Below are 57,671 nucleotides of genomic sequence, written 5' to 3'. Positions count from 1 at the left end.
GCTGGCGCAGAACGTCGCCCTGCGCGAGCACGAGCACATGCCGCTGGTGAACATCCAGCAGCACAGCGAGATCGGCAAGGGCCAGCCGCTGTTCGACAGCCTGTTCGTGTTCGAGAACGCGCCGGTGGAAGACAGCGTGTACGAGCAGGCCGACGATATGAAGATCCAGGGCGACTCGTCGCGCACCCACACCAACTACCCGATCACGGTGGTGATCTACCCAGGCTCGGTGCTCGGCCTGCACCTGTCCTACGACAAGCGCTGCTTCGACAAGACCACCGTCGACACCCTGCTGGAGGACTTCCGCGACATCCTGCTGAGCTTCAGCGATGCCATGGACCAGGACTTCCACCATCTGCGCTGCATCAACGGCGAAGCCGAGGTGGTGAGCGAGCAGGCGGCCCTGCCGGTGGAACTGAGCCAGGGTTACGCCCGGTTGTTCGAGCGCAGCGCCGAACGCTTTGCCCAGCGCACGGCCGCCCGCCATCTGGACACCAGTTGGCGCTACGAAGAACTCGACCAGCAGGCCCATCGCCTGGCGCAGACCCTGCAAAGCCAGGGCGTGGTTGCCGACGATCTGGTGGCGGTGCTGGCCGAGCGCAGCCTGCCGCTGCTGGGCATGGTGGTCGGCGCCTTCAAGGCCGGTGGCGGCTACCTTGGTCTCGACCCGAGCCTGCCGCTGGAGCGGCTGGCGGGCATCCTGCAGTCCAGCGGGTCCGCTGTCCTGGTGACCAGCGAAGACTGCCTGGGCCTGGCGAGCCAGGTGCTCGAACGTATACCGCAGGCCGCACGGCCGCGCCTGCTGGTCTGGGAGGCGCTGCAACAACAGGGCGCAGCGCTGACCGCACTGGCGCCGCTGCCGGTGGATGCCGGCAAGCAACTGGCCTACGTGATCTTCACGTCCGGTTCTACGGGAACACCCAAAGGCGTGATGGTGCAGCAGGCCGGCATGCTCAATAACCAGTTGAGCAAGCTGCCGTACCTGAACCTGAGCGAGCACGACGTGATCGCCCAGACCGCTTCGCAGAGCTTCGACATTTCCGTGTGGCAACTGCTTACCGCCGCGCTGTGCGGTGCGGTGGTGGAGATCGTTCCGAGCGCCGTGGTGCAAGACCCGCGTGCACTGCTCAGGCACGTGCAGGAGCGCGGCATCACCGTGCTGGAGATCGTCCCGGCGCTGGTCCAGGGCATTCTCGACCTGCCCAGGGCCGAGCTGCCGAGCCTGCGCTACCTGATGACCACCGGCGAAGCCATGGCCCCGGCGCTGGCCGAGCGCTGGCTGCGCCAGTACCCGCAGATCCCGCTGATCAACGCCTACGGCCCGGCGGAGTGTTCCGACGACGTGGCGCTGCATGCGGTGGTGCCGGGTGACGGCGACAGCATCTGCCTGCCGATCGGCACGGCCACCGCCCACAACCGCCTGCATGTACTCAACGACCTGCTGGAGCCGATGCCGCTGCGTGCCACCGGCGAGTTGCATATCGCCGGCGTCGGGGTCGGGCGTGGCTACCTGGCCGATCCGAAGCGCACGGCCCTGGCTTTCGTGCCCAACCCGTTCGGTGCGCCGGGCGAGCGCCTGTATCGCACCGGCGACCTGGTGCGCCAGCGCGCCGCCGATGGCGTGCTGGAGTACGTCGGCCGCACCGACTACCAGGTGAAGATCCGCGGCTACCGCATCGAACTGGGTGAGATCGAAGTGCGCCTGCTGGAGCACCCGGACCTGCGCGAAGCCGTGGTGGTGGACATCGAGGGGCCGGGCGGCAAGCAACTGGTGGCGTACCTGGTCGCCCATGGCGGCACGCCGGCCACGCCGGAGCAGCGCGAGGCCCTGCGCGGCCAGGTCAAGGCGCACCTCAAGGCGCAGTTGCCGGACTACATGGTGCCCGCGCACCTGGTGCTGCTCGACGCCATGCCATTGACCCCCAACGGCAAGCTCGACCGGCGTGCCCTGCCAGCGCCGCTGGCCAGCGAACTGCAGCACAACCATGTTGCGCCGGTCAGTGAGCTGGAGCAGCAACTGGCGGCGATCTGGGCCGACGTGCTGAAGGTGGAGCAGGTCGGCCTGACCGATCATTTCTTCGAGCTGGGCGGGCATTCGCTGCTGGTGGTGCAGGTGATGGTGCGCATCCGCGACCAGTTGCGCATCGAGATGTCCCTCAACGAACTGTTCGAGCATCCGGAGCTGGGTGACTTCGCCCGCAGTGTGGAAAAGAAAAACGGTCAGGGAGAGCAGGTTCAGGACGAATTGGCTAAATCCCTGGAGGCCCTCAAACGTCTTAGTGCAGAGGAAATCGATAACTTGATCGCATAGCAGGAGAAACCCAAGTGCAAGAGCTGCTCGACTCCGTTAAATCGCTGTCCGCCCGGGAACGCAAGGCGTTGGCGGCCTTGCTCAAGCGCCAGGGCGTGAACCTGTACGGAGTCACTCCGATCTTCAGGCGGGAGGCCGAAGAATGCTCGGCACTCTCCTACGCCCAGCGCCGCCAGTGGTTTCTCTGGCAACTGGAGCCCGATTGCGCCGCCTACAACATGCCGGTGGCGCTGCGTCTGTCGGGCGAGCTGAATGTCGAGGCCTTGCGCCGCAGTTTCGAATCGCTGGTGGCCCGCCACGAAACCCTGCGCACCACCTTCCGCCAGGACGGCGACGAGGCGGTGCAGGTGGTGCACCCGGCGGCGCCGTTCGCGCTCGCGGTCGAGGCGGTTGCCGCCGAGGCACTGGAACGCACGGTGGAAGAGGAAATCCAGCGTCCGTTCGACCTGGAGCAGGGCCCGCTGCTGCGGGTGCGCCTGCTGCAGTCGGCGGCGGGCGAGCATGTGCTGGTGCTGACCCAGCACCATATCGTTTCCGATGGCTGGTCGATGCCGATCATGGTCGACGAGCTGGTGCGTTTCTACGAAGGCTACAGCCAGGGCCGCGAGGTGCACCTGCCGGGGCTGCCGATCCAGTACGCCGACTACGCGATCTGGCAGCGCAACTGGATGGAAGCCGGCGAGCAGGAGCGCCAACTGGCGTACTGGAAAGGGCAACTGGGGGGCGAGCAACCGGTGCTGGAACTGCCCACTGACCGCAGTCGGCCGGCGGCGCCGTCCTATCGGGGCGGGCGGGTCGACATCGAGCTGGGGCAGGGGCTGGGCAACCAGCTCAAGCAGGCAGCTCGGCAGCAGGGCGTGACCCTGTTCATGTTGTTGCTGGCGTCGCTGCACACCCTGCTGCACCGCTACTCCGGGCAGACGGATATCCGCATCGGTGTGCCGGTCGCCAACCGCAACCGTGCCGAAACCGAAGGGCTGATCGGCTTCTTCGTCAACACCCAGGTGCTCAAGGCCGAATTCGAGGCCGGCAGCACCGTCGCCGGACTGTTGCAGCAGGTCAGGCAGACCGCGTTGCAGGCCCAGGCCCATCAGGACCTGCCGTTCGAGCAACTGGTGGAAGCCCTGCAGCCAGAGCGCAGCCTGAGTCGCAGTCCGTTGTTCCAGGTGATCTTCAACCATCAGACCGAGGTCCGTGGCGAAGCCCGGCAACTGGCCGGCCTCAAGGTCGAGGGGCTGGAGTCGGACAAGCACACCGCGCAGTTCGACCTGGCCCTGAATACCTTCGAGAGCGAGGCGGGGATCGGTGCCTCGCTGGTGTTCGCCAGCGACCTGTTCGATGCCGCAACGATCGAGCGCATGGCCGGACATTGGCGCAACCTGCTGCGCGGCATGTGCGTCGACAGCGCGGGACGTATCGCCGAGCTGCCGATGCAGCATGCCGAGGAAGCCCGACGCACCCTGGACGACTGGAACCGCCAACTGCGGCAGTTCCCCGGCGAGCTGTGCGCCCATCAACTGTTCGAAATGCAGGCGGCCCGGTTGCCGGATGCCGTGGCGCTGAGCTTTGGCGACGCGCAACTGACCTACGCCCAGCTTAATATCCGGGCCAACCAGCTGGCGCACAAGCTGCGCGAGCAGGGCGTGGGCCCGGATGTGCGCGTCGGCCTGTCGGTGGCACGCAGCCTGGAGATGCTGGTGGGTGTGCTGGGTATCCTCAAGGCCGGCGGCGCCTATGTGCCGCTGGACCCGGATTATCCACAGGACCGTCTGGACTTCATGACGGCTGATAGCGGGATCACGCTGCTGCTGACCCAGACTGATCTGCTTTCGCTGGAGGGCTACAGCACGCAGAACCCGGTCAACCTGACCTCGCCGGACAACCTGGCCTACGTCATCTACACCTCCGGCTCCACCGGCAAGCCGAAGGGCGCGCTGCTGCCACACCGCAACCTGCAGCGGCTGTTCTCGGCGACGAACCACTGGTTCGGCTTCGGCGAGAACGACGTATGGACCTTGTTCCACTCCTACGCCTTCGACTTCTCGGTGTGGGAGATCTTCGGTGCGCTGCTCTATGGCGGTCGCCTGGTGATCGTGCCGCGGGAGACCACCCGCTCGCCGGAAGATTTTCACCGGCTGCTGGCAGACGAGCAGGTCACGGTGCTGAACCAGACCCCATCAGCGTTCAAGCAGTTGGCGCGTGTGGCCTGTGGCTCGTCCGCCGACCTGGCCCTGCGCTATGTGGTGTTTGGCGGCGAAGCGCTGGACGTGGGCAGCCTCAAGCCCTGGTTCGAGCGTTTCGGCGACGACCAGCCGCGGCTGATCAACATGTACGGCATCACTGAAACCACGGTGCACGTGACCTATCGCCCGATTGGCAAGGCGGACCTGGCCCAGGCCGAGGTGAGCCCGATAGGCGAGGCGATCCCGGACCTGTCCTGGTACGTGCTGGACGCCGAATTCAACCCGGTCGCTCTGGGCTGCACAGGTGAACTGCATGTCGGTCATGCGGGCCTTGCCCGTGGTTATCACAACCGTGCGGCGCTGACCGCCGAACGCTTTGTGCCCAACCCGTTCGCCACCGATGGCAGCCGCCTGTACCGCACCGGCGACCTGGCGCGCTATCGCGCCGAGGGCGTGATCGAGTACGCCGGGCGTATCGACCACCAGGTGAAGATCCGTGGTTTCCGCATCGAACTGGGCGAGATCGAGGCGCGCCTGCAGGAACACGCCGGTGTGCGCGAAGCCATCGTCCTGGCCGTGGAAGGGCCTGCCGGGCAGCAACTGGCGGCGTGGTTCGTGCCACACGATCCGGCGGCGCAACTGCGCGACGGCCTCAAGGCGCACCTGAAGGCCGGCCTGCCAGACTACATGGTGCCGACCCACCTGATCGCCCTCGACGCGATGCCGCTGACCGCCAACGGCAAGCTGGACCGCAAGGCCCTGCCGAAGCCCGATGCGTCGCTTCTCCAGGGCGCCTACCAGGCGCCGCGTACCGAGCAGGAGCGCCGGCTGGCCGCCATCTGGAGCGAACTGCTGGGCGTCGAGCGGGTTGGCCTGGGTGACAACTTCTTCGCGCTAGGCGGTCACTCGCTGTTGGTGATCGCCGCCGTCGGCAAGATCCGCGAGGCGTTCGACGTTAGCCTGAGCCTCCACGATTTCATGCTGCTGGAAACCTTCGAAGACCTCGCCGACCTGCTGCGTCCCGATGATCGCAGGATGAAGCGTCCGGTGGTGACGATGAACGCCGTTGCTGGCGCGGGGGAGCCGCTGTTCTGCCTGCCGCCTGGCGGTGGTGCGGTGTATTCCTATTACCCGCTGGCGGGCCACCTGAGCGCGACGCGCCGGGTGGTTGGCGTGGTCAACCGCAATTACGTGGTGCCAGGCTGGTTCGATGAGTCCTGGCACGAGATGGTCGCCTATTACGTCGGGCACATCCGTGCCACCCAGGCACAGGGCCCCTATTACCTGCTGGGCTGGTCGTTGGGTGGAGCGCTGGCCATGGAAGTCGCTCATGTCCTGGAGCAGGCCGGGGAGAAAGTGGCCTTCCTCGGTCTGGTGGACACGACACTGCCGCTGACTGACGACGTCTTGCTCGTTGATGCACCTGCAAACGAAGACGAGCAAGCACTGGGGCTGATGGCCGATCTGGTACGCAGCCTGGTGGCGTTCGTGCCGGACATAGGCGAGCAAATGGTCCATGACCTGGTGGCCGAAGGACGTACGCGTTTCGTCGAACAGGACGAGATTGCCGACTGGGTGATCGTCCAGGTTGCGGCCCACGGCGGTGTGGATGTCGATGGCTTGCGATCCGTGTATCGCGATATCGCCGTGCAGGACGAGATCGAGAGCGGCTACAAGCTGCTCAGCGCCAATATCCGCCTGGCACGGGACTTCACGCTCAAGCCGCTGCGCGTCGTGCCGCATTGCTGGTGGGCGGGGGCGAGCAAGACTGCCGAGGAGATCGTGGCGGCGGACGCTGTGCTCAGGGCCGGGTCTGCTGTCAATGGCCTGGTGTCCTCGACCCTGGCCGGGGAGAACCATGACGGCATCATCCTCGGCGATGCCCTGCTGGCGCAGGTGCTGGAGTGCCTGAAACAGCCTTGATGTCATGCAGTCCCTGCTGGCCTCATCGCTGGCAACGCCGGCTCCCACACGTTCAGGCTAGCCGCAGATTCTCTGGTCGCTGCGGACCTTGTGGGAGCTGGCGTTGCCAGCGATGAGGCCAGTGCAGACAACAAAAAAGCCCCCGACCTCGCGGCCGGGGGCTTGTCGTGTGCATCAACCGAGGGTCAGAAATCCCCGCGCAGGGTCAGCATGTAGTTGCGCGGTTCGCCGTACAGGTTCACCCGGTCGGTGCCGTCCGCCGAGGAGTAGTACTTGCGGTCGGCGAGGTTTTCCCCGACCACGCTGACGGTCCAGTGCTCGTCCAGCTTGTAGGCCACGCGCGCATCCCAGATCGCCCGGCCGGCAGCGCCGAACTTGTAGCCGTCCCAGCTCTCGTTCTGGTAGCCGGACTGGGCCTGCACGCCAGCGCCCACGGTCACCCGGTTCCAGGCGCCCGGCAGGGTGTAGCTGGCGGTCATCTTCGCCAGGTGCTTCGGCGTTTCGCTGGACAGGCGGTCGGTGCCGCTGCTGTAGGTCATGTTGTAGGTATAGCCGGCCATGACCTGCAGGCCTGGCAGTACTTCGCCACTCGCTTCCAGGTCGACACCCTTGCTGCGCTGGACTACGCCGTTCAGGTAGCAATAGCCGGCAATGTTCTGCACGCAGCTGTGGGCTGGATCCGGGTCAATGTAGGCAGCGTCTTCCTGCTTGATGTAGAACAGTGCCATGGACACGTTCATCCGCTTGTCGAAGAGCTCGCCCTTGATGCCGGTTTCGTAGTTGGTGCCGATCGCCGGTTTCAGTGGCGTACCGCCATAGCTGATGTTGCTGCTCTGCGGCAGGAAGATGTCGGCGTAGCTGGCGTACCACGACCAGTTCTCGCTGAAATCGTAGATCAGGCCGGCGAACGGGGTCACCTCACCCGTTTCCTTGGCCGAGAGATCGAAGTCGCCATAGCCCGGGATACTCAGCATCGAGTCGTAGTCGTACCAGCTGACGCGTGTGCCCAGCACCAGGGTCAGTGGCTCGGCCAGTTTCAGGCGGGCGTTGGCATAGATCCCGTAGCGCTCGTCATCCAGGTCGTTGAGCAGGGTCCAGTCCGGACGTATCGGTTTGGGGATGGCGTGGTGGTCGGGGTTGTAGATGTCGATCGGCACGGCCGGGTTCAGGTCGAACTCTGCCTGCTTGTCTGTGACTTTCTGTCTCGACCAGTTTGCACCCACGGTCACCTGGTGAGTCAGGCCCATGGCCTCGAAAGAGCCGGTGAGGTGGCTGTCGACCCCGTTGCTGTCGATGTCGACCTTGTGAAACTCGACGCCGGTAAATCTCGAGCCGGTGTTGGTGACCGGGTCGACGGCACCGCGCGCGTAGGCCATGCCCTGGTCGATCTTGCCTTCGGAGTGGGTGAAGGAGGTGGTGCTGGTCCAGTTGTCGTTGAAGCGGTGGGACAGCTCGACAAACACCTCGTCCATTTGAGTGTTGTGGTAGTTCCAGTCCTGCACCAGTGCGGTGGAGCGTGGCACATCGAGTGCCTTGCCGTTGCTGTAGCGCGGCAGGCCGAAGATCGAATAGCCGTTTACGTCGCCGGTCTGGTGACGAAAGCTGGTGGTGAGGGTGGTGTCTTCGTTCAGGTCGGCCTCGACGATGCCGTACAGCAGCGGTGTGCGCGACTCGTACAGGTCCAGGTAGGAATTCTTGTCTTCATAGGCGGCGACGAAGCGCCCGCGGACGGTGCCGGCGTCGTTCAGTTTGCCGCTGCCGTCCAGGTCCAGGCGGTAGTTGTCCCAACTGCCGGCGCGGGCGGTGACGGAAAACCGCGGCTCGGCGGTCGGGCGCTTGCGGACCAGATTGACGGCCCCGCCCGGGTTGCCGGCTCCGACCAGCAGTCCGGAAGCGCCCCGCAGGACTTCGACGCGGTCGAACACGGCCATGTCCGGCGGCAGCCAGCCGGTGACGGTGTAGGCTTGGCCCGGCACGCCGTCCATCAGGTAGCTTTCCTCGCCGAGGACGAAGCCGCGGGACTGGAAGACATGAGCGCCGTAGTTGCGTTGACTGAAAGTGATCCCTGGCGTCTTGGCCATGACCTTGTCGAGGCTGTTGAGGTTCTTGTCGTCCATCAACTGGCGGGTCATCACCGTGACCGACTGCGGGGTCTCGCGCAGGGTCTGGGTGGATTTGCCAATGGTCACGCCGCCGGTGGTGTAGGAGTGAGTGCCGTCAGTGGTGCTGGTCAGGCCCTGGGCGCCGATGTTGGTCGGGGCCAGGTTCACCGACGAAACGGGGCCGGCAATGCTCAGGGTCAGGGTGTCACCGTCCAGGGTGTAGCCGATGCCGGTGCCGCTCAGCAGTTTGCGCGCCGCCTGCTCGGGGGTGAATTTGCCACGTACGGCGGTGTTGGTCTTGCCTTGTACGTCTTCCGGGCTGAACAGCAACTGCATGTTGCTCTGCCGTCCCCATTCGTTCAGCGCGTTGGTCAGCGATTGCGCCGGGATGTTGAATTCGACTTCCTGGGCCTGGACCTGTGCCGCCAGCGGCAGGGTGAACGCCAGGCCCATGGCGGCAAACACCGGTTTGCGCAGCGCATGGCGCATCAGCAGGGCCTTGCTGAGCGGATTGAGACGGGGAGTGTGCATTGGCGGAAAACTCTTTCTGGTTGGTATCGACAGTGAATGGCGTGTTCCGGAGGGGCTGCGCCCAATGCAGCCGGCGCCCGGTTTTTCCTGGTGCGCCGATATCCCGAAGGAACCCTTGGGCGAATCGCCGGACAAGGCGGCGTTTCGTCCCTAGGTGTACGAATGGGAATTGAGGTTATTTAACTAAATTTTCACATTTGCCGAATTTGTTTTGAAACCGGCGTAACCCCCGGATTCATTGAGGTTTCGCCGGTTTTATGGCGCCTGCCAACTGACGCTCAGGCGCGCTGTGTTCAGAGGCAGGCCGCCGTCTGTTGAACCTGCTCGACGCTGATCCTGCCGCCCTCCATCCGCACCAGTTGGTCCGCCACCGGGAAATAACGGTCGTCGTGGGAGATGACGATGATGGTCTTGCCCTGTTGCTTCAGTTCCGGCAGCAGCTCGGTGTAGAACACCCGGCGGAAGGCCGGGTCCTGGTCGGCGGCCCATTCGTCGAACACCAGCAACTGGCGCTCGTCGAGCCAGGCATTGATCAGCGCCAGGCGCTTGCGCTGGCCGGTGGACAGGTCGGTGGTGGTGAAGGCGCCGTCGCGGATGCTGACCTTGTGGGCGATGTCCAGGCGTTCCAGGTATTTGGCGGCGTCGGCGGTCAGCGGCGCTTCGCCGGGCAGCGGGTCGTCGAACAGGTAGTAGTCGGCGAAGATGGTGGTGAACAACTGGCGGTAGTCGTCCAGTTCCTCGGGTTGCAGGGGCTTGCCGTTGAGCAGGATCTCGCCGCGCTGTGGCGTGTACAGGCCCAGCAGCAGCTTGATCAGGGTGGTCTTGCCGCCGCCGTTCTCGCCGACGATGAAGACGATGTCGCCTTGGGTGATGCTCAGGTTCACCGGGCCCAGGTGGAAGGTCTCGACACCTTCCACCGCCGGGTAGTCGTAGTGCACCTGGCGCAGTTCCAGGGTCTGCATCGAGGCCAGGGTCGAGGGCCGGTCGCTGACCAGCAGGTGCGGCTCGGGCGAGGAAAAGCGCCAGGACAGTTCGGCGATCCGGCCCAGGGCGATCTTCGCCCGGGAAAGGTTTGGCAGCGCCGTGACCAGCCGTTCCAGCGGCCCCTTCATGTACAGCATCACCAGCACGAAGCCGCCCAGCACGGTTTTCTCGGTGCTCGGCCACAGCGCCTGGAAGGCGATGGCGATGCCGATCACGGCGAAGAACAGCATCGAGCCGAAGGTCTCGGCGCTGACGAAGATGTTGGCGGCGCGGATGTTGGCGCTGCAGATGCGCTCGGTGGTGCCGAAGATCTGCTCGTCGAGCATGTGCTGGCGGCGCGGGCGCTGGATGCGCAGTTCCTTGGCGCCGTCGGAGATCGCCTGGTAGTGCTTCTGCAATTCGTCTTCGCCGTCCCGCGCGGTGAGGATGCTGCGCATGCCGGACAGGTGTGCCAGGTACTGCGCACCGGTGCCGATCACCACGGTGAGCACGGTCAGGGCGAGGATCTGCCACGACAGGAATGCCAGGTAGCTCAGGCAGCCCAGGGTCACGGTGAAGGCGATGACCATCGGCGCCACCGACAGGGCGAAGTTGCTCAGGGTGGTGACGTCGTTGAGCAGCACCGGGATCAACCGGTGCGAACGGTAGCGCTCCAGTTGCTCGATGGGCGCCACCAGCACCTTGGCCGCCAGCTCGCGGCGCAGGTTGGCCACCACCCGCTGGCCGACGCTGTTGCTCAGCAGGCTGGAGCCGGTGGAGCAGGCGAGGGTGAGGATGCACAGGCCGGCGAACTGCAGCGCGGTATCGACGTTCGGCCCGCCTTCCAGGCCCATCGCGTTGTTGATGGTGGCCAGCAGGCCGGTGACACTCAGGCCGCTGACGATGCCCAGTACCGTGGAGAGGATCACCAGCCACCAGTAGGGCCGGAGAATCCGCAGGGCTTCCCGGGCGAGGCTTTGGGTCTTGAGCGTCATGCAGTTGTCTCTCGGATCAGGGGCGGTCCCGTGTGGAGCGGCCGTTCATGGGCGGGCAGAGAGCGGGGGATTCTGCCGTCAGGGAGAGGACGATCCGGGAAATGTGAAATTTAGCGGCGGTCGGGGGGCCGCCAGGGGCTGGCGAGATGAATTCTGTCGCCGATTCGGAGCCTGGCGGTTTCAGTGATCGGCCAGGTGTTGCACAATAGGCGCCGTTCTGTTTTCCCCTCCAGGATTTGCAATGTCTAAGTCAACCGTCTGCGGTGCGCTCGGGCTGGCCCTTGTGCTGGCGGGTGTCACCGGCTGCTCCTCGAAGAAGGCCGCGATCTACGAACACGAGAACTTCGATGATTCGGGCACCTTCTCCCGCAGCTTCCCGGTCAGCGAAGCCGGCTCCTGTGAAGCCGCCCGTCGGGCGCTGCTGAGCCAGGGCTATATCATCACCTCCGCCGACAAGGGCCAGGTGATGGGTAACAAGAGCTTCCAGCAGACCGGCGAAACCCACCTGCAGATCAGCTTCAACGTGACCTGTGCCGACGACATGGGCGGCGCCCAGCGCTCCACCATGTTCGCCAACGCCCTGCAGGACCGTTACGCGCTGAAAAAATCCAACACCTCGGCGAGCCTGGGTGTCGGCGTCTTGGGTTCGGTATCGATGCCGATCGGCTCCACCGACGACTCGATGGTCAAGGTGGCCAGCGAGACGGTGACCTCGACCCAGTTCTACGACCGCTATTTCGCCCTGGTGGAGAGCTTCCTGCCCAAGGAAAGCAAGAAGAAGGCGGCTCCCGAGGCGCCTGCCGTCGAGCCGGCCAAGCCTGCTGCCGAACTGGGAGTGCCGGAAATGGCCCCGGTGCCTGCGCCGGCCGCGCTCGCCGCCCCGGTGAACGAAGCACCGGCCGCCGTCGCCGAAGCCGCCGCGCCCGCCCCGGCAGCCGCGCCGGTGGTGGAAACCCAGGCCGCTCCGGTGGTGGACGACAGCAAGGGCTCGCAGCCCATCGCACCACCGGCTGAAGCCGCGCCGATCACCGCCGAGCAGATCGCCCCGGTACAAGCCGAACCTGCAGCCACCACGCCGGCCTCGGACACCCAGGCAACCCCGACCAACGGTGAGACGCCCGCGGCGCTCTAGGCCGCGGGATAAATCCTGTAACACCTGCTACGTTTATTTTCCTACACGGTGTTGTCATTTTTCCTTCACCGGGGCACTTTAGGGTGACTCAGGAATCAGACATGAACAGAACGAAACGGAGCAGGTGAAAATGGACGACTATCAGGAAGAACTACTCGAATTCCACGCCTCGGAAATGGATCTGCCGGAACCGGCGGACGATGCTACCGAGCTGTGAGCGGCCGCTGTGTCGCAGTAAACGAAACGGGCCAGTGCGAAAGCACTGGCCCGTTTGCATTCAGGCCGAACGCCGCTGACTCCGGCGAAACTCCCCGGGTGTCACGCCGCTCCAGCGCTTGAACGCCCGCTGGAACGCCTCTGCAGAGGCAAACCCCAGCAGATAGGCGATTTCGCCGAACGCCAGTTCCGTATCGCGGATATAGCTCATCGCCAGGTCCCGGCGCGTATCGTTGAGAATGGCGCGGAACTGGGTGCCTTCTTCGGCGAGCTTGCGGCGCAGGGTCCAGGTCGGCAACTGCAGGCGCCGGGCCACTTCTTCCAGGTCCGGCTCACGCCCGCCATTGAGCAGTGGCCCCAGCAGGTGGGCGATGCGCTCGCCAAGGCTGCGGATGCGGGTGCGCTCCAGCAGTTCCTGCTCGCACAGTTGCAACAGGTGCTGCCAGGTGCTCGGGCAGTGCGCCGGGTTGCGCAGGTCGAGCACGGCGCGGCCCAGGCGCAGCTGGTTGGTCTGGGCGGTGAACTGCACCGGGGTGAGGCTAAGCGCCTGGTAGCGCTCGGCGTAGGCGGGGGCGTCGAATTCGATGTCGATGCGTTCGGCCTGCAGCGGCTGGCCGGCGAGGGCGGACAGTTGCGCCAGCCAGCCGGACAGCACCGAATCCACCACAAAGCGGTTGTAGGCGTTGTAGGGGCTGATGGAGTAGAAGCGCAGCCAGGCACCGCTGGCGTCTTCCTCGAAGCTCGACTGGCCGCGGTAGTTGGCGGCGTACAGCGGCTCGAACCGCAGCAGGGTGCGGGCCGCTTCACCGAGGGTCGGCGCCTGGGCGGCGGTGACACCGGCCAGGCCTGCCTGGCCGAGCCGGCTCAGGCGCCCCATGTGCAAGCCCAGCGCCGGTTCCGCGCAGTGCTCGATGGCGGCGTGGCCCAGGTGCATGTAGCGCGGGATCGACAGCCGTGCGCCGGGTTCGCTCAGGCGCTGCGGGGTCAGGCCATAGCGTGCGAGCAGCGGCGCCGGGTCGTGGCCGAGTTCGGCCAGGGCCTGTTCCAGGCTCTGGATAAAACCGACCGAAAGATCGCCGAGCCTCACCCGTGGCCGGTTCATCGGCTTACAGCCACAGATTCAACAGCCGGGCGCCATGGCTGGCGCTGGCGTGATGAAGGCCGTTGAGATTGGCGAAGCCCTGGCCTTCGCCGCGGACCTCCCAGAACTGACCGCGCAGGAACACGCTCATGCTGGCGACGCCCGACGGCACACCTCTGTCGCTCAGGCGGTACCAGGCCTGGTCTTCGCTGATTTCCCCGGGCTTGAAGCCCAGTTCCGCCGCCAGTGGCTGATGGCGGTTGCCGCGCCAGGGGCTGGTCCAGCTGCCCTTGCCGTCGACGAACGCCGGATTGGCGATCAGTTGCGCGTCCTGTTCCGCCAGGCGCTTGTAGTTGGAGGGGTACCAGCCATCGCTGCCGATCAGCACGCCCAGACGGCCGGCGGGGGTCTCCAGCACTTGCGGCGGGGTCGCGCTGCCGGGCTGGATGAAGCGGCGCACGCCGCTGTCCGGGTACTGCTGGCGCTGCGGCTGGCCGATCACCGAACCGTCGCCAGCGAACACCAGGCTGCTGTTGTACAGGGCACCGGAGCCGGCGCGCAAAACGCCGTGGTCGAGGTACGGCTCGGGCAGCACGATGGAGCCGGCCACCAGGGTCACGCCGAATTCCCTGGCCAGGCCGCCGAACAGCTTCTGGTAGTCCTCGGCCATCTGCCCGGCCTTCATGCGCAGATGGGCGTCGGCGCGGCGGTCGTCGCCTTCGGCGCCCACCATGGCCAGGCCATAGCGCAGCGGGTTGCTCAGCTCCAGCCACTGGTAGGCCTCGCGCAGCCGCGGCACCTGGTACATCTCGGGCTTCTCGCCGCGGGCCCACAGCCAGGTGCCGATGTGTTCGGGGAAAATCACCACGGTGCGATCGTTGATCAGGCCCTGCACCCGCGCCTGTTCCAGGTAGGCGGCCAGCTTGCGGTGCAGGCGGGTGATGTTCTGGTAGTCGCCGGGATAGAGCAGCGGCTCGACGCCCAGCAGATTGCCCTGGCCGCTGGGAATGCCCTCGCTCAGCGCCAGGTCGACGCGCAGGTCGGACAGGTAGTGACCCTCGGGGCGCTGCTCGGCCCAGAGCATGTAGCCACCGAAGGCGGCGAGGAGAACGAGCGCCAGGGCGCCGGAAAGCAGTTTGCGCATGGAGCGTACAAGGCCGGGGAAGAATTCGGACACTAGGTTAGACGCCAGCGTGCAGTTGGATCAATAACTTGTCACTTTCGGTCATTGAGCGGCGACGGAGCGGCCTTTAATGTCGGCTCCAGACCAATCGACGGGGCCCGCTGCCCGGCAGCCCGAGGCACCCGCATTCCGTGATTCGCACCGTGGAGATCATCATGACCGCCGCTCATTACCCGCACCTGCTCGCTCCCCTCGACCTCGGCTTCACCACCCTGCGTAACCGCACCCTGATGGGTTCGATGCACACCGGTCTTGAAGAAAAGCCCGACGGCTTCGAGCGCATGGCGGCCTACTTCGCCGAACGGGCCCGTGGTGGCGTGGGCCTGATGGTCACTGGCGGCATCGGCCCCAACGTCGAAGGTGGCGTGTACTCCGGTGCGGCCAAGCTGAGCACCCCGGAAGAGGCCGAGAAACACCGCATCGTCACCGAGGCGGTGCACGAAGCGGGCGGCAAGATCTGCCTGCAGATCCTCCACGCCGGTCGCTATGCCTACAGCCCCAAGCAAGTGGCGCCGAGCGCCATCCAGGCACCGATCAACCCGTTCAAGCCCAAGGAACTGGACGAGGAAGGCATCGAGAAGCAGATCGCCGACTTCGTCAATTGCTCGCAACTGGCCCAGAGCGCCGGTTATGACGGCGTCGAGATCATGGGATCGGAAGGCTACTTCATCAACCAGTTCCTCGCCGCCCACACCAACCAGCGCACCGACCGCTGGGGCGGCAGCTACGAAAACCGCATGCGCCTGGCGGTGGAGATCGTGCGCCGGGTACGCGAGGCGGTGGGGCCGAACTTCATCATCATCTTCCGCCTGTCGATGCTCGACCTGGTGGAGGGCGGCAGCAACTGGGAGGAGATCGTGCAACTGGCCCAGGCCATCGAAAAGGCCGGCGCGACCATCATCAACACCGGCATCGGCTGGCACGAGGCGCGGATCCCGACCATCGCCACCAAAGTGCCCCGTGCGGCGTTCAGCAAGGTCACGGCCAAGCTGCGCGGCGCGGTGAAGATCCCGCTGATCACCACCAACCGCATCAACACGCCGGAAGTGGCCGAACAGGTGCTGGCCGAGGGCGATGCCGACATGGTGTCCATGGCCCGGCCGTTCCTCGCCGACCCCGAGTTCGTCAACAAGGCGGCCGCTGGCCGTGGCGACGAGATCAACACCTGCATCGGCTGCAACCAGGCCTGCCTGGACCACACCTTCGGCGGCAAGCTGACCACCTGCCTGGTCAACCCGCGGGCGTGCCACGAGACCGAGCTGAACTACATCCCGGTGACCCAGGCCAAGCGCGTGGCCGTGGTCGGTGCCGGCCCGGCGGGCCTGGCGGCGGCGACCGTTGCCGCCGAACGCGGTCATCAGGTGGTGCTGTTCGATGCGGCCAGCGAGATTGGCGGCCAGTTCAACGTCGCCAAGCGCGTACCGGGCAAGGAGGAGTTCTACGAAACCCTGCGCTACTTCGGCCGCAAACTGCAGACCACCGGGGTCGAGCTGTGTCTGAACACCCGCGTCGATGCTGCGCAGCTGGCCGCTGGCGGTTATGACGAAATCATCCTTGCCACTGGCATCGTGCCGCGCCTGCCGGCGATTCCGGGTATCGAGCATCCGAAGGTGATGACCTACCTGGATGTTCTGCTGGGGCGCAAAGAGGTCGGGCAGACTGTCGCGGTGGTTGGCGCTGGCGGTATCGGCTTCGACGTCTCCGAATTCCTCGTGCACCAGGGCGTTGCCACCAGCCAGGACCGTGAAGCCTTCTGGAAAGAGTGGGGCATCGATGGCGCGCTGGAGGCCCGTGGTGGTGTCGCTGGCGTGCGTGCACAACCCCATGCCCCGGCCCGCCAGGTCTACCTGCTGCAGCGCAAGAAAACCAAGGTCGGCGACGGCCTGGGCAAGACCACCGGCTGGATCCACCGGACCGGGCTGAAGAACAAGCAGGTGCAGATGCTCAACAGCGTCGAATACCTGGGGATCGACGATGCCGGCCTGCACATCCGCATCGGCGAGGGCGAGCCACAGGTGCTGGCGGTGGACAACGTGATCATCTGCGCCGGCCAGGACCCGCTGCGGGAACTGCAGGACGCCCTGGTGGCCGCGGGGCAGTCGGTGCACCTGATCGGCGGTGCCGATGTGGCGGCGGAGCTGGATGCCAAGCGGGCGATCAACCAGGGTTCGCGGTTGGCGGCGGGGCTCTGACCACTCAGGTAATGGCAACCAGGCGCTGGCCGTGAGTCTTTCGGCGCTCTCAGGATCGAGCGCCGCCCGCGCGGCGCATCGCGAGCGCATGGCTGGAGAGCTTCAGCGCCCTTGAGATCGAGCGCCGCCCGCGCGGCGCATCGCTGGCAAGGCCAGCTCCCACATTTGTTGCAACGCGCCATGGCCTGTGGGATTTGAGTTGTCAGCCTTTGGTGCCTGGCGATCCACTGCGGGGAGGCTGTTGGGCTTGACTCGATATCGCGTCGTACAAACAAGGCGATCAACCATGGCCTGACAGGCATAGGTACGTTGCAACAAATGTGGGAGCCGGCCTTGCCGGCGATGCGCCGCGCGGGCGGCGCTCGATCTCAAGGGCGCTGAAAAGCTTTCGGCATGCACATTGCCGCCATCATGAGGGTCACCCTCTGTAGACTTGGCGCATGCTCAATCTCCCCCAAGCCCCTCTACAGCGCCTCTCCCTGCCCTGGCTCAACGAAGCCTGCATCGACGTCGCCATCCTGCGCCTCGACCTCATCGACCCCGAGATCAGCGGCAACAAGTGGTTCAAGCTGCTCGAACACCTGCGCCTCGCCCGGGCCAATGGCGCGCCCGGAGTCATCAGCCTGGGCGGCAACCACTCCAATCACCTCCATGCCCTGGCCGCCGCCGGGCAGCGCCTGGGTTTGGCTACCGTTGGCCTGATGCGCGGCGATCCGCAAGACACCCCGACCACCCGCGATCTGCAAGCCTCCGGCATGCAACTGCACTGGCTCGGCTACGGCGGCTACCGCGCCCGCAACCAGCCGGGTTTCTGGGAACCCTGGCAAGCGCGCTACCCTGGCTGGCACTGCGTGCCGGAAGGCGGTGGCGGCGAATTGGGCGCCAAAGGCTGCGGTTTGATCGTGGAGCAGGCGCGGGCGCAGCTGGCCGGGATTGGCTGGGACGACTACGACGCCTGGTGGCTGGCGGTCGGCACCGGTACGACCCTGGCCGGGCTGGTGCTGGCGGAGGCGGGTGCCCGTCCGGTGCACGGTGCGCTGGCAGTGCCGAAGGGCTACGGCGTGGAAGACAACCTGTCGGCGCTGACCGGCTATCAGCTTCACGAGGCCTGTCGCGGCGGTTTTGCCAAGGTCGATCCTGAGCTGCTGGACTTCATCGCCCGCAGCGAGGCCGAGTGCGGCGTACCGCTGGAGCCGCTGTACACCGGCAAGGCGTTGCTGGCGCTCAAGGAAAAAGCCGGGACCTTCGTCAAAGGCACCCGGCTGGTTTTCGTGCACACCGGCGGGCTGCAGGGCCGCCGTGGTTTTGCGGCCTAATCCTTGGTGGGCAGCATCCGCACCAGCGTGTTGTCCTTGCGCACATAGTGGTGATACAGGCCGGCCACGGCATGCAGGCCGATCAACCAGTAGCCGAGGGCGCCGAACCATTCGTGCCAGCCTTTGACGAAGCGTGCCAGGTCCTTGTCGGGCTGCACCAGTGCCGGCAGGTCGAAGCCGTAGAAGGGAATCGGCTTGTCAGCGGCGCTGAGAATGGTCCAGCCGGCCAGCGGCAGACCGATCATCAGGGCGTAAAGCGCCCAGTGCACCAGATGGGCAAGGCCGGTCTGCCAGGCCGGCGGGGCGGGTTCGATACGCGGGGTCGGCCGGCTCAGGCGCAGGAACAGGCGCAGCCACACCAGCACGAACACGGTCAGGCCGAGCATGAAATGCAGGGTTTTCATCAGCTCGCGCTCGGCGCTGTCCTTGGGAAAGATGCCGCGAAACTCGATACAGGCGTACACCGCCGCCAGCAGCACCAGCATCAGCCAGTGCAGGGCCACGGACAGGCTGCCGTAGCGCTCCCGGGTATTGGTCAGGCTCATGGAACATTCCTCTTCAGGTCAGGGACTGCGCTCTTGGCGGCGCTGCCTTCAACTGTAAACGCTCAATGGCAATGCGGTAGGCGGGGAAGGCGAAAAAAAGCCGGATTCAAGGCGTCTGGGTCAAGGTTTCGGAGCGGGTGGCCGGCAGGTTCGGCCAGCGATCGGACACCAGGAACGCCCGTTCCGCTTCCAGCCAGTCGCCGTCCGGGCCGGGCTCCAGGCGTACCATCAATTGTGCCTGGGCGAGGGGATCGAGGGCTTCCAGCCACTGTTGCAGGTGCGCCGCGCTCCAGACCTCGCCAGCATTGACACGGGCCGGCCCGAGCCAGGCCTGGCGCGGCAGCAACTGCCAGCGCCCGCTGGGACTGGCCGCCTGGAACGCCGGCCAGTCGCGCTGATGCAGCCAGCGACCGCGCAGGTGCTGCGGATGGGCGCCTCGGGGCGAGTGGGCGTGGGCGGGCCAGGGATATAGCAGGTAGCCACCCAGCCACAGCCGCGCCTGCACCTGTTGCAGGCCCAGCGCGGCGAGGGCGTCGCGGCTCTCGTCGCGGCCCGAGATGGGCAACTGGTGCTCGGCCAGGTGAGTCAGTTTGCGGTCCAGCCGGTCGTGGCAGCCGGGGCCGAGCCAGTGGGCGGGATCGACGCCGTCACCGTCGGGCGGGCCCAGGTACAGCTTGATCGCCAGCTCCAGGTGATGCACGCCTTCACGGTCACGCAGCAGGATGTCCAGTTCGCCCAGGGTATGGCTGCCCCGGCGGATCGGCAGGTTGGCGGCCAGCAGTTCGACGCCGGGTGCCTGCTGCAGGGCGAACTGCCAGAGCCGCTCGTAATAGAGCCCCAGGCGCCGGCTCGACAGGCGTGCCAGCCAGTCCAGCAGCGGTGTGGGATCACGGTCCAGCGCCAGCAGCCAGTCGCGCAGGTGTTCGGGGTGTTCGCGCCAGTCGCTGGCGCTGAGGGGATGGCGTTGCGGCCAGGGCGCCTGTTCCAGCAGCGGCGGCGACAGCAGCGCCCAGGCCAGGTCGCGGACCGCGGGCTGGCGCAGGTGGCGGGGCAGATCGTGCAGGGAGGCGAACGGATTCATCCAGCGAGCATAGCCCCGTTTGCCGCTGGCCGGCGCTTTCGCCCATAATCGGGGCTTTGGCCACCGTGCCTTTTCACCGCCGCAGAGCCTGCAGGAGCCCCATGGAGCAATTTCGCAATATCGGTATCATCGGCCGCCTCGGCAGCTCCCAGGTGCTCGATACCATCCGCCGCCTGAAAAAATTCCTGCTGGAACGGCACCTGCACGTCATTCTCGAAGACACCATCGCCGAAGTGCTGCCCGGCCACGGCCTGCAGACCTCCTCGCGCAAGCTGCTGGGCGAGGTCTGCGACCTGGTCATCGTGGTCGGCGGCGACGGCAGCCTGCTCGGCGCTGCCCGTGCCCTGGCGCGGCACAACATCCCGGTACTGGGGATCAACCGCGGCAGCCTGGGTTTTCTCACCGATATCCGCCCTGACGAACTGGAAGTGAAGGTCGCCGAAGTCCTCGACGGTCACTACCTGGTGGAAAACCGCTTCCTGCTGCAGGCCGAAGTCCGCCGCCACGGCGAAGCCATCGGCCAGGGCGATGCCCTCAACGACGTGGTGCTGCACCCGGGCAAATCGACGCGGATGATCGAATTCGAGATCTACATCGACGGCCAGTTCGTCTGCAGCCAGAAGGCCGACGGCCTGATCGTCGCCACGCCGACCGGCTCCACCGCCTACGCGCTGTCCGCCGGCGGCCCGATCATGCACCCCAAGCTCGACGCCATCGTCATCGTGCCGATGTACCCGCACACCCTGTCGGGCCGCCCGATCGTGGTGGACGGCAACAGCGAGCTGAAGATCGTCGTTTCCCAGGACATGACCATTTATCCCCAGGTCTCCTGTGACGGCCAGAACCACTTCACCTGCGCTCCCGGCGACACCATCACGGTGAACAAGAAACCGCAGAAACTGCGCCTGATCCATCCGCTGGACCACAACTACTACGAGGTCTGCCGGACCAAGCTCGGCTGGGGCAGCCGCCTGGGCGGTGGAGGCGACTGATGCTCGATCCCGCGCGCAGTTTCGACCTGATCGGCGATGTACACGGATGTGCCCACACCCTCGAACGCTTGCTCGATACCCTCGGCTACAAGCGCATCGGCGGGGTCTGGCGACATGCCCAGCGCCAGGCGCTGTTCCTCGGCGACATCATCGACCGTGGCCCGCGCATCCGCGAGGCGCTGCATATCGTTCACGACATGGTCGAGGCAGGGCAGGCCCACTGCATCATGGGCAACCATGAGTACAACGCCCTGGGCTGGACCACGCCGGCGCCGGCCGGCAGCGGCAAGACCTTCGTGCGCGAGCACACCCCGCGCCATGCCCGGCTGATCGACGAAACCCTGACCCAGTTCGCCGACCATCCTGGCGACTGGCATGACTTCCTCGGCTGGTTCTACCAATTGCCGCTGTTCGTCGATGCCGGGCGTTTCCGTCTGGTCCACGCCTGCTGGGACGGCCGCCTGATCGACACCCTGCGCCAGCAGTACCCCGACGGCCTGATCGACCCGACCTTCGTACAGGCCTCGGCGCAGTCCGACACCTTTGCCCATCTGGCCTGCAACCGCTTGCTGCGGGGCACCGACATGCGCCTGCCGGACGGCCTGACCCTGACCGGCGGCGACGGCCTGACCCGCGCCTTCTTCCGCACCAAGTTCTGGGAAGAAGACCCGCAGACCTACGGCGATATCGTGTTCCAGCCCGACGCGCTGCCGGCGGAAGTGGCCAGTGCGCCGCTCAGCCGCAGCCAGAAGAATGCCCTGCTGCGCTACGCCGAGGACGAGCCGATGCTGTTCGTCGGTCATTACTGGCGCAGCGGCAAGCCGGCGCCGATCCGCGCCAACCTGGCGTGCCTGGACTACAGTGCAGTGCTTTACGGCAAGCTGGTGGCGTACCGGCTCGACGATGAAACCCGCATCGACCCGCGCAAGTTCGTCTGGGTCGATGTCGAACGGCCGGAGGCCAGCCAATGAATGTGGTTCAGGTCCTGCGCCTGCCGTTGAACACCGACCTGAGCGGGTTCGTCCAGTTGCTGCGGCGCCTGCAGGTGCCGCACCGGGTTACCGAGGAGAGCGGCGAGCAGGTGTTGTGGGTCGCGCACCCGCTGGCCGGGCAGGTGCGCCAGCTCTATGAGAACTACCCCGACGGCGACGTCCCGGGCGACCTGCCGCCACTGGCGCCTGCAATTGACGAGCCGGCCCGGCCCGGCATCGCCCAGCAGTTGCGGGCCAGCAAGGTCACGGCCGGGATCCTGCTGCTGTGCCTGCTGGTGGCGGGCCTCACCGGCCTTGGCGAAAACCTCGAGACCCTGCGCTGGTTCACCTTCGTCGACTTCCGCGTGCAGGGCGATTACCTCTACTTCACCTCGCTGGCCGCTGGCCTCGACGCCGGCCAGTACTGGCGCCTGCTCACGCCGATGTTGCTGCACTTCGGCATTCTCCACCTAGCCATGAACGGCCTGTGGTACTGGGAACTGGGGCGGCGCATCGAATGGCGCCAGGGGCCCTGGGCCTTGCTGCTGCTGACGGTGGTGTTCGGCCTGGTGTCGAACGCCGCGCAGTATCTGTTCGGCGGCCCGAGCCTGTTCGGCGGGTTGTCGGGCGTGCTGTACGGCCTGCTCGGGCATGTCTGGCTGTATCAATGGCTGGCGCCGAGCCCGCTGTTCCGCATGCCCCGTGGCGTGCTGGTGATGATGCTGATCTGGCTGCTGCTGTGCCTGTCCGGGCTGGTCAGCCTGCTCGGCTTCGGCCAGATCGCCAACGCCGCCCACGTCGGCGGGTTGTTGGTCGGATGCCTGAGCGGACTCTTGGGCGGGGCGCTGGCCCGGCGTAAACTGACGGCTTGATTTGGGAGACGCTATGTCCACTTTTGCGCAAATGATCGAAAACATTACCCCGGAAATCTACGAGAGCCTGAAACTGGCCGTGGAAATCGGCAAATGGTCTGACGGCCGCAAACTCACCTCCGAGCAACGCGAGCTGTCGCTGCAGGCGGTGATCGCCTGGGAAATCCAGAACCTGCCGGAAGAGCAGCGCACCGGCTACATGGGCCCGCAGGAGTGTGCGTCGAAGTCCATCACCGTGCCGAACATCCTGTTCAAGTCGGATGCGATCCATTGATCGAACTCGGCCGTGGTTCCATTCGCAAAATGGCCGCGCGTCTCGAGACGCCGGTCGTGCAATACGCTTTCCGCCTCGATGAGGTCGAGGTGCCGGTCAATCCGCTGATCGGTCAGACCGTGCGTCTCGAATACCTCGGCGCCATCCACTGCAGCCATTGCGGCAAGCGCACCAAGACCAGCTTCAGCCAGGGCTACTGCTACCCTTGCATGACGAAGCTGGCCCAGTGCGACGTGTGCATCATGAGCCCCGAGCGCTGCCACTACGACGCCGGCACCTGCCGCGAGCCGTCCTGGGGCGAGCAGTTCTGCATGACCGACCACGTGGTCTACCTGGCCAATTCGTCGGGCATCAAGGTCGGCATCACCCGCGCCAGCCAGTTGCCCACCCGCTGGCTCGACCAGGGCGCCAGCCAGGCGCTGCCGATCCTGCGGGTTGCCACCCGCCAGCAGTCGGGCCTGGTGGAAGACCTGCTGCGCAGCCAGGTGGCCGACCGCACCAACTGGCGTGCGCTGCTCAAGGGCGACGCCGAGGCGGTGGACCTGGTGGCGGTACGCGACCAGTTGTTCGACAGCTGTGGCGACGGCATCCGGGCCTTGCAGGAGCGGTTCGGCCTGCAGGCCATCCAGCCGCTGCACGACGGTGAGCCGCTGGAAATCCGCTATCCGGTCGAGGCCTACCCGAGCAAGATCGTCAGTTTCAACCTGGACAAGAACCCGGTGGCCGAAGGCACGCTGCTGGGGATCAAGGGCCAGTACCTGATTTTCGACACCGGCGTGATCAACATTCGCAAGTACACGGCCTATCAGCTGGCCGTGCATCAGTAATGCCGTGAATTAGTAAAAGGACCGCCACATGCGCACCGAACAGCCGCAAGTGATCTACCTCAAGGACTATCAGGCGCCCGAGTACCTGATCGACGAAACCCACCTGACCTTCGAGCTGTTCGAGGACCACACCCTGGTCCACGCGCAGCTGATCATGCGCCGCAACCCGGCCCGTGGTGCGGGCCTGCCGCCGCTGGTGCTGGACGGCCAGCAACTGGAACTGCTGAGCGTCGCTCTCGACGACCAGTTGCTCACCGCCGCCGACTACCAGCTCAGCGACAGCCACCTGACCCTGCAGCCCAAAGCCGAGCACTTCACCCTCGACACCAGCGTGCGCATCCACCCGGAAAGCAACACCGCGCTGGAAGGCCTGTACAAGTCCGGCGGCATGTTCTGCACCCAGTGCGAGGCCGAAGGCTTCCGCAAGATCACCTATTACCTCGACCGCCCGGACGTGATGAGCGCGTTCACCACCACGGTGATCGCCGAACAGCACCGCTACCCGGTCCTGCTCTCCAACGGCAACCCGGTGGGCAGCGGCCCGCAGGACGATGGCCGGCACTGGGCGACCTGGGAAGACCCGTTCAAGAAGCCCGCCTACCTGTTCGCCCTGGTGGCCGGCGACCTCTGGTGCGTCGAAGACACCTTCACCCGCCAGTCCGGGCGTGACGTGACCCTGCGTATCTATGTCGAGCCGGAAAACATCGACAAGTGCCAGCACGCCATGACCAGCCTGAAGAAGTCCATGCGCTGGGACGAAGAGGTCTACGGCCGTGAGTACGACCTGGACATCTTCATGATCGTCGCGGTCAACGACTTCAACATGGGCGCCATGGAAAACAAGGGTCTGAACATCTTCAACTCCAGTTGCGTGCTGGCCCGCGCCGAAACCGCCACCGACGCCGCCCACCAGCGGGTCGAGGCGGTGGTGGCCCACGAATACTTCCACAACTGGTCGGGTAACCGCGTCACCTGCCGCGACTGGTTCCAGCTGTCGCTCAAGGAAGGCTTCACGGTGTTCCGCGACGCCGAGTTCAGCGCCGACATGAACTCGCGCACGGTCAAGCGCATCGAGGATGTCGCCTACCTGCGCACCCACCAGTTCGCCGAAGATGCCGGCCCCATGGCCCACGCCGTGCGCCCGGACAGCTTCATCGAGATCTCCAACTTCTACACCCTGACCGTCTACGAGAAGGGCTCGGAAGTGGTGCGCATGGTCCGCACCCTGCTGGGCACCGAGGGCTTCCGCAAGGGCAGTGACCTGTACTTCGAGCGCCATGACGGCCAGGCAGTGACCTGCGACGACTTCATCAAGGCCATGGAAGACGCCAACGGCGTCGACCTGACCCAGTTCAAGCGCTGGTACAGCCAGGCCGGCACGCCGCGCCTGGCCGTGAGCGAGTCCTGGGACGCCGCGGCGCGCACCTACAGCCTGACCTTCCGCCAGAGCTGCCCGGAAACCCCGGACAAGGTCGAGAAAAAGCCGTTCGTGATCCCGGTGGAACTGGGCCTGCTGGACGCCCAGGGCAACGACCTGCCGCTGCGCCTGCAGGGCGAGGCCGCTGCGCTTGGCACCTCCCGCGTGCTGTCGGTGACCGAGGCGGAGCAGACCTTCACCTTCGTCGATATCGACGCCCAACCGCTGCCGTCGCTGCTGCGCGGCTTCAGCGCCCCGGTCAAGCTGAGCTTCCCGTACGACCGCGACCAGTTGATGTTCCTCATGCAGCACGACAGCGATGGCTTCAATCGCTGGGAAGCCGGCCAGCAACTGTCGGTGCAGGTGCTGCAGGAACTGATTGAACAGCATCGCCAGGGCGCGCCGCTGGTGCTCGACCAGCGCCTGGTCACCGCCCTGGGCAGCGTGCTGGGCAATGACGCGCTGGACCAGGCCATGGTTGCCGAGATGCTGTCGCTGCCGAGCGAGGCGTACCTCACCGAGATCAGCGAAGTCGCCGATGTCGATGCCATCCACGCGGCCCGCGAGTTCGCCCGCCGGCAACTGGCCGAGCAGCTGTTCGACGGCCTCTGGTCGCGCTACCAGGCCAACCGCGCCGTATCGCGGCAGACCGCCTACGTGGCCGAAGCCGAGCACTTCGCCCGGCGCGGCTTGCAGAACATCGTCCTGTCGTACCTGATGCTCAGCGGCAAGCCGCAAGTGCTGGAAGCGACCCTGGAGCAGTACGACGCCTGCGACAACATGACCGAGCGCCTGACCGCGCTGGCGGTGCTGGTCAACTCGCCGTTCGAGGCCGAGCGGGCCAAGGCGCTGGAAGCCTTTGCCGAGCACTTCAAGGACAACCCGCTGGTGATGGACCAGTGGTTCAGCGTCCAGGCGGGCAGCACTTTGCCGGGCGGTCTGGCGCGGGTGCATGCGCTGATGGAACACCCGGCCTTCACCCTGAAGAACCCGAACAAGGTCCGTGCCCTGATCGGCGCCTTCGCCGGGCAGAACCTGGTCAACTTCCATGCGGCGGATGGTTCCGGCTACCGCTTCCTGGCCGACATCGTCATCGAGCTCAACGCGCTGAACCCGCAGATCGCCTCGCGGCAACTGGCGCCGCTGACCCGCTGGCGCAAGTACGACGCGGCGCGCCAGGCGCTGATGAAAGGCGAACTGGAGCGCATCCGCAGCTCCGGCCAGCTGTCCAGTGACGTGTTCGAAGTGGTGAGCAAGAGCCTCGCCTGACGACCTGGCGCGATCTTTGTGGGAGCGGCTTTAGCCGCGATTGGCCGCGCAGCGGCCATAAAACCTGTATCCCTGATTTTCCGGAAAATCGCGGATTCAGGTTTTACGACGGCTACGCCGCCGATCGTGGCTGAAGCCACTCCCACAAAAGATTGCATGTGATCTTTCCCGTTTTTCCATTTCTCCCCCCGCTTAACAAAAGATAACGTCCCGTTCGTTGTCAGCCGTTCGCAATCCCCATTAGGATGGCCCTCAGCTATTGCAGGGCTCTGGAACAAGCATTTCGCAGTACCTGCAGATGGATTGACCCAAATAACAAGAATCGGGGGACAGATCTATGACCGAGCCTGGAATGGCGGGTACTGGCGGTGCACTTCGCGCCCGCCCATGGGCGCTGGCCGCCAGCGCGGTGTTGCTGCTGGCAATGGGCTTTTGGACCAACACCGTCGAGGCGGCAGCGCCGGAGGCGGACGTCTGGTCCACGCCTTCCGAAAAGGCTGACAAAAGCCTGCTGCTGGACGTGACCAAAGTCGGCGCCCGGCTGGTGATGGTCGGCGACCGCGGGCACATTCTGTTCTCCGACGACCAGGGCAAGACCTGGACCCAGGCCAAGGTGCCGAGCCGCCAGTTGCTCACCGCGCTCACCTTCGTCGACGACCAGCACGGCTGGGCCGTCGGCCATGACGCGCAGATCCTCGCCACCGCCGACGGCGGTGCGACCTGGGTCAAGCAGTTCGAAGACCTCTCCCGCGAAGCGCCGCTGCTGGACATCTGGTTCCAGGACCGCCAGCACGGCATCGCCATCGGTGCCTACGGCGCGATGCTCGAAACCACCGACGGCGGCCAGCACTGGCAAGACGTTGGCGACCGCCTCGACAACCCCGACGGCCTGCACCTCAACGGCATCGCCCAGGTGAAGGACGCCGGCCTGTTCATCGTCGGCGAGCAGGGCAGCATGTTCCGCTCCCGCGACGGCGGGCAGACCTGGGAAAAACCCGAAAGCCCCTACGAGGGCTCGTATTTCGGCGTCATCGGCACCACCCAGCCGAACACGCTGCTGGCCTACGGTTTGCGCGCCAACCTTTACCGGTCCACCGATTTCGGCGACACCTGGGAGAAGATCAGCCTCCAGGCCGAACGCGGTCCGCTCGAATTCGGCCTGTCAAACGCTACGCTTCTCGATGATGGCAGTCTGGTACTCGTGGGGAATGGCGGCACGGTCCTGCGCAGCAGCGACGATGGCGCCACCTTCAAGGTCTTCAACCGGGCTGACCGTCTCGCGCTGGCAGGAGCCAGCGGCTTGTCTGACGGCAACCTGATTCTGGTCGGGCAGGGCGGCGCGCACTTCGCCTCCGCCACCGGTGCCGAGAGGACGCAACCATGACCAGCCAGGAGTCGTTCACCATGAACCAGCACCATCAGGACAAGCCGACACTGCTCGAGCGCCTGATCTTCAACAACCGCCCGGTGGTGATTGGTATCTGCCTGCTGGTCAGCATTTTCCTGTTCTGGCAGGCCACGCTGATCCGCCCGTCCACCAGTTTCGAAAAAATGATCCCGCTGGAGCATCCGTTCATCCAGAACATGCTCGAGCACCGCAACGACCTGGCCAACCTCGGCAACACCGTGCGCATCTCGGTGGAAGCGGTCAACGGCGACATCTTCGACAAGGACTACATGGAAACGCTGCGGCAGATCCATGACGAAGTCTTCTACATCCCGGGCGTGGACCGTTCGGCGCTGAAATCGCTGTGGAGCCCGGCGGTACGCTGGACCGAGGTGACCGAAGAAGGGTTCTCCGGCGGCGAAGTCATCCCCAACACCTACAACGGCTCGCCGGAAAGCCTCGACGACCTGCGCAACAACGTGCTCAAGTCCGGGCAGATCGGCCGGCTGGTGGCCAACAACTTCAAGTCGTCGATCGTCGATGTGCCGCTGCAGGAGTCCTACCCCGACCCGCAGGACCCGGGCCGGCAGATCAAGCTGGACTACCAGCAGTTCTCCCACCAGCTGGAAGAAAAGATCCGCGACAAGTACCAGGCGCAGAACCCCAATGTGAAGATCCACATCGTCGGCTTTGCCAAGAAAGTCGGCGACCTGATCGACGGCCTGATGATGGTGGTGGGCTTCTTCGCCATCGCCTTCGTCATCACCTGGATCCTGCTGTACTGGTTCACCTGGTGTATCCGCAGCACCATCGCCGTGCTCATCACCACCCTGGTGGCGGTGGTCTGGCAACTGGGGCTGATGCATGTGGTGGGCTTCGGTATCGACCCTTACTCGATGCTGGTGCCGTTCCTGATCTTCGCCATCGGCATTTCCCATGGCGTGCAGAAGATCAACGGTATCGCCCTGCAATCCAGTGACGCCGACAACGCCCTGACCGCCGCACGGCGCACCTTCCGCCAGTTGTTCCTGCCGGGGATGATCGCCATCCTCGCCGACGCCGTGGGCTTCATCACCCTGCTGATCATCGACATCGGCGTGATCCGCGAACTGGCCATCGGCGCCTCCATCGGTGTGGCAGTGATTGTCTTCACCAACCTGATCCTGCTGCCGGTGGCGATTTCCTATGTCGGCATCAGCAAGAAAGCCATCGAACGCAGCAAGAAGGACGCGACCCGCGAGCACCCGTTCTGGCGCCTGCTGTCCAACTTTGCCAGCGCCAAGGTGGCGCCGGTGTCGGTGCTGCTGGCCCTGGTGGCCTTCGGCGGCGGCCTCTGGTACAGCCAGAACCTGAAGATCGGCGACCTTGACCAGGGCGCGCCGGAGCTGCGTCCGGACTCGCGCTACAACAACGACAACGCCTTCATCATCGGCAACTACTCCACCAGTTCCGACGTGCTGGTGGTGATGGTCAAGACCCCGACCGAACAGTGCTCGGTGTACAAGACCATGGCGCCGATCGACGAGCTGATGTGGACCATGGAAAACACCCCCGGCGTGCAGTCGGCGGTGTCCCTGGTGACTGTGTCCAAGCAGATGATCAAGGGCATGAACGAGGGCAACCTGAAATGGGAAAGCCTGTCGCGCAACCCTGACGTGCTCAACACCTCGGTGTCCCGTGCCGACGGCCTGTACAACGCCGACTGCTCCCTGGCACCGGTGCTGGTGTTCCTCAACGACCACAAGGCCGAGACCCTCGACGGCGTGGTCAACGCGGTCAAGGCCTTCGCCGCGACCCACGACCAGGAGGGCCTGGAGTTCCTCCTGGCAGCGGGCAACGCCGGCATCGAGGCGGCCACCAACGAAGTGATCAAGTCGGCCGAGCTGACCATCCTGATCCTGGTGTACATCTGCGTGGCGGTGATGTGCATGATCACCTTCCGCTCCTTCGCCGCGACCCTGTGCATCGTCCTGCCGCTGGTGCTGACCTCGGTGCTGGGCAACGCCCTGATGGCCTTCATGGGCATCGGCGTCAAGGTTGCGACCTTGCCGGTGGTGGCGCTGGGCGTGGGCATCGGCGTGGACTACGGGATCTACATCTACAGCCGCCTGGAAAGTTTCCTGCGGGCCGGGCTGCCGTTGCAGGAAGCCTATTACCAGACCCTGCGCTCCACCGGTAAAGCGGTGCTGTTCACCGGCCTGTGCCTGGCGATCGGCGTGTGCACCTGGATCTTCTCGGCCATCAAGTTCCAGGCCGACATGGGTCTGATGCTGACCTTCATGCTGCTGTGGAACATGTTCGGCGCGCTGTGGCTGCTGCCGGCACTGGCGCGGTTCCTGATCAAGCCGGAGAAACTGGCAGGGCAGAAGGGCAATTCCATCTTCGCCCACTGATCCGGCGCTTCACTGCAACGCGGGCCAGACGCCACAACGTCTGGCCCGCGTTGCATTTGGGCTATCATTGCGCCTTTCCCTCTTCATGGCAGTAACCTGATGACCACCTTTTCCCAAGCCCTGCAATCCTGCGACATGCTGCTGATCGACGGCCTGCACGCCTTCGACTTCGTCCATGACGACAGCGGCCTGCGCGTCGAATGCATGGATGGCCGCACGCTCAAGCGCTGGGTTTTCACCGCCGCGCAAGTGGAAGCCGCCCGCGCCGACGGCCAGGACTGGCTGATCAGCGGCGACAGCGGCGAGCACCGGATCGTCTGCCTGGATGCCCTGCGGGCCTCGGAAGAGGATGAGGACGATGATGACGCCGCTGCTGAACCTGCTGATCGCTAGTGCCGTCGCCATGACCGCGACCGTGCAGGGCCACGAACTGCTGGTGGGCAGCTACACCGACGGTGCCAGCGAAGGCATCTACCGCTACCGCTTCGCAGACGGCCGGATCGACCCGCAGCCGCTGCAGGTGATTCCGGCCAGCCATCCGTCCTGGCTGACCCTGTCCGCCGACCGCCGCCGGCTGTTCGCGGTGAATGAACAGCCGGCAGGTGCCGTTTCGGCGTTCAGCCTGGATCAGTCGCACCTTGTCGTGCCGTTGAACCGGGTCGAAAGCCAGGGCGCCGAGCCCACCCACAGCAGTCTCAGTGCTGATGGCCGCTTCCTGTTCGTCGCCAACTACGGCGGTTCCAATGCCGAGGGCGGCAGCCTCGCGGTGCTACCGGTGACAGCCGAGGGGCGGTTGGTCGCGCCGGTGCAACAGCTTCGACATGCCGCCAGCAAGGTCAACCCCCAGCGCCAGGCCACGCCTCATGTGCATTCGGCCGTACCGTCGCCAGACGGTCGTTACCTGTTCGCCAGCGACCTGGGCGCGGACCGGGTGTTCGCCTATCGCTACGATCCTGACGCCGCGCAGCCGCTGAGCGCCTTCGATGCGGTCGCCCTGCCGCCGGGCAGCGGGCCTCGGCATCTGTGGTTCGGGCGCGATGGCCGGCATGCCTACCTGACCCTGGAAATGAGCGCGCAGGTGGCGGTGTTCGATTACCACGACGGTCATCTGACGTTGAAGCAGACCGTGTCCCTGACCGACAGCGACGACCCGGCCAGCAAGGCGGGTGGCGCCGTGCACGGTTCCACGGACGGGCGTTTTCTCTATGTGAGCAACCGTGGCAACGCCAACGAACTGGTGGTGTTCGCCATCGACCCGGTCGATGGACGCCTGAGCTTCGTGCAACGGCGCTCGGTGGACGGCGACCATCCGCGGGAGTTCGCCCTCGATCCCACCCAGCGCTTCGTGCTGGTGGCGAACCAGAAGAGCGACCAGATCGTGGTGATCCGCCGTGATCCGGCCACGGGCCTGCTGGGGGAGACGCTGCAGGTGCTGAAACAGGCGGCGCCGTCGGACCTGACCTTCATCGACTGACTATCGATGGCCTCGATATCTGTTACTGGCGCAATGAATTGTTGCTCGCGGCGGTGACGGCGTAGTTTTGAACCAAGCCAGACGGCCCTTCAACTCAACGACTTCGAGGCCAGACCGATGAACTTCAACCTCTTCCCCGTGATTGCCGCTTCCGCCATTTCCGCGTCCGTCGTACAGGCGGCCCATGCCCATGTCGAGATCAGCCAGCGCAAGGCGGCGACGCCCAGCTATACCGCCGACTACCTGCGCCAGAGCGCCAATTTCTATGCGGCGCTGGATCACAAGGTGAGTCACTGAGCGCCAGCGCGGTAGGAGCGGCTTCAGCCGCGATCGGCGGCGCAGCCGTCGTAGAACCTGAATCCGCGATGTTCCTGGAGTACCGGGGATACAGGGTTTATGGCCGCTGCGCGGCCAATCGCGGCTGAAGCCGCTCCTACAAGGGGTTGCAACATCAGCGCGCCATGATCGCCTTGAACAGTTCCGATTCCAGCCAGCCCTGCAACCAGGCGCGCAAGCGCGGGTAGGGTGCCTCGGCGAACCATTGCGGTTCGACCCCGGCGAACTGGCGGATAAACGGCAGCAAGGCGGCATCGGCAAGGCTCGGGTGGTCTGCCAACAGGTAGGCCCGCCCGTCCAGCCGCTGTTCCAGATCAGCGAGTATCACCTCGGCCTCACGCCGATAATGCTCCCGGGAATGCTCCGGGTAGCGCTCGGCATACTTGTAGTGGTTGAGGTGCACCTTGAACTCGCTGTCATTGCGGGCGATCAAGGCATCGATCCGCTCATCGCCCTGCAGGCGCCAGTCCTGCGGGTCGTTCTGCGCAAGCGCCCAGCGCATGATCTCCAGGCTCTCTTCCAGCACCCGGTCGCCCAGGTCGAGCACCGGCACCGTGCCCTTGGGCGACAGCGCCAGCATCTGCGCCGGCTTGGCTTTCAGGCTGACTTCGTCGATGTGCACCGCCACCCCGGCGTAGCGCAGCGCCAGCCGCGCGCGCATGGCGTAGGGGCAGCGACGGAACGAGTAGAGGATCATCCTTCCACCTCCAGGGTGCTGAGGCCGTTGCCCTGGCGCCGCACCTGGATCTGCACGCCGATCCGCTCATGCATTTCCTGCACATGGGAGATCACCCCGACCTTGCGGCCCTGGGCCTGCAGGCCGTCGAGGGCGTCCATGGCCAGTTGCAGGGATTCCGGATCGAGGCTGCCAAAGCCTTCGTCGATGAACAGCGATTCGATGCGCAGGGTGCTCGACGCCATCGACGCCAGACCCAGGGCGAGGGCCAGCGACACCAGGAAGGTTTCGCCGCCGGACAACGAATGCACCGAACGCAGCTCGTCGCCCATTTCGGTGTCCATCACCAGCAGACCGAGCTGGCTGCCGCCGCGCTTGAGCCGGTAGCGCCGCACCAGTTGGCGCAGTTGCTGGTTGGCGTGATGCACCAGCAGGTCGAGGTTGTAGCCCTGGGCGATCTTGCGGAAGGTGTCGCCGCTGGACGAGCCGATCAGCTCGCTCAGGCGCGCCCAGCGCTGCCATTCCTCGCGGGCCTGGGCGATGCGCTCGGCGAGGGCCTGGCTGGCCTGTTGCCGGCGCTGGTCCTCGGCCTGCTGCGCCCGCAGCTCGGCGCACTGGTGTTCGTGCTGTTCCTGAAGTTGCTGGCTGGCCTGGAGCGCCTGCTCCAGCACGTCCACCGTCTGCTCGGTGAGGTTCTGTGCCTGATGCTGTTGCAGGCGCTGATCCCGCTCCTGCACCCGCACGCCAGCCTGCTCGATGGCCTTTTCCGCACCTTGCAGGCGCTGGCGCAGGGCGGCGACCTGGTCGTCGTCCATGCCGAGCAGGGCGTCCAGGCCCTGTTCGTCCAGTTCCGGGTGCGCCTCGCGCCATTGGGCGATGGCGCTGTCCAGTTGCTGTTTCTCTTGCTCCAGACCGGCGTGCTGGCTTTCCCGTGCCTTCAGCTCGCTGGCGAGGGCGGCGGACTGGGTGCGGGTGTCCTGCAGTTGCTGGTTGGCGTCGGCCTCGGCGGCGCGGGCCTGTTCCACGGTCTGCTCCAGGTGGCGCTGCCAGTGCTCGGCGTCGGTATGTGCGCCGATCAGTGCGGTCAGGGCCTCGCGGGCCTGTTGCTGCTGGGTGTCGAGGCCGGCAAGTTGCTGTTGCAGCTTGTCCAGGTCCTGCTGGCGCGCCTGTTGTTTCAGTTCCAGGCTTTCGCGCTGTTTCAGGCGCTCGGCCAGTTCCTGTTGTTCGTCTTTCTGCTGCTCGAGCAACTGCTGGCGGGTCGCCAATTGCTGGTCGAGGGCGAGGAAGGTGTCTGCCGGGGTATCCCGCAGCGCGGCGAAGATATCCGCCGGCAACAAGGGCTCGAAGTGCGCCAGGTCCTGCTCCAGGCGCTGTTCGTCGGCCTGTAGCGCTTCCTGTTGGTGGCTGAGTTGCTGCGCCGCCTGCTGGCTGGCCTCGTTGGCGGCCTGAAGCTGTTGCTGCACGCGGGCGGCGTCTTTTTGCAGGTTGAGCAGGGCGCTCTGGCGCTGTTCGTCGCGGGCAATGTCGTCGTTCAGCCGGCGCAGTTGCAGGTCGAGCCACTGGCCACGGCTGGCGAGGTCCTGCTCGGCCAGTTGTGGATAAAGCGGCTGGCCTTCCAGTTCCGGTGCCAGGGCCTGGCGCTGTTCGTTCAGTTGTTCCTGCTGGTGCAGGTATTCCTTGAGCTGGCCGTTGACGCCGCCCAGCTGGGAGCGCAGGTCGTCCAACTTCTGGGTCAGTTCGGTGACCACCTGCTGCGCCGCCGCTTCTTCGTTTTCATCGTGGCGGGCGAGGTTTTCCAGCAGGGCTTCCGGCTGGTGATAGGGGTGTTCGAGGCTGCCGCAGACCGGGCAGGGCTGTTCGTCCTGCAACTGCGCCCGCAGTTCCTCGACGCTGGCATTGCGCGCCAGGCGCTGGCGTTCCAGCAACTGGCGAGTGAGGGTCAGCGCCTGTTGTGCGCTTTCCAGTGCCTGCTTGCCTTGCAGGCCAGCGGCGATCAGTTGCTGGCGCTCCTGCTGGGCGACGGCCTGGCGCTCGCGCAGGGCGTTGGCGCGTTGTTCGATTTCCTGCTGGCGGCCCCACAGCCGCGCCAGGTCCTCGAAGCCTTTCTGCAGCTTGCGGTTGTCTTGCAGCAGGGTGCCCAGCAGGCCGATCTGTTCGACCAGGGCCTGGGGCTCGGCGCCGGCTTCCTGGAACAGCACCGCCAGTTCAGCGCGCAGGGTTTCGCACTGACGGGCGCGGGCTTCGGCGGTTTCGCGCAGGGTCGGCAACTCGTCGCGACCTTTGCCCAGGCGGTTGGCGGTGAGCATCACCTGTTGCAACTGGCTGCGGTAGGCATTCCACGACTGGCCCAGGCCCGCCAGCGCGGCGCTCTGCTCCAGTTGCCCGGCAATGGTGCTCAGGGTCTGTTCATGGCGTTGCTGGTGCTCGATCAGGCTCGCCAGTTGCCCGCGCGCCTCGTCGCAGGCCAGGTGTGCCTGGCTGGCCAGTGCACGGTCGCGGGTCAGCTCCTGGTCCAGGCGATTGAGGGTGTGCTGGGCTTCGAAAGCCTGACGCAGGCGCGGCGCGCTGTCGGTCTGCTCGGCGAGGGCGTGGGTGAGGGCTTCACGGGCGCCGGCCAGCTGCTGGTCGAGCTGTTCCTGGCGGCGGGCCAGTTCGCCCTGTTGCTGGCGCTGCTGTTCAAGGGCGCTGGCCAGCGGGGTGAGCTGGTCGAGCACTTCCTGGCGGCGGGCGAACTGATGGCGCTGCGGCGCCAGTTGTTCCAGGCGGGTCAGGCTGAGGCGCTCGGCGGCCAGGTGTTCCCAGGCCAGGCGGGCGTTGGCCAGTTCTTCGCTGGCGGCCTGCTGCTGCGCCTGCAGGGTGTGCAGTTCGGTAAGCCAGTTGCGCTGCTGCTCCAGTTGGCGCAGTCTGGCCTGTTCGCTCTTGAGCTGCTGCTGGGCTTCGACCAGTTGCGTGTCGAGGGCCGTGCGTTGCTCCTCGCCCATCGGCAGCACGCCGCTGGCCTCGCTTTCCAGGGCCTTGAACGCATCGCCTGCGTCCCGGGCCCGGGTGAAGGCGCGGCGGCCCAACTGGCTGTAGATCGCCGTGTTGGTGAGCTTTTCCAGCAGCTCGCTGCGTTCCTTGTCGTCGGCCTTGAGGAAGGCGCTGAACTCGCTCTGGGCCAGCATCACCGCACGGGTGAACTGGGCGAAGTTGAGGCCCAGGCGCGACTCGATCAGTTGCTCGTACTCGCGCTTGCTCTGGTTGCTCAGCAACTGCTGGCTGTCGAGGTCGTGGAGGCTCTGGCGGCTGCCTTGCAGCTTGCCATTGGCCTTGTCGCGGGCACGGTTGGCCTCCCAGCGGGCGCGGTAGCGGCGACCGTCGATGCCGACGAAATCGACTTCGGCGAAGGCGCTGCCGGTGCCACGGCGCAGCAGGGTGCGCGGGTCGTTGGTGAGGATTTCGCCGTCGGCGTCGGGGACCTTGGTCTCGCGGCCGATGTTGTCCAGCCGCGGCACCGAGCCGAACAGCGCCAGGCACAGGGCGTCGAGCAGGGTGCTCTTGCCCGCGCCGGTGGGGCCGGTGATGGCGAACAGGCCGGCGCTGGCCAGCGGCTCGGCGGTGAAGTCGATTTCGAAGGGGCCGGCCAGGGAGGCGAGGTTCTTCAGGCGGATGGCGAGAATCTTCATGGCTGCTCCTCCTCTTGCTGCACGTCCTGCAACAGCAGGGCGAAGTCGGCCAGGGTCTGTTCATCGGCGGCGCTGCCGTAGGCCTGTTCCCAGGCGCGGGCGAACAGGTCTTCGGGGCGCAACTGGCCGAGTTCCACCAGACGCCCGTCGTCCTCGCCATCGGCGCCCTGGCGCCCGGCGTATTCGGCGGCGATGCGCACCAGGCGCACGGCCTTGCCTTGCAGGGCGGCTTCGATCTGCTGGCGCAGGTCGGGCTGCGGTTCGTCCAGTTGCACCCGCACTTCCAGCCACGCGTGGCGTTGCGGATCGTCCAGCAGATCGACCACCGGCAGCTCGGCCAGTTGCTCCAGCAGCTGCGCCAGCGGTGCCGGGCCGACTCGTTGCAGGGCCACGGCACGCGGCACACGGCGGCTTTCGACGCTGAGCAGTGTGTTGCCTTTGAACTCGACTTCGAGGATCTGGTGCGGGTAGTTGATTTCCGAGAACGACAGCGGCAGCGGCGAGCCGCAGTAGCGGATGCGCTCTTCGCCGTTGACCTTCTGCGGCTTGTGCAGGTGGCCGAGGGCGACGTAGCCGATCTCGGCGCCGAACAGGCTGGCCGGCAGGGCTTCGGCGTTGCCGATGATCAGGCTGCGTTCGGAGTCTTCCGAGACCGAGCCACCGGCCATGTGCGCGTGGCTGATGGCGATCAGCGGCTGTTTCGCCTGGCGTTGTTCGAGGGCGGCGGTGATGAGTTTTTCATGGACCTGGCCGATGCCGCGCACGTAATCGTCGCCCAGGTGCGGGCCGGTGACTTCGGCCGGACGCAGGAAGGGCAGGGCCAGGCACCAGGCCAGCACCTTGCCCTTGGCGTTGGTCAGCGGCACCAGCAGGCGCTCGCTGTCGAGCTGGCCTTCGTCGAGCCACTGCACCCGGCCCACGGCGTGGGTGCGCAGGCGGCGCATCAGCGCGGCGGGCAGTTCGATGCGCGAGCCGGAGTCGTGGTTGCCGGCGATCATCACGATGGTCAGGCCCGGTTGCTGTTCGTGGGCGCTGACGATGAAGTCGTAGAGTCGTTCCTGGGCTTTGACCGGCGGGTTGACCGTGTCGAAGATATCGCCTGCGATCAGCAGGGCGTCGGGCTGGCGCAGCTTTAGCTGGCCCAGTAGCCAGTCGAGGAAGCAGGCATGTTCGAAGTCGCGCTCCTGGCCGTGCAGGGTTTGTCCCAGATGCCAGTCGGAGGTGTGAAACAGACGCATGGATAGTCCTGTGACGGAGAACAGGCGGGAAATGAAAGCCGGGTATGGTAACTGAATATGGACAGGGTTTTGGCTGATGTTTGGCTGGCTGGACATCGGGCCGCTACGATCCCGTGGGTGCGGATTTATCCGCGAAGGGGCGCGCAGCGGCCCTGAATCCATCCAGCAAAATTTTTCTGCCTGGTCTGGATCTCACATTCAGAGATCCTGAACGTTGAATGGAATGCCGGACATAGCCAGCTAGCTCGTGCTGGATTGTTTTGGGGCCGCTTTGCGCCCCTTCGCGGATAAATCCGCTCCTACGGGATCGTGGCGGCTATTTCGGATAGAGCGGCGGTAATCCGCCGTTTTCCCCTTGGGCCGGCTGCGTCTGCTCGGCCGCCGGAATGGTGCTGATCGCCCGCCACAGTTCATCGCCCTGCCAATACTGCCCCGCCTCGCTGTACAACGCGCTGTTGAGCCCGTCCAGTGCGTCGGAGAGCGGTACGAAACGCGCCGCCATGTCCGCCAGGGTCTGCGGCTGTTGTCGCGCCCAGGCGTCGAGGGCCTGGCGGGTGGCCTGTGGGTCGTTGGCCTGGCAGGCGCGCTTGAGGTCGTCGAGCAACGTACGCGGGCTCGGTCCGGCCTGGACCACCCGGGCCACCGCCGGCAGCGAACGGGCGCGCCACCACAGGGCGAAGCCGGCCAGGGTGGTGAGGGCGAACACCAGGGTGCTCAGTTGCCAGGGCCACAGCAGCGGGGCATCCGCCGCCGGTGCCGTGCTCGGGGTGTCGGCGCTCAGCGCCGGGTTGTCCTGCACCGTCAGGCGACGGGCCGGCAGGCTGGTGTGCTCCAGATGGTCCTCGCGGGTGTTCCACCACACCACGTCCAGGCTCGGCAGTTCCAGATCGCCGCTGTGGGTCGGCACCAGAGCCTCGCGCTCCTCGCGGCTGCCGATCAGGCCGCGCTCGTCGATCTGGTTGCGCAGTTGCGGCTGGTCGGGATAACGCCGCAAACCGATGACTTCGGTACCGGGCAGGGGCGTGAGCTGGGTGCTGGACAGGCCTTCGGCCTTGACGATCACGCTGCGGGTCAGCGAGTCGCCGATCTGCACCGGGCTCTGTGCCGGGTCCGGGCTCCAGTGCTCTTCCAGGTTCAGGCTGCGGGCCGGCAACCAGGGCTGGCCGGCGGGATAGCTGGCGGGAATCGGTCGCACATGCAAGGCCAGCTCGCCCGAGCTGACCCGCACCTGGCTGTTGCCGGGGCTGGACGGGCTGTCGCTGTCGGCACCGGCGCTGGTGGCGCTGAAGGTCAGGGTCGGCACGGTGACGTCGCCGCTGCGCTGCGGGTAGAGGGCGTAGCGCATCTCGATCACGCCGTGGCGGATGCCGTTGATGAGCTTTTCGTAGGTTCGCGATTCGCCCAGGGGCTCGATCTTCACCCCTTCGATCTGCAACGGGCTGAGGCTGCTGTCGTCGTACAGCGACACCGAGTGGTAGATGCGCAGGGTCAGTACCGCCTGGGCCTGTACGTAGATGTCGTTCTGGTCGAGGGTGGCTTCGACGAACACCGGGGCGAGCAGGGTGGCCGGGCTGTCTTCGGCGGCCTGGACCTGCAGTTCGATCGGCTCGCTGACGATTTCGCCCAGGTGCAGCGGTGGAATCTGCAGGGTGCCGGCACGCCGCGGCATCAGGGTGACGACCCAGCGGGTGGTGGCTTCGTTCTGCCCGTCGAGGGTATTGAGGCTGTTGAGCTGGCGCGTGCCACGCACTTCGAAGTCGGCCTGCAGGGGCGCCAGGTCGGGTTTGCCGAACTGGGTGACGTCGCGGATCTCCAGGGTCAGTTCCAGGGTTTCCGCCGTGCTCAGGTTAGCCCGGTCGACGCTGGCCTGAAGCGCGGCGGCCTGGGCCTGGAGGCCCATGAAAAGACAGAACACGAAGACGCAGGCGCGGCTCATCGATGGGTTTCCTGAGGCTGTTGCTGTTCGTACCAGAATTTGCGCCGCAGCAGTTGCGCCGGGTTGTCCGGGATCTGCCGCAGCCATTGTTCCAGGGCCTGGCGCTGCTCGACGTCGAGGTTGCTGCCGGTGGGCCGTTGCGGGGGCCGGGTGACTGAGTCGTCGTCATCGTCACCGGTGTTCTCCGGGGCCTGGGCCTGGCTCTGGTCCTGGGTGTCCTGCGGTTCGTCGCCAGGCTCGCCGGTCTCGCTCTGGCTGCTGCTCTGCGGGCTGTCCTGGCGGGTGTCGCCGGGCATCTGCTGGCCGGGCTGCTGGTCTTCGCCGGGCTCGGGCTCTTCGGTTTCGGGCGGCTTTTCCTGCTCGCGCTGTTGCAGCAGTTGTTCCACCAGGGCCTTGTTGGTCAGCGCCGGTTGCAGGTCGGGCTGGCGTTCCAGGGCTTCCTCGTAGGCATCCACCGCCGCTTCCAGTTCGCCGCTGCGGGCCAGGGCATTACCGCGGTTGTAGTGGCCACTGGCGCTGTCGTCGAGGGCGAACTGGCGGGCGGCACTGGCATAATCGCCGGCTTCGTAGAGGGCCCAGCCTTTCCACTGCGGGTCCTTGAAGTGCTTCGCCGCTTCTGCCGGGCGCTGGTGCTCCAGCAGGTACTGGCCCTGCTGGTCGGGGCGGCGCCACAGCTCGTTGAACTCGAAGGCGTAGGACGGCTGCGGCAGGCACCACAGCAGCGGCAGGCAGAACAGCCAGCCGCGCCGGCCGGCGCAGGCGGCCAGCAACAGCAGCGGCAGGAGCAGCCAGTAACCCTGGTCGGCCCAGGTGTCGAGCTGCACGGTCTCGCCGTCCTTGCTCAGGGCCCGGGGCTTGTCGAACAGGCCGAGGCCGCGCAGGTCGAGGTCGTCGATGCGGGCATGGCGATAACGGCCGCCGAGGTCGTTGATGAAGGCCTTGAGGCTGGCGCTGTCCAGCCGCGGCAGGAGGATCGCGCCGTCAGTGCCCTTGATGAATTCGCCGTTGGCCTGCTTGATCGGCGCCCCCTCGGCGCTGCCGACGCCGAGCATCAGCAGTTCGGGGCCGTTGCGCCCGAAGGCCTGGGCGATGCCCTGGCGTTCCTGGTCATCGAGCGACGAGCCGATCAGCACCAACCGGCCCTGGCCGAGCGCGCCCTGGGCGAGCAGGGCCAGGCCCTTGCGCACCGCGAGGTCGGCGCGCTGGCCCGGCTCCGGCATGATCCCCGGCTCCAGCGCTTCCAGCAGGTTGCGGCTGGTGCCGAGGTCGTCGGACAGCGGCACCAGGGTGTGGGCGCTGCCGGCATAGACGACGATGGCGGTCTGGCTGTCGCGGCGGTGTTCCAGCAGGTCGAGGATCTTGCGTCGGGCCTGTTCCAGACGGCTTGGCGGGCTGTCCTCGGCGAGCATGGCCGGGGTCAGTTCCAGCAGGATCACCAGCGGGTCGGCGGGGCGCTGGCGGGTTTCCTCCAGGCGCTCCCAGCTCGGCCCGAGCAGGGCCAGCACGCCCAGCAGCCAGGCCAGGCCCAGGGCAACCCAGGGCAACTTGCTGTCATGGCCGCTGCCACCTCCCAGCAGCACGCCGTGGAAGGCCGGCGGCAGGATCATCTGCCAGCGGCCGGCGCGCTTCTGCCGGTGCCAGAGTTTCCACAGCAGCCAGCCGAGCAGCGGCAGCAACAGCAGCCACAACGGGCGCAACCAGTGGGGCCAGAGTTCGTTCATCGACGCCTCCGCAAGCGCAGGCGTTTGAGCCGTTCACGCCATTCGGGGTGCGGCTGGAGGAAGTCCGGACGGCGCAGCAGGCGCTGCAGCAAGCGTTGCAGCAGGTGATCGGGCCAGCGCTGGCGGATCACCAGCGCCACGCTCAGCAGCATCGCCGCCGCCAGCGGCCAGGCATACAGCGCCTCGGCGGTGCGCGCCTGGGTCGGTTGCTGTTCCACCGGCTCCAGCAGGTCGAGGGTTTCGCCAATGGCCTTGAGCTCGGCGCCATCACGGGCGCGGAAGTATTCGCCGTGGGTGATCTGGGCGATCTCCCGCAGCGAGGCTTCGTCAAGATCGAGGCTGGGGTTGAGCCCGAGCTGGCCGACGGTGCCGCTCTCTTCGGGGCTGGCGCCGATGCCGATGGTGTAGATGCGGACACTTTCCTGCGCGGCCAGCCGGGCAGCGGTCAGCGGGTGGATCTGCCCGCCGTTGTTGGCGCCGTCGGTGACCAGGATCAGCACGCGGCTGTCGGTGGGGCGCATGCGCAGGCGCTTGACCGCCAGGCCGATGGCATCGCCCAGGGCGGTGTTCTTGCCGGCGATGCCGATCTGCGCGTCGTCGAGGAAGCTGCGCACGGTGCGCCGGTCGAAGGTCAGGGGCGCCTGCAGGTAGGCCTGGCTGCCGAACAGGATCAGGCCGACGCGGTCGCCCTCGCGTTGCTGGACGAAGTCCCCCAGCAGTTGCTTGACCAGGGTCAGGCGGCTGACGTCTTCGCCTTCCCAGCTCATGTCGGGAAAGTCCATGGAGCCGGACACGTCCACCGCCACCAGCAGGTCGCGGCCGCTGGCCGCCACCGGCAGCGGATCGCCGAGCCATTGCGGGCGGGCGGCGGCCAGCAGCAACAGCAGCCAGACCAGCACGAACGGCGCCTGCTGGCGCCAGGTCGGCAGGTTCAGGCGGGCGCGGCGGCCGGCCAGGCCTTCCAGTTCGTCGAGGAAGCTGACCTTGAGCACCGGCTCGCCGCTGTCGGCCGCCGGCAGCAGCAACCGCGCCAGCCAGGGCAGCGGAAGCAGGGCGAAGACCCACGGCCAGGCCAGTTCAAACATGCTTGCGAATCCAGGTTTCGACCGACTGGTTGAGGCCGGCGATGGCCTTGTCGTCCAGGCGGCATTCGGGCTTGTAGGCGCCTTCCACCAGCACCATCCAGCGGGTCAGCCCGGCGGCGGGGCAGCGGTTGTCGAGAAATGCCAGCCACTGCCGGCCATTGAGGGTGTGGCTGTGGCTGTCGGGGTAATGGTTGCGGCACAGGCGCTTGAGCAGGGCGTTGATCTGCTGCAGCCAGGCGCCGGCCGGCGCGCCGTCGTAGGGCTTGGGCAACTGCGCCAGTTCTTCCAGGGCGGCCACGCGGATCGGGTCCAGCGGCTGCTCGGCCCGTGGCACCGGTGCCGGGCGTGGCCGCCAGTGGCGCAGGCGCCAGAGGCCCCAGCCCAGCAGCGGCAGGATCAGCAGCAGCGCCCACCAGCCCGGAGCGGGCGGCCAGGCGCTGATCGGCTCGGGAGCGATCAGCGGTTGCAGTTGCGCCAGTGGGTTCATCGCGGCTTGCCGGCTCGTTGAGGGTCGAGGTACTCGCGCAACTGCTCGATCATCTCGCTCTGGGTACTCAGGGGCATCAGCACCACCCGCAGCTTCTGCGCGAGCATTTCCCAGCGTTCGATACGCGCTTCACTCTGTTGACGGTAGCTCTGCCGCAGGTTGGCATCGAGGGTGTCCAGCTCCAGTTGCGCGCCGCGCTGGGCGAAACGCAGCAGGCCGGCGGCGGGCAGGGCGTGGTCGAGCGGGTCGGAGACCGGCAGCAGGAGCAGGTCGCAGTGCCGCGACAACAGGCTCAGTTGCTGTTCGACGGCGGGGCTCAGGGCCCGTTCGTCGCAAATGATGATCGCCAGGCTGCCGGGGCGCAGCACCTCGCGGGCGCGGCGCAGGGCGGTACCGAGGTTGTCGCCCTGGGGCTGGGCCTCGGTGTGCAGCGACTGGTTGACCCGTGCCAGGCGGTTGAGCAGTTGCAGCAGGCTCTGCTTGCTGCGCCGTGGCTTGATCTCGTGGTGCTCGTTGTCGCCGAACACCAGGCCGCCGATACGGTCGTTGTGGCCCAGCGCGGCCCAGCCGAACAGCGCTGCCGCCTGGGCGGCGAGCACCGACTTGAACATCAGCCCGGAGCTGAAGAACAGCCGCCGGCTCTGCTCGACAAGGATGAAGATCGGCCGCTCGCGCTCCTCGTGGAACAGCTTGGTATGCGGCTCCTGGGTACGGGCGGTGACGCGCCAGTCGATGTTGCGCACGTCGTCGCCGGCCTGGTAGACCCGCACCTGGTCGAAGTCCACGCCGCGCCCGCGCAGGCGCGAGTGGTGCAGGCCGACCAGCGGGCTGCGCTGGCCGGGCGCGGAGAACAGACGCACTTCGCGGACCCGGTGACGCATCTCGATCAGCTCGGCAAGGCTGATGCGGATACCGGGCGCGTTCAACAGTTGAGTGGGCATGGGGTCAGGCGACGGCGACGACATCGAGGATGCGCTGGATCACCCGGTCCTGGTCGATACCGGCCGCTTCGGCCTCGAAGGAGAGAATGATGCGGTGGCGCAGCACATCGAACAACACCGCCTGGATGTCTTCGGGGCTGACGAAGTCGCGGCCAGCCAGCCAGGCGTGGGCGCGGGCGCAGCGGTCGAGGGCGATTGAGCCGCGGGGGCTGGCGCCATAGGCGATCCAGTCACCCAGCTCGGCGTCGTACTTGGCGCCGTTGCGGGTGGCCATGACCAGTTGCACCAGGTATTCCTCCACGGCGTCGGCCATGTACAGGCCGAGGATTTCCTTGCGCGCGGCGAAGATCGCCTGCTGGCTGACCCGCCGTTCCGGCTTGGTCTCGCCGTTGAGCGCCTCGCCACGGGCTTGCGACAGAATGCGTCGTTCCACGGCGGCGTCGGGGAAGCCGATCTTCACATGCATCAGGAAACGGTCGAGCTGGGCTTCGGGCAGCGGGTAGGTGCCTTCCTGCTCGATGGGGTTCTGGGTGGCCATCACCAGGAACAGCGGCGACAGCTCGTAGGTGCTGCGGCCCACGCTGACCTGGCGCTCGGCCATGGCTTCGAGCAGCGCCGACTGCACCTTGGCCGGGGCGCGGTTGATTTCGTCCGCCAGTACCAGGTTGTGGAAGATCGGCCCCTGCTGGAACACGAAGCTGCCGGTTTCCGGGCGATAGATCTCGGTGCCGGTGATATCGGCCGGCAGCAGGTCGGGGGTGAACTGGATGCGATGGAACTGCGCCTCGATACCGTCGGCCAGTTCCTTGATGGCCTTGGTCTTGGCAAGGCCCGGCGCGCCTTCCACCAGCATGTGGCCGTCGGCCAGCAGCACGATCAGCAGGCGCTCGACCAGTTTTTCCTGGCCAAGGATCTGGGTTGAAAGAAAAGTGCGCAGCGCGACCAGCGCTTCACGGTGTTCCATCGTCGACGGTTCCTGGAATGACGCACGGGGCTGGCGATCAGCGGCCCGGGCAGGGGTTGATACTTTAATCTATCCGGGGGTGCGCCGACTAACGGTGGCGGGGGAAATTCTTCGGGGGAGGGTAGGTTGCGTTCGCTCGGGTGTCGGGCTGTCGCTGCAGGCCTCATCGCCGGCAAGGCCGGCTCCCACAGTGATTTGCGGGGCAGTCCACCTTGTGGGAGCCGGCCTTGCCGGCGATGAGGCCTGCAGCATCACCAAAGATTCCAGCAGCCCTCAACGCTCGCTGACGAAGGTCCCGGTCCCTTGCAGAATCACTTTCAGTGCCTGCTCCACCTCGTCCAGGTCGCCCATGGCGCCGTCCAGGGCGATCTCCAGCACGTCGTCGCCGCCAAACAGGTCGGTTGCGCCCGGCGCCGTCTCGATCAGCAGGCGGCTGTTGCTCAGGGTGACCTTGATATCGCGCAGGGTGTCGCCTTCCTCGTCCAGCAGCAGGTCGATCTCATCCTCCTCCGGGTAACGGCTCATGATGAACAGCTCGCCCTGGCTGCTGTTGCTGCCCAGGGTGGCGAGGTTGTCTTCTTCTTCATCGCACGGGTTGGCGAAGATCAGCGCGGAACTCAGTTTCATGGACGGCTCGATAAGGGAATTGAAACGCGAGTGTGCCAGCCTTCGCTGACGCGATAAATCACCGGTTGCACCTCAATGACCGAATATGTCGCAGCGCCGCAAGCAGGGGCGGGCGGGGTGTCGTTAAAGTGCGGTGTCGATGGACACCCGTAAAGACGCAGCCAGCCCCGGCGGCAGTGGTTTTTGCAGATGTCCATCCAGGTGTGACCAACCGGTCAATCCGGCACTCGCTCTTTCGCATTTCCTCTCCGCAACGCCCGACATTGACTATGGTTGATGCGGGATAAAGCGGACACGCGCGACGCTCCACCCATAACAAAGCCCAAGCGGAGTACCACAGATGGCGTTTTTCACCGCAGCCAGCAAAGCCGACTTCCAGCATCAACTGAAAGCGGCCCTGGCGCAGCACATCAGCGAACAGGCACTGCCACAAGTGGCGCTGTTCGCCGAACAGTTCTTCGGCATCATTTCCCTGGACGAACTGACCCAGCGGCGCCTGTCCGACCTGGTCGGTTGCACCCTCTCTGCCTGGCGCATGATCGAGCGCTTCGATCACAGCCAACCCCAGGTCAACGTCTACAACCCCGATTACGAGCGTCATGGCTGGCAGTCGACCCACACCGCCGTGGAAGTCCTGCACCATGACCTACCGTTCCTGGTGGACTCGGTCCGCACCGAGCTGAACCGCCGCGGCTACAGCATCCACACCCTGCAGACCACCGTGCTCAGCGTGCGCCGCGGCGCCAAGGGCGAGCTGCTGGAGATCCTGCCCAAAGGCACCCACGGCGAGGGCGTGCTGCAGGAATCGCTGATGTACCTGGAGATCGACCGCTGCGCCAACAACACCGAGCTCAGCGTGCTGACCCACGAACTGACCCAGGTGCTGGCAGAAGTGCGCGTGGCCGTGGCCGACTTCGAGCCGATGAAGGCCAAGCTGCGCGACCTGCTGCAACTGGTGGAACAGACCCCTTACGCTGCCGTCGCCGACGAAAAGGCCGAGGTCAAGAGCTTCCTCGAATGGCTGCTGGGCAACCACTTCACCTTCCTCGGTTATGAAGAGTTCGTGGTCAAGGGCGACGCCGAAGGCGGCCAGTTGGTCTACGACGAGCAGTCGTTCCTCGGCCTGACCCGTCTGCTGCGCGCCGGCCTCACCGCCGACGACCTGCGCATCGAAGACTACGCCGTCGCCTACCTGCAGGAACCGCTGCTGCTGTCCTTCGCCAAGGCCGCCCATCCGAGCCGCGTGCACCGTCCGGCCTACCCGGACTACGTGTCGATCCGCCAACTGGACGCCGACGGCAAGGTCATCAAGGAATGCCGCTTCATGGGCCTGTACACCTCGTCGGTGTACGGCGAGAGCGTGCGCCAGATCCCGTACATTCGCGACAAGGTCGCCGAAGTCGAGCGCCGTTCGGGCTTCGACGCCAAGGCGCACCTGGGCAAGGAACTGGCCCAGGTTCTTGAAGTGCTGCCCCGCGACGACCTGTTCCAGACCCCGGTGGACGAGCTGTTCAGCACCGTCATGTCCATCGTGCAGATCCAGGAACGCAACAAGATCCGCGTATTCCTGCGCAAAGACCCGTACGGCCGCTTCTGCTACTGCCTGGCCTACGTGCCGCGTGACATCTATTCCACTGAAGTGCGGCAGAAGATCCAGCAGGTGCTGATGGAGCGCCTCAAGGCCAGCGACTGCGAGTTCTGGACCTTCTTCTCTGAATCGGTGCTGGCGCGGGTGCAACTGATCCTGCGGGTCGATCCGAAGAACCGCATCGATATCGACCCGAAACAACTGGAAAACGAAGTGATCCAGGCCTGCCGCTCCTGGCAGGACGACTACGCCGCACTCACCGTCGAGGCCTTCGGCGAAGCCCAGGGCACCAACGTCCTGGCCGACTTCCCGAAAGGCTTCCCCGCAGGCTACCGCGAGCGCTTCGCCGCCCACTCGGCGGTGGTCGACATGCAGCACCTGACCAACCTGTCCGAGAAAAAGCCGCTGGTGATGAGCTTCTACCAGCCGCTGACCCAGGTCGGTAAGCACCAGTTGCACTGCAAGCTGTACCACGCCGACACCCCGCTGGCGCTGTCCGACGTGCTGCCGATCCTGGAAAACCTCGGCCTGCGCGTGCTCGGCGAGTTCCCGTACCGCCTGCGCCACACCAATGGCCGCGAGTTCTGGATTCACGACTTCGCCTTCACCACCGCCGAGGGCGTCGAGCTGGATATCCAGCAGCTCAACGACACCCTGCAGGACGCCTTCGTCCACATCGTCAACGGCGATGCGGAGAACGATGCCTTCAACCGCCTGGTGCTCACCGCCGGCCTGCCATGGCGCGACGTGGCGCTGCTGCGTGCCTACGCCCGCTACCTCAAGCAGATCCGCCTGGGCTTCGACCTCGGCTACATCGCCAGCACCCTGAACAACCACACCGACATCGCCCGCGAGCTGACCCGGCTGTTCAAGACCCGCTTCTACCTGGCGCGCAAGCTGACTACCGAAGACCTGGAAGACAAGCAGCAGCGCCTGGAACAGGCGATCCTCTCGGCGCTGGACGACGTCCAGGTGCTCAACGAAGACCGCATCCTGCGGCGCTACCTGGACCTGATCAAGGCCACCCTGCGCACCAACTTCTACCAGCCGGACGCCAACGGCCAGAACAAGTCCTACTTCAGCTTCAAGTTCAACCCCAAGCTGATCCCCGAGCTGCCCAAACCGGTGCCGCGCTTCGAGATCTTCGTCTATTCGCCACGGGTCGAGGGCGTGCACCTGCGCTTCGGCAACGTCGCCCGCGGCGGCCTGCGCTGGTCGGACCGCGAGGAAGACTTCCGCACCGAAGTCCTGGGCCTGGTAAAAGCCCAGCAGGTGAAAAACTCGGTGATCGTGCCCGTCGGCGCCAAGGGCGGCTTCCTGCCCCGTCGCCTGCCACTGGGCGGCAGCCGCGACGAGATCGCCGCCGAGGGCATCGCCTGCTACCGCATCTTCATCTCCGGCCTGCTGGACATCACCGACAACCTCAAGGACGGCGGCGTGGTGCCACCGGCCAACGTGGTGCGGCATGACGACGACGACCCGTACCTGGTGGTGGCCGCCGACAAAGGCACCGCGACCTTCTCCGACATCGCCAACGGCATCGCCATCGACTATGGCTTCTGGCTGGGCGATGCCTTCGCCTCCGGCGGCTCGGCCGGCTACGACCACAAGAAAATGGGCATCACCGCCCGTGGCGCCTGGGTTGGCGTGCAGCGGCACTTCCGCGAGCGCGGCATCAACGTGCAGAAAGATGTCATCACCGTGGTCGGCGTCGGCGACATGGCCGGCGACGTGTTCGGCAACGGCCTGCTGATGTCCGAGACCCTGCAACTGGTGGCGGCCTTCAACCACCTGCACATCTTCATCGACCCGAACCCGGACCCGGCAAGCAGCTTTGCCGAGCGCAAGCGCCTGTTCGACCTGCCGCGTTCGGCCTGGAGCGACTACGACACCAGTATCATGTCCGAGGGCGGCGGCATCTTCCCGCGCAGCGCGAAGAGCATCGCCATCACCCCGCAGATGAAAGAACGCTTCGCCATCGAAGCCGACAAACTGACCCCGACCGAACTGCTCAACGCCCTGCTCAAGGCCCCCGTGGACCTGCTGTGGAACGGCGGTATCGGCACCTACGTCAAGTCCAGCGAAGAAAGCCACGCCGACGTCGGCGACAAGGCCAACGACGCCCTGCGGGTCAACGGCAACGAACTGCGCTGCAAAGTGGTGGGCGAGGGCGGCAACCTCGGCATGACCCAGCTTGGCCGCGTCGAGTTCGGCCTCAACGGCGGCGCCACCAACACCGACTTCATCGACAACGCCGGTGGCGTGGACTGCTCCGACCACGAGGTCAACATCAAGATCCTGCTCAACGAGGTTGTGCAGGCCGGCGACATGACTGAGAAACAGCGCAACCAGTTGCTCGGCAGCATGACCGACGAAGTGGCCGCGCTGGTGCTGGGCAACAACTACAAACAGACCCAGGCCCTGTCCCTGGCGGCGCGCCGTGCCAAGGAGCGCATCGCCGAGTACAAACGCCTGATGGCCGACCTGGAAAGCCGCGGCAAGCTCGACCGCGCCATCGAGTTCCTTCCTTCGGAAGAACAACTGGCCGAGCGCATCGCCGCCAACCAGGGCCTGAGCCGTGCCGAACTGTCGGTACTGATCTCCTACAGCAAGATCGACCTCAAGGAAGCCCTGCTCAAATCGCTGGTGCCGGACGACGACTACCTCACCCGCGACATGGAAACCGCGTTCCCGCCGTCGCTGGTGCACAAGTTCGCCGATGCCATGCGTCGCCATCGCCTGAAACGCGAGATCGTCAGCACCCAGATCGCCAACGACCTGGTCAACAACATGGGCATCACCTTCGTCCAGCGCCTGAAGGAATCCACCGGCATGAGCCCGGCCAACGTGGCCGGTGCCTACGTCATCGTGCGCGACATCTTCCACCTGCCGCACTGGTTCCGTCAGATCGAGGCCCTGGACTACCAGGTTCCGGCCGAAGTCCAGCTGACCCTCATGGACGAACTGATGCGCCTGGGCCGCCGTGCTACGCGCTGGTTCCTGCGCAGCCGCCGCAACGAACAGGATGCTGGCCGTGATGTTGCCCACTTCGGGCCACAGATCGCCGCCCTGGGCCTGAAACTCGACGAACTGCTCGAAGGCCCGACCCGCGACCGCTGGCAGACCCGCTACCAGGGCTTCGTCGAGGCTGGCGTACCGGAACTGCTGGCGCGCATGGTGGCTGGCACCACGCACCTGTACACCCTGCTGCCGATCATCGAAGCCTCCGACGTTACCGGCCACGACCCGGCGCAAGTGGCGAAAGCCTTCTTCGCCACCGGCAGCGCGCTGGAACTGACCTGGTACCTGCAGGAAATCAGCAACCTGCCAGTGGAAAACAACTGGCAGGCCCTGGCCCGCGAAGCCTTCCGCGACGACATCGACCTGCAGCAGCGGGCGATCACGATTTCCGTCTTGCAGATGGCCGATGCGCCGGAAGATATGGATGCGCGGGTGGCGCTGTGGATGGAGCAGCATCGGGTGATGGTGGAGCGGTGGAAGGCCATGCTTGATGAGCTGAGGGCTGCGACCGGCACTGACTACGCCATGTATGCGGTGGCCAACCGCGAACTGGTGGATCTGGCGCTGAGTGGGCAGTCGGCGGTGATTCCGTCTGATTGCTTGAGGTGAAATGAAGAGGCCCCGGCAGTGATGTCGGGGCCTCTTTATTTGGGCGGGGTGTTGCATGGCGCTACAAAACTTCGTCTCGGTCTGACTTTCTTGTAGGCAATTTCCCAATCATACTTCGCCGGCTTTTCTGCCGTTGCGCTCTTGGGGTGCGGTGCCTAGGCTTGGTCGGTCGCTGGTTATCAGTGATCGGGTTTGGTCACCCGGAACTCAATGGCGCGCTTTGGCGGCCTTTCCTTTTCAGCGGGCATTTTCTGCCTGCTGGTCTGCGTTATGGCGGTTGTGCGCGGGGCACTTTCGAGTGCGCCGGGTTGCCTTGAGTCCGGTTGACCAACCTGCGTACAGCTGCCACCTAATCGTTTGGTCACGTGATGTGGCGGCTCCACTATCAAGGAGTTGCACAATGAACAAGATCGTTCCAGACCCGCCTCGGCTTGCCACCGTTCATATCAAATTTGGTGCGTGTAATGAGAGCCACAAGCCGCTGTTCGCGGTTTGCGAAGGGGTGGATATCGAGGATGCGTTGGTGCATCTGTCGATGACGTTGAAGTCGGCGTTTGAGACGAATACGCAGTTGTGTGAGCAGGTGGACCGGGCGGTTAGTGGGTTGGCCTGGGCTACTAATCATTCGTTGGAGATTTCGCAGGCGTTGGTGGAGGCATTGTTGGGTGGGGTGGCTGGGGGGAAGGTGGGGCGGTGAGTTTATTTGGATGAGATGTGGGCCGCGTGAGCGGCCCGTTTTGTTTTTGAAGGGGGATCAGAATTCTCATTAGCGGCCTCTTGGAATTGTCCGGGCCGGGGTAATCTGAAACAAGTCGGTATCTATCTGTTTGAGTTAGTAAATAATTGTTTGGTCAACTTGCTTGGAATACCGGTTGGAACGCTGCGTTGCCTGGATTCCGATGGACGGCGCTGTTGGAGCTACGCGTCATCAACGAGTCGGCATCGGATCTATAAAAATGCCGGCCGTCCGCGGCGTCCTGGGCCTGGCTGGACCAGTCGTTCATCAGCCAAGGGCGCATTCCTTGAGGTTTTGATCACGATCTGCTGGTTTTTTTGGGGGGGGCTGGTTGCGAGGTGCGCGGGTCGATGTGGTAGCGCCGCAGCACGTATTTCATCGGGACCTTGCGGCTTGGTACCACAAGCTACCCATTCAGCATGCAAATGTCGGCTTCGATGATCGCCTTCTGCGCCTCGTTCAAGCGGGTTAATGCTGATCATTGCCAATGCTATTGTTAAGGGGTTCACAAGCATCCTTGAACACCGTTTTGAACAGTGCATTGTCTGGGATTAGTAGCTGACGTGACGTCAAGCAAAACGGCAGTACCCATAATCGTAGCCCCTTTGTCCTGGGAAACTCGAAAACTGGCAGTGGCTGCTCAAATGCCTCAGTCCGGGGATAGATCAGCACTACATCCCCAACCCCATTTAGGTAGCTTTGCCCATAAGCCTGCAATTGATAGAAGTCACTTTGCGCGAGGTCATATTTTTTTGCCCCATTGGCCCTCTGGCCATCTAGCAGTTTCCACTTTGTGTCGAGCACAAGCAGAGCTGTCTGGGTATTCTTGATCAACAGGTCTGGCTTTAGGCAAAACCAATTCTGTTCTCGATGGCGAACCAGGTGATGGCTGCGCGCTTGGCTTTTCAGATGAAGCGGTCTCGTCAGTTGCTTCGTGAGGTGCTTGGCGACGAACGCTTCGAATACGGCCTCCATTGGGAATAGCAGGGAAGGAGCCGTGTTACCTCCGTGACCGGTCACAGGGGACTGCTGATCCAGGATCAGCTTCGACCAAGCAAGGGCTTCTTCGTAGTAACCCATACCCCGATCAAGGCGTATCCGCTGGAAGTCCAGATTGGGCTGAATTGAAATGGGGACCTCGGCGAAGACGAACTGCAGCTCCCGGGCCAGCTGCTGGTGTGCCTGAGACGTCGTCAATTTCAGCGCACATTGCAATGCGGTATGCAGCAAACGGTTTTCCGGGCGGTCAATCGAGAATTCATCGTGTTCTGTAAAGAATCGGTCCGCCCTATAAAGGTTTTGCCGCAGATGAGAGGCCATTACCAGCTTGCCGCGAAGGGCAAAGAGGTTGCCTTGCTCAGTGGCGTAATGGCTGCGCATCCCTCGTTTGACGACATGTCCGACTGCACTCAGGAATTCGCCGATAAATATTTCCAGCAAAGGCATTCGGGCCGCCGCGAGTTTGGCCGGGTCCATCCGTAGGTGGCGAAATGTTTGAAGGCAACAGAGCATTTCAATCAAAAGCTGACGTGCCTTCAATGCACCTGCACCTATTACTTTTCCGACCTTTGGCAATACCTCGATCTGGTAACCGTCTGGCGCACGTATCACGCCAACGAAACTCGTGACTTGAACGGCGCGGTGGCCACGCCGTTGGGTCAGGCGCAGCCAGGCTGGCCTGTTGTCATTGGAGGCGAGCAGACACTGGCGCTCAAGCCATTCGTACACCACGGCCGGGATAGTGTGTAACTCCTCGGGCGGCGAGGCTGCCGACGTCGTAGGGATCAACACGTCAAATTCATAGATCGATATTCCGCTCACGTGCCTGCGCCTTTCAGGTCGACAAGGTGTTGTAGATGCCGATGTAGGCATCCGGGTTGTAGAGTGCAGCCTTCTGCAGTGAGTAGTGGCGCTTCGTGGAGTAGCTGTCCATGCCATGATCACTTCCGAACAAGCGAGCCAGATCGTCTTCCGGATCATCCCCCTCAACGATGAAGCTTGCAGCGTGGGGTTTCTGATTGTCCGCCAGGACAAGGCGGATCTTTTGCCAGTCTTCGAAGAAGTATTCTTCAAGCAGGGGCAGAATCCGCATGCTGAACACTTTTTGCAGGGCTACGAAGCGCAACTCTCCATCGGGCACCTGGGCAAGTGCGGTGAAGTATGCATGGCCGATGCAATGGTCGCGGTCGTACAGCACTTCGATGCGCTGGTTTATGGCAGCAAGCATGCGAGGCACATCGACTACCTGCTCCCCCAGGCTGACCCGAAGGCTCGCAAGTGGTGCCCCTGGCTCGTCGCCCGCGTTCGGCATTAACGGTACAAACTCGAATCGGCGACGCAGGGCAGTGTCCAGCAACGCGAGGGACCGGTCTGCCGTGTTCATGGAGGCAATAATGTCGACGTTGGCAGGTATCGAAAAACTCTCTCCGGAATACGGCAACGTTACCGAGACGGCGTTCTCTGCGCCTTCGCGCTTATCGGGTTCGATCAAGGTGATCAGCTCGCCGAAGATCTTGCTGATGTTTCCCCGGTTGATCTCGTCGATCACCATCGCAAACTGTTGGTTTGGCGCCATGCGTGCTTTTCGGCACAAGTCCTTGAAGACGCCTGCGCGGATTTCGTATTGAATTTCGCCGGCCTCTGCATCGCCTTCGAGAACAGGCCGCAGTCCCTCCACGAACTCTTCGTAACCGTACGATTGATGGAAGGTTACGAAACTGTAGCGCTTGATATAGTCCGCTGAAGGGGGGCCGGCATTGTATTCGTCTACCAGCTGCTTCAAGTCGGCCGCTGCGTCCGTCCAGTCTCCCGTTAATATCCAAGACGAGTCCGCTAGCTTGTCGAAGACAGCCGGTGCCATTCGCTTGCTCATCTTGATGGTTTCGGAGGGCTCTACTGCATGGTATTGAAGCACGCTCCAAACAGTGTTTCTTATGTTCTTGTTCGTACTTTTGGCGGCGGCCATCGATTTCATGAACGGGTGTTCAAGCATTGCGTCGACACGTGCTCTCCCTCCTAGCTGGTACAGCGTTGCCGCCGCCGCCTCCCACCAAGTAAGGCGCGCAATCCTACCGCTCACAAACTGATTCTGCCATGCCTCCTTGGAAACGGAGGCCGTGGCCTGCTCATATTCCCGTTTCAGCAGCTTGGACAATTCGTAGGTCTTGCCCGTGCCAGGAGGGCCGTAGTAGATACGATTGAGTGGAAGCCTCACTGCATCAGGCTCATCAGAGTCTTCTTCGTCAGGTTCATCGCTGCTTTCAACAGGATCGTCCCGTAATTGATCTGGCCAAAGACCCGGCCGCTCGGCTTCATGCAATAGCCAGTCTTCGGGCAAATCATGCTTGTCGACCAGGGACGCCTCTATCTTCCCGAGCAGTTCGTCTGTGAGCGGTGCACGGTCGAGGATGGGGAGCGCGGCCACCTCACGTTTCCACGAGAGCTTACGCACTCGCATACCACGGACTATTCCAAGTACACCGACCGCACGCTCGCTACCGGGGTTCTTGCGGCCAAATCGCAGTTGGATACCTTTGCTCGAGTGCCACCAATCCAAGCCTGCCATATGGACAGCCCGCGCCAGCCGGCAGAAGCGCGCTTTTTCCTCTGGCGACCATGATGCACGGAAATTCTGGAATGCAGGCTTGCTGTCGAAGTGTTGAAGCAGATCTTCGTCGCCGAGAGATTTACCCAGGCCCATTTTGGCTACGACCTCTTCATAGCGTACCTTGAAGTTGCGGATTGCTTCGGCGCTCCATGCGGTCAGCTGGTCTAGCGTTAACTCCGCACCTTCGCTTGCGGGCAATGTGGTTACAAAGGGGGCGTTGTGATAGTCCCCGCGCAGCGCTAGATAGGCTTGGCGAGGATTACTGGATTCGCCCAGCCCGACGGTATCGATCTTGACCACAAAGCCGTCGTCGGCATCGATACCTACGGTAAAGGCCAATTCCTTCGGTGCTTCCGGAGAGGGGTAGATTTTCGCCCAGGTGTACCCAGAGAAATGATTACCCTGGTTGGTGGGGCGCTTGCGAATTTCAACACGGCCAACAGGAAAAAGTTCGGCCTTGAGCTTGTCCGCCCATGCCTGTGTAACGGCATAGGCCTTTTTTAGATCTTCGTAAGCTTGGTTCTGCTCGGAGTTGGACTCGTCACGTTTGTGTTTTGCCCACTTGCTTGACTGCTCGAAATGGTCACGGGTGAAATAGTCTGCCATGGTACTCAAATCCCTTCGACAATGGGCTAATGAATATTTGTGAAAACTGGCCTTGATGAGCTGACTTAAGTGGCTACCGAGCGCCACATTCTATCCTCAATGCTTTTATTAAAGCGTTCAATGGTTTTTTTCTTGGACTCCTCTCTTGAAGCTGTCGTGGTCGTTTTATACATCAATTCAAACATGGCGCTATCGCTATTTTTTGACCTTTCGTCGAGCGAATATCTCGTTTGCACCCATAGTTTTAGCCGTTTTCGTTCATCTTCACTGAAATCGCCAAGTTTTTTGTCAAACGATTGCGCTTTTTGATCTAGTGTTAGGGAAAGTCCTGGCGAAGCTGATGTGCCAATATCACTATAGTGCTCCGTCTCCAACGTCAAGCCTAGCAGTGACTTAGCTACATCCAAGCATTGCTTGACAGTTAAACTTGGTGCAAACGGGATGGCGAGAATAATGGGGGTTCTATTATTGGCTATCTCGATATTGAAGCTATCTTTGCTGATTAGTCCGACGTATTTGGTAATATAGCTATCATAGTATCTTGCTTTTTTAAAGGCTTCCTCGACTTCCGCTTCTGTGTAGGTAAGGCGATAGTCAAGAAGGTGTTTAACTGCGTCTATATGCTTTTCGCATAGGTCTGACCAATAATCAGGCCCTAAAAATTCAATGTTATCTTTTTTTAAGCCAAGTGTTTCAGCTTCGGTAATTATCTTGATAAATCCGTCTCCAGAATAGTCTGCGTTAGTGGCAAAGGAATATTTTATCCATTCAATTGAGTGTCTGTGGAGTATCGCGGTTTTGAGAGATTCAATACTAGATGACGGGGATAGCGTTCCCAAAGCCCCGCGCTCATCTGCCTTACATTGGATGGCAGTGTTATCGCTGCGCTTTAGTATATCAATTCCACGATCTGGGGCTTTTAATGATAGATAGTGCTGGTGGCCATCTTCTTTCCGCAGCAACGACAAGCAGAAAGAGTCCCACGCATCACCAAAGGATGTGTTGGGAGGGAGCACTTTTAGGAACTGAGCGTTAAAAATATACTTCATGCTTACTCATCTTTAATTACGTGTAGCTGGGTGGGGTTCTTGTGGTGGTTACTGTGCACGCCTCTGATGTGAGCTTCGAGACCTTACCTGGCAAACAACTTCAGGTCGAATTCACCACCGTTCGCAGGGACCTCGATCCGCTCTAGGTCTTTATCTGCTTCGGCGCTCGAGAGCATAGCAATGCATGGCTAAACGGTTTGTGCGAGGCTTTCGTCTATTGTTGCTGCTGCATGGGTAGATGCCATCTTGACTTACGCATGGTGAAATGGGCGGACGGTTACATATATCAAATACGACTTTGCTGCTGATTAGGGCCGCCCTTTGCAGGTCAGCCCTTATTTCGAAACTACCCGCCTTAGATAGCTCGGCATGTGATGGAGAGAACTGCTTCGAAGGCTACATTTTTCTTGTTCCGGACCCACGCCAGCAGTTGCAGCTCAATTTCTGCCTCTCACAGGTCACTTCACCAACTCCATCAACTTGCCGAAGCTGTTCACCACGTCGTACTTCACGTTCTCTGGAGCGTACTTTTTGTTGATGTCGTCGAAGAACTTCCGAGCACAGTCGATCTTGGTCTGCTCAATGGGTGTGAGATGCATCGATGACATGGAGCCCTTAGTTTCGGCCACGAAGTAGACGTGCTTGATTGCCCCTTCCTTGAAGGAGATGGCCCAGTCCGGATTGTAGTCGCCCACAGGGGTCGGGATCAGGAAACCACGCGGCAGCTTGGCGTAGACGACCACATCGGTACAGGTATCCAGTTCCTTCACGAACTCCCGCTCGATGTTGGAGTCGGTCAGCACATAGTCGTAGATGTGTCGTTGAAGCTTGTCCCCGGCCTTGCTGAAGTCCTGTTTTGTCTGCCCAGCAGTGAAGATGTCCAAGTCGAACTGCTCGGCGACCGGGTCGTAGGCGAGGTGCTCGATGATCACCGTCGCCTTTTGTTCGTTGATCAATCGAACCGCTTCGGCGATGAAACTCTCAGGGTTGGTTTTGAATTGGGCAAACACGGCCACATTGATGCTGCTCAGGATGTCCGCGATGTTACGCCGCGTGAGCTGTGTACCTTCGGCCAGTTTGCCAATCAGGTCGTACTTCACTGCTGAATGGATGGAGTGGGCGTTCAGCTCTGTTTCCGTAACATTCAAC

The 57,671-nt window shown here is 64.3% G+C and carries 38 protein-coding genes (2 of these 38 cut by a window edge); 18 read left to right on the top strand and 20 right to left on the bottom strand.

The features are described from left to right. Together AC05QJ_RS23345 and AC05QJ_RS23340 are read left to right on the top strand one after the other, a co-directional pair. A protein-coding gene (locus AC05QJ_RS23345) for an amino acid adenylation domain-containing protein (protein ID WP_476743625.1) crosses the window boundary here: on the top strand, positions 1 to 2,311 show its final stretch. It extends 5,603 nt beyond the left edge of the window; 2,311 of the gene's 7,914 nt are visible here — the last part of the coding sequence; its start codon lies off the left edge, out of view; the stop codon is at positions 2,309 to 2,311. A gap of 14 nt (positions 2,312 to 2,325) precedes the next feature. Then, on the top strand, positions 2,326 to 6,417 hold the full coding sequence (locus AC05QJ_RS23340; protein WP_476743624.1) for an amino acid adenylation domain-containing protein: 4,092 nt from the start codon (positions 2,326 to 2,328) through the stop codon (positions 6,415 to 6,417). Between the two features lie 185 nt (positions 6,418 to 6,602). On the opposite strand, the gene AC05QJ_RS23335 is transcribed toward AC05QJ_RS23340, so the two are convergent. Beyond that, positions 6,603 to 9,050, bottom strand: coding sequence for a TonB-dependent siderophore receptor (locus AC05QJ_RS23335; protein ID WP_476743623.1), 2,448 nt, complete (start codon positions 9,048 to 9,050; stop codon positions 6,603 to 6,605). A 293-nt stretch (positions 9,051 to 9,343) separates the two neighbouring features. Continuing rightward, on the bottom strand, positions 9,344 to 11,008 hold the full coding sequence (locus tag AC05QJ_RS23330; RefSeq protein ID WP_476743622.1) for a cyclic peptide export ABC transporter: 1,665 nt from the start codon (positions 11,006 to 11,008) through the stop codon (positions 9,344 to 9,346). A 241-nt stretch (positions 11,009 to 11,249) separates the two neighbouring features. Here AC05QJ_RS23330 and AC05QJ_RS23325 point away from each other — a divergent pair, with 241 nt between their 5' ends. Next, on the top strand, positions 11,250 to 12,140 hold the full coding sequence (locus AC05QJ_RS23325; protein WP_476743621.1) for a DUF2242 domain-containing protein: 891 nt from the start codon (positions 11,250 to 11,252) through the stop codon (positions 12,138 to 12,140). 277 nt (positions 12,141 to 12,417) lie between these two features. Here AC05QJ_RS23325 and AC05QJ_RS23320 read toward each other — a convergent pair whose 3' ends face one another. Together AC05QJ_RS23320 and AC05QJ_RS23315 are read right to left on the bottom strand one after the other, a co-directional pair. Then, positions 12,418 to 13,458, bottom strand: a complete 1,041-nt coding sequence (locus AC05QJ_RS23320; RefSeq protein ID WP_476743620.1) for an AraC family transcriptional regulator — start codon at positions 13,456 to 13,458, stop codon at positions 12,418 to 12,420. Between the two features lie 4 nt (positions 13,459 to 13,462). After that, a complete protein-coding gene (locus tag AC05QJ_RS23315) occupies positions 13,463 to 14,581 on the bottom strand; it encodes a nitrilase-related carbon-nitrogen hydrolase (RefSeq protein ID WP_476743619.1) in 1,119 nt (372 codons plus the stop codon). Positions 14,582 to 14,775: 194 nt separating this feature from the next. Between AC05QJ_RS23315 and AC05QJ_RS23310 the strand changes: the two genes are divergently transcribed. Together AC05QJ_RS23310 and AC05QJ_RS23305 are read left to right on the top strand one after the other, a co-directional pair. Next, complete coding sequence (locus AC05QJ_RS23310) at positions 14,776 to 16,812, top strand: oxidoreductase (RefSeq protein ID WP_476743618.1); 2,037 nt, start codon at positions 14,776 to 14,778, stop codon at positions 16,810 to 16,812. A gap of 440 nt (positions 16,813 to 17,252) precedes the next feature. Further along, entirely contained in the window at positions 17,253 to 18,128 is an 876-nt protein-coding gene (locus AC05QJ_RS23305; RefSeq protein WP_476743617.1) for a 1-aminocyclopropane-1-carboxylate deaminase/D-cysteine desulfhydrase, read from the top strand. Here the strand turns inward: AC05QJ_RS23305 and AC05QJ_RS23300 are convergent. Together AC05QJ_RS23300 and AC05QJ_RS23295 are read right to left on the bottom strand one after the other, a co-directional pair. After that, positions 18,125 to 18,673 (bottom strand): cytochrome b, encoded by a 549-nt coding sequence (locus AC05QJ_RS23300; RefSeq protein ID WP_476743616.1) that lies wholly within the window; start codon positions 18,671 to 18,673, stop codon positions 18,125 to 18,127. The two genes, AC05QJ_RS23305 and AC05QJ_RS23300, sit on opposite strands and share 4 nt — an antisense overlap. Positions 18,674 to 18,779: 106 nt before the next feature. Further along, positions 18,780 to 19,754 carry a DUF1853 family protein gene (locus tag AC05QJ_RS23295; protein ID WP_476743615.1) on the bottom strand — a complete coding sequence of 325 codons (975 nt, stop codon included), beginning with the start codon at positions 19,752 to 19,754 and terminating at the stop codon, positions 18,780 to 18,782. Between the two features lie 101 nt (positions 19,755 to 19,855). On the opposite strand from AC05QJ_RS23295, the gene AC05QJ_RS23290 reads away from it, so the two are divergent. From AC05QJ_RS23290 to AC05QJ_RS23240, 11 genes are all read left to right on the top strand, one after another. Continuing rightward, positions 19,856 to 20,746 (top strand): NAD(+) kinase, encoded by an 891-nt coding sequence (locus AC05QJ_RS23290; RefSeq protein ID WP_330077717.1) that lies wholly within the window; start codon positions 19,856 to 19,858, stop codon positions 20,744 to 20,746. Continuing rightward, positions 20,746 to 21,717: a metallophosphoesterase gene (locus AC05QJ_RS23285; protein ID WP_476743614.1), complete on the top strand. Its 972-nt coding sequence runs from the start codon at positions 20,746 to 20,748 to the stop codon at positions 21,715 to 21,717. The genes AC05QJ_RS23290 and AC05QJ_RS23285 overlap by 1 nt, the downstream gene beginning before the upstream one ends. After that, complete coding sequence (locus AC05QJ_RS23280) at positions 21,714 to 22,589, top strand: rhomboid family intramembrane serine protease (protein ID WP_476743613.1); 876 nt, start codon at positions 21,714 to 21,716, stop codon at positions 22,587 to 22,589. Before AC05QJ_RS23285 ends, AC05QJ_RS23280 begins: the two co-directional genes overlap by 4 nt. Before the next feature lie 13 nt (positions 22,590 to 22,602). Beyond that, positions 22,603 to 22,863 (top strand): YeaC family protein, encoded by a 261-nt coding sequence (locus AC05QJ_RS23275; RefSeq protein WP_476743612.1) that lies wholly within the window; start codon positions 22,603 to 22,605, stop codon positions 22,861 to 22,863. After that, positions 22,860 to 23,690: a DUF2797 domain-containing protein gene (locus tag AC05QJ_RS23270; protein ID WP_476743611.1), complete on the top strand. Its 831-nt coding sequence runs from the start codon at positions 22,860 to 22,862 to the stop codon at positions 23,688 to 23,690. The genes AC05QJ_RS23275 and AC05QJ_RS23270 overlap by 4 nt, the downstream gene beginning before the upstream one ends. A 28-nt stretch (positions 23,691 to 23,718) precedes the next feature. Further along, positions 23,719 to 26,376, top strand: a complete 2,658-nt coding sequence (pepN, locus tag AC05QJ_RS23265) for an aminopeptidase N (protein ID WP_476743610.1) — start codon at positions 23,719 to 23,721, stop codon at positions 26,374 to 26,376. Between the two features lie 337 nt (positions 26,377 to 26,713). Next, complete coding sequence (locus tag AC05QJ_RS23260) at positions 26,714 to 27,760, top strand: WD40/YVTN/BNR-like repeat-containing protein (protein WP_476743609.1); 1,047 nt, start codon at positions 26,714 to 26,716, stop codon at positions 27,758 to 27,760. Positions 27,761 to 27,780: 20 nt separating this feature from the next. Next, complete coding sequence (locus AC05QJ_RS23255) at positions 27,781 to 30,156, top strand: efflux RND transporter permease subunit (protein ID WP_476747997.1); 2,376 nt, start codon at positions 27,781 to 27,783, stop codon at positions 30,154 to 30,156. Positions 30,157 to 30,255: 99 nt separating this feature from the next. Continuing rightward, complete coding sequence (locus tag AC05QJ_RS23250; protein WP_476743608.1) at positions 30,256 to 30,549, top strand: DUF5629 family protein; 294 nt, start codon at positions 30,256 to 30,258, stop codon at positions 30,547 to 30,549. Further along, complete coding sequence (locus tag AC05QJ_RS23245; RefSeq protein ID WP_476743607.1) at positions 30,515 to 31,630, top strand: lactonase family protein; 1,116 nt, start codon at positions 30,515 to 30,517, stop codon at positions 31,628 to 31,630. The genes AC05QJ_RS23250 and AC05QJ_RS23245 overlap by 35 nt, the downstream gene beginning before the upstream one ends. Before the next feature lie 117 nt (positions 31,631 to 31,747). Further along, a complete protein-coding gene (locus AC05QJ_RS23240; RefSeq protein WP_476743606.1) occupies positions 31,748 to 31,927 on the top strand; it encodes a hypothetical protein in 180 nt (59 codons plus the stop codon). 154 nt (positions 31,928 to 32,081) lie between these two features. On the opposite strand, the gene AC05QJ_RS23235 is transcribed toward AC05QJ_RS23240, so the two are convergent. From AC05QJ_RS23235 to AC05QJ_RS23190, 10 genes are all read right to left on the bottom strand, one after another. Beyond that, a complete protein-coding gene (locus AC05QJ_RS23235) occupies positions 32,082 to 32,663 on the bottom strand; it encodes a glutathione S-transferase (RefSeq protein ID WP_476743605.1) in 582 nt (193 codons plus the stop codon). Further along, on the bottom strand, positions 32,660 to 36,307 hold the full coding sequence (locus AC05QJ_RS23230; RefSeq protein WP_476743604.1) for an AAA family ATPase: 3,648 nt from the start codon (positions 36,305 to 36,307) through the stop codon (positions 32,660 to 32,662). The genes AC05QJ_RS23235 and AC05QJ_RS23230 overlap by 4 nt, the downstream gene beginning before the upstream one ends. Next, on the bottom strand, positions 36,304 to 37,545 hold the full coding sequence (locus AC05QJ_RS23225) for an exonuclease SbcCD subunit D C-terminal domain-containing protein (RefSeq protein WP_476743603.1): 1,242 nt from the start codon (positions 37,543 to 37,545) through the stop codon (positions 36,304 to 36,306). The genes AC05QJ_RS23230 and AC05QJ_RS23225 overlap by 4 nt, the downstream gene beginning before the upstream one ends. A 316-nt stretch (positions 37,546 to 37,861) precedes the next feature. Then, positions 37,862 to 39,481: a BatD family protein gene (locus tag AC05QJ_RS23220; RefSeq protein WP_476743602.1), complete on the bottom strand. Its 1,620-nt coding sequence runs from the start codon at positions 39,479 to 39,481 to the stop codon at positions 37,862 to 37,864. Continuing rightward, positions 39,478 to 41,202 (bottom strand): vWA domain-containing protein, encoded by a 1,725-nt coding sequence (locus AC05QJ_RS23215; RefSeq protein ID WP_476743601.1) that lies wholly within the window; start codon positions 41,200 to 41,202, stop codon positions 39,478 to 39,480. The genes AC05QJ_RS23220 and AC05QJ_RS23215 overlap by 4 nt, the downstream gene beginning before the upstream one ends. Next, entirely contained in the window at positions 41,199 to 42,287 is a 1,089-nt protein-coding gene (locus tag AC05QJ_RS23210) for a vWA domain-containing protein (protein ID WP_476743600.1), read from the bottom strand. The genes AC05QJ_RS23215 and AC05QJ_RS23210 overlap by 4 nt, the downstream gene beginning before the upstream one ends. Further along, positions 42,280 to 42,774 (bottom strand): DUF4381 domain-containing protein, encoded by a 495-nt coding sequence (locus AC05QJ_RS23205; RefSeq protein ID WP_476743599.1) that lies wholly within the window; start codon positions 42,772 to 42,774, stop codon positions 42,280 to 42,282. Before AC05QJ_RS23205 ends, AC05QJ_RS23210 begins: the two co-directional genes overlap by 8 nt. Next, on the bottom strand, positions 42,771 to 43,715 hold the full coding sequence (locus AC05QJ_RS23200; protein WP_476743598.1) for a DUF58 domain-containing protein: 945 nt from the start codon (positions 43,713 to 43,715) through the stop codon (positions 42,771 to 42,773). Before AC05QJ_RS23200 ends, AC05QJ_RS23205 begins: the two co-directional genes overlap by 4 nt. Before the next feature lie 4 nt (positions 43,716 to 43,719). Continuing rightward, positions 43,720 to 44,679 carry an AAA family ATPase gene (locus tag AC05QJ_RS23195; RefSeq protein WP_476743597.1) on the bottom strand — a complete coding sequence of 320 codons (960 nt, stop codon included), beginning with the start codon at positions 44,677 to 44,679 and terminating at the stop codon, positions 43,720 to 43,722. Positions 44,680 to 44,952: 273 nt separating this feature from the next. Continuing rightward, the gene (locus AC05QJ_RS23190; protein ID WP_476743596.1) at positions 44,953 to 45,306 is read right to left on the bottom strand and encodes a hypothetical protein; all 354 of its coding nucleotides are present in this window, start codon (positions 45,304 to 45,306) and stop codon (positions 44,953 to 44,955) included. A 340-nt stretch (positions 45,307 to 45,646) separates the two neighbouring features. Here AC05QJ_RS23190 and AC05QJ_RS23185 point away from each other — a divergent pair, with 340 nt between their 5' ends. After that, the gene (locus AC05QJ_RS23185) at positions 45,647 to 50,524 is read left to right on the top strand and encodes an NAD-glutamate dehydrogenase (protein WP_476743595.1); all 4,878 of its coding nucleotides are present in this window, start codon (positions 45,647 to 45,649) and stop codon (positions 50,522 to 50,524) included. Positions 50,525 to 50,924: 400 nt separating this feature from the next. Next, positions 50,925 to 51,221, top strand: a complete 297-nt coding sequence (locus tag AC05QJ_RS23180; protein WP_476743594.1) for a DUF3077 domain-containing protein — start codon at positions 50,925 to 50,927, stop codon at positions 51,219 to 51,221. 507 nt (positions 51,222 to 51,728) lie between these two features. Here AC05QJ_RS23180 and AC05QJ_RS23175 read toward each other — a convergent pair. The 4 genes from AC05QJ_RS23175 to AC05QJ_RS23160 form a co-directional block, all read right to left on the bottom strand. After that, positions 51,729 to 53,081 (bottom strand): McrC family protein, encoded by a 1,353-nt coding sequence (locus tag AC05QJ_RS23175; protein WP_476743593.1) that lies wholly within the window; start codon positions 53,079 to 53,081, stop codon positions 51,729 to 51,731. A 13-nt stretch (positions 53,082 to 53,094) separates the two neighbouring features. Next, the gene (locus AC05QJ_RS23170; RefSeq protein WP_476743592.1) at positions 53,095 to 55,473 is read right to left on the bottom strand and encodes an McrB family protein; all 2,379 of its coding nucleotides are present in this window, start codon (positions 55,471 to 55,473) and stop codon (positions 53,095 to 53,097) included. A gap of 65 nt (positions 55,474 to 55,538) precedes the next feature. Continuing rightward, positions 55,539 to 56,522 carry a hypothetical protein gene (locus AC05QJ_RS23165; RefSeq protein ID WP_476743591.1) on the bottom strand — a complete coding sequence of 328 codons (984 nt, stop codon included), beginning with the start codon at positions 56,520 to 56,522 and terminating at the stop codon, positions 55,539 to 55,541. 458 nt (positions 56,523 to 56,980) lie between these two features. Then, a protein-coding gene (locus tag AC05QJ_RS23160) for a type III restriction-modification system endonuclease (RefSeq protein WP_476743590.1) crosses the window boundary here: on the bottom strand, positions 56,981 to 57,671 show its 3' end. 2,450 nt of this gene lie beyond the right edge of the window; 691 of the gene's 3,141 nt are visible here — the last part of the coding sequence; the start codon falls outside the window, past its right edge; its stop codon occupies positions 56,981 to 56,983.

It is taken from the genome of Pseudomonas sp. TUM25319 (assembly GCF_056388475.1).
The sequence above is the reverse complement of the archived record's forward strand: the minus strand, read 5'-3'. Positions and strand labels throughout refer to the sequence as shown.

Bases quoted from the DNA above. Each gene is read 5' to 3' on its own strand.
- AC05QJ_RS23335 (WP_476743623.1), bottom strand. From the start codon at position 9,050: ATGCACACTCCCCGTCTCAATCCGCTCAGCAAGGCCCTGCTGATGCGC.
- AC05QJ_RS23330 (WP_476743622.1), bottom strand. From the start codon at position 11,008: ATGACGCTCAAGACCCAAAGCCTCGCCCGGGAAGCCCTGCGGATTCTC.
- AC05QJ_RS23325 (WP_476743621.1), top strand. From the start codon at position 11,250: ATGTCTAAGTCAACCGTCTGCGGTGCGCTCGGGCTGGCCCTTGTGCTG.
- AC05QJ_RS23320 (WP_476743620.1), bottom strand. From the start codon at position 13,458: ATGAACCGGCCACGGGTGAGGCTCGGCGATCTTTCGGTCGGTTTTATC.
- AC05QJ_RS23315 (WP_476743619.1), bottom strand. From the start codon at position 14,581: ATGCGCAAACTGCTTTCCGGCGCCCTGGCGCTCGTTCTCCTCGCCGCC.
- AC05QJ_RS23310 (WP_476743618.1), top strand. From the start codon at position 14,776: ATGACCGCCGCTCATTACCCGCACCTGCTCGCTCCCCTCGACCTCGGC.
- AC05QJ_RS23305 (WP_476743617.1), top strand. From the start codon at position 17,253: ATGCTCAATCTCCCCCAAGCCCCTCTACAGCGCCTCTCCCTGCCCTGG.
- AC05QJ_RS23300 (WP_476743616.1), bottom strand. From the start codon at position 18,673: ATGAGCCTGACCAATACCCGGGAGCGCTACGGCAGCCTGTCCGTGGCC.
- AC05QJ_RS23295 (WP_476743615.1), bottom strand. From the start codon at position 19,754: ATGAATCCGTTCGCCTCCCTGCACGATCTGCCCCGCCACCTGCGCCAG.
- AC05QJ_RS23290 (WP_330077717.1), top strand. From the start codon at position 19,856: ATGGAGCAATTTCGCAATATCGGTATCATCGGCCGCCTCGGCAGCTCC.
- AC05QJ_RS23285 (WP_476743614.1), top strand. From the start codon at position 20,746: ATGCTCGATCCCGCGCGCAGTTTCGACCTGATCGGCGATGTACACGGA.
- AC05QJ_RS23280 (WP_476743613.1), top strand. From the start codon at position 21,714: ATGAATGTGGTTCAGGTCCTGCGCCTGCCGTTGAACACCGACCTGAGC.
- AC05QJ_RS23275 (WP_476743612.1), top strand. From the start codon at position 22,603: ATGTCCACTTTTGCGCAAATGATCGAAAACATTACCCCGGAAATCTAC.
- pepN (WP_476743610.1), top strand. From the start codon at position 23,719: ATGCGCACCGAACAGCCGCAAGTGATCTACCTCAAGGACTATCAGGCG.
- AC05QJ_RS23260 (WP_476743609.1), top strand. From the start codon at position 26,714: ATGACCGAGCCTGGAATGGCGGGTACTGGCGGTGCACTTCGCGCCCGC.
- AC05QJ_RS23255 (WP_476747997.1), top strand. From the start codon at position 27,781: ATGAACCAGCACCATCAGGACAAGCCGACACTGCTCGAGCGCCTGATC.
- AC05QJ_RS23250 (WP_476743608.1), top strand. From the start codon at position 30,256: ATGACCACCTTTTCCCAAGCCCTGCAATCCTGCGACATGCTGCTGATC.
- AC05QJ_RS23245 (WP_476743607.1), top strand. From the start codon at position 30,515: ATGATGACGCCGCTGCTGAACCTGCTGATCGCTAGTGCCGTCGCCATG.
- AC05QJ_RS23240 (WP_476743606.1), top strand. From the start codon at position 31,748: ATGAACTTCAACCTCTTCCCCGTGATTGCCGCTTCCGCCATTTCCGCG.
- AC05QJ_RS23235 (WP_476743605.1), bottom strand. From the start codon at position 32,663: ATGATCCTCTACTCGTTCCGTCGCTGCCCCTACGCCATGCGCGCGCGG.
- AC05QJ_RS23230 (WP_476743604.1), bottom strand. From the start codon at position 36,307: ATGAAGATTCTCGCCATCCGCCTGAAGAACCTCGCCTCCCTGGCCGGC.
- AC05QJ_RS23225 (WP_476743603.1), bottom strand. From the start codon at position 37,545: ATGCGTCTGTTTCACACCTCCGACTGGCATCTGGGACAAACCCTGCAC.
- AC05QJ_RS23220 (WP_476743602.1), bottom strand. From the start codon at position 39,481: ATGAGCCGCGCCTGCGTCTTCGTGTTCTGTCTTTTCATGGGCCTCCAG.
- AC05QJ_RS23215 (WP_476743601.1), bottom strand. From the start codon at position 41,202: ATGAACGAACTCTGGCCCCACTGGTTGCGCCCGTTGTGGCTGCTGTTG.
- AC05QJ_RS23210 (WP_476743600.1), bottom strand. From the start codon at position 42,287: ATGTTTGAACTGGCCTGGCCGTGGGTCTTCGCCCTGCTTCCGCTGCCC.
- AC05QJ_RS23205 (WP_476743599.1), bottom strand. From the start codon at position 42,774: ATGAACCCACTGGCGCAACTGCAACCGCTGATCGCTCCCGAGCCGATC.
- AC05QJ_RS23200 (WP_476743598.1), bottom strand. From the start codon at position 43,715: ATGCCCACTCAACTGTTGAACGCGCCCGGTATCCGCATCAGCCTTGCC.
- AC05QJ_RS23195 (WP_476743597.1), bottom strand. From the start codon at position 44,679: ATGGAACACCGTGAAGCGCTGGTCGCGCTGCGCACTTTTCTTTCAACC.
- AC05QJ_RS23190 (WP_476743596.1), bottom strand. From the start codon at position 45,306: ATGAAACTGAGTTCCGCGCTGATCTTCGCCAACCCGTGCGATGAAGAA.
- AC05QJ_RS23185 (WP_476743595.1), top strand. From the start codon at position 45,647: ATGGCGTTTTTCACCGCAGCCAGCAAAGCCGACTTCCAGCATCAACTG.
- AC05QJ_RS23180 (WP_476743594.1), top strand. From the start codon at position 50,925: ATGAACAAGATCGTTCCAGACCCGCCTCGGCTTGCCACCGTTCATATC.
- AC05QJ_RS23170 (WP_476743592.1), bottom strand. From the start codon at position 55,473: ATGGCAGACTATTTCACCCGTGACCATTTCGAGCAGTCAAGCAAGTGG.
- AC05QJ_RS23165 (WP_476743591.1), bottom strand. From the start codon at position 56,522: ATGAAGTATATTTTTAACGCTCAGTTCCTAAAAGTGCTCCCTCCCAAC.